The 57,671-nt window shown below is 49.7% G+C and carries 43 protein-coding genes (2 of these 43 running past the window's edge); 31 read left to right on the top strand and 12 right to left on the bottom strand.

The features are described from left to right. From lolA to ACMV8I_RS08030, 10 genes are all read left to right on the top strand, one after another. Positions 1–431 carry the 3' portion of an outer membrane lipoprotein periplasmic chaperone LolA gene (lolA, locus tag ACMV8I_RS08075; RefSeq protein ID WP_498864640.1) on the top strand. Its footprint begins 181 nt before the window's first position, so 431 of the gene's 612 nt are visible here — the last part of the coding sequence; its start codon lies off the left edge, out of view; the stop codon is at positions 429–431. 7 nt (positions 432–438) lie between these two features. Next, positions 439–1,782, top strand: a complete 1,344-nt coding sequence (locus ACMV8I_RS08070; RefSeq protein WP_498864639.1) for a replication-associated recombination protein A — start codon at positions 439–441, stop codon at positions 1,780–1,782. A gap of 106 nt (positions 1,783–1,888) precedes the next feature. Next, positions 1,889–3,181, top strand: coding sequence for a serine--tRNA ligase (gene serS, locus ACMV8I_RS08065; RefSeq protein WP_498864638.1), 1,293 nt, complete (start codon positions 1,889–1,891; stop codon positions 3,179–3,181). Positions 3,182–3,505: 324 nt separating this feature from the next. Next, entirely contained in the window at positions 3,506–5,926 is a 2,421-nt protein-coding gene (gene ynfE, locus ACMV8I_RS08060) for a selenate/tellurate reductase subunit YnfE (protein ID WP_498864757.1), read from the top strand. Positions 5,927–6,020: 94 nt separating this feature from the next. Further along, positions 6,021–8,468 (top strand): dimethylsulfoxide reductase subunit A, encoded by a 2,448-nt coding sequence (gene dmsA / locus ACMV8I_RS08055; RefSeq protein WP_498864637.1) that lies wholly within the window; start codon positions 6,021–6,023, stop codon positions 8,466–8,468. Positions 8,469–8,478: 10 nt separating this feature from the next. Then, positions 8,479–9,096 (top strand): DMSO/selenate family reductase complex B subunit, encoded by a 618-nt coding sequence (locus ACMV8I_RS08050; protein ID WP_498864636.1) that lies wholly within the window; start codon positions 8,479–8,481, stop codon positions 9,094–9,096. 1 nt (position 9,097) lies between these two features. Beyond that, positions 9,098–9,955: a DmsC/YnfH family molybdoenzyme membrane anchor subunit gene (locus ACMV8I_RS08045; protein WP_498864635.1), complete on the top strand. Its 858-nt coding sequence runs from the start codon at positions 9,098–9,100 to the stop codon at positions 9,953–9,955. A gap of 54 nt (positions 9,956–10,009) precedes the next feature. Next, positions 10,010–10,618 carry a Tat proofreading chaperone DmsD gene (gene dmsD, locus ACMV8I_RS08040; RefSeq protein WP_498864634.1) on the top strand — a complete coding sequence of 203 codons (609 nt, stop codon included), beginning with the start codon at positions 10,010–10,012 and terminating at the stop codon, positions 10,616–10,618. Further along, the gene (gene napF / locus ACMV8I_RS08035) at positions 10,618–11,178 is read left to right on the top strand and encodes a ferredoxin-type protein NapF (protein ID WP_498864633.1); all 561 of its coding nucleotides are present in this window, start codon (positions 10,618–10,620) and stop codon (positions 11,176–11,178) included. The genes dmsD and napF overlap by 1 nt, the downstream gene beginning before the upstream one ends. 139 nt (positions 11,179–11,317) lie before the next feature. Beyond that, on the top strand, positions 11,318–12,463 hold the full coding sequence (locus ACMV8I_RS08030; protein WP_498864632.1) for an MFS transporter: 1,146 nt from the start codon (positions 11,318–11,320) through the stop codon (positions 12,461–12,463). Positions 12,464–12,563: 100 nt separating this feature from the next. Here the strand turns inward: ACMV8I_RS08030 and pflA are convergent, their stop codons facing one another. The 4 genes from pflA to ycaO all read right to left on the bottom strand — a co-directional run bounded on the left by pflA (position 12,564) and on the right by ycaO (position 18,872). Then, positions 12,564–13,304 (bottom strand): pyruvate formate lyase 1-activating protein, encoded by a 741-nt coding sequence (gene pflA, locus ACMV8I_RS08025; protein ID WP_498864631.1) that lies wholly within the window; start codon positions 13,302–13,304, stop codon positions 12,564–12,566. Between the two features lie 303 nt (positions 13,305–13,607). After that, on the bottom strand, positions 13,608–15,890 hold the full coding sequence (gene pflB / locus ACMV8I_RS08020; protein ID WP_498864630.1) for a formate C-acetyltransferase: 2,283 nt from the start codon (positions 15,888–15,890) through the stop codon (positions 13,608–13,610). Between the two features lie 75 nt (positions 15,891–15,965). Then, positions 15,966–16,823, bottom strand: coding sequence for a formate transporter FocA (focA, locus tag ACMV8I_RS08015; protein WP_498864629.1), 858 nt, complete (start codon positions 16,821–16,823; stop codon positions 15,966–15,968). A 285-nt stretch (positions 16,824–17,108) separates the two neighbouring features. Then, on the bottom strand, positions 17,109–18,872 hold the full coding sequence (gene ycaO, locus ACMV8I_RS08010) for a 30S ribosomal protein S12 methylthiotransferase accessory factor YcaO (RefSeq protein WP_498864628.1): 1,764 nt from the start codon (positions 18,870–18,872) through the stop codon (positions 17,109–17,111). A 190-nt stretch (positions 18,873–19,062) separates the two neighbouring features. On the opposite strand from ycaO, the gene serC reads away from it, so the two are divergent. The 13 genes from serC (at position 19,063) to ACMV8I_RS07945 (ending at position 34,307) form a co-directional block, all read left to right on the top strand. Next, the gene (gene serC, locus ACMV8I_RS08005; RefSeq protein WP_498864627.1) at positions 19,063–20,148 is read left to right on the top strand and encodes a 3-phosphoserine/phosphohydroxythreonine transaminase; all 1,086 of its coding nucleotides are present in this window, start codon (positions 19,063–19,065) and stop codon (positions 20,146–20,148) included. 92 nt (positions 20,149–20,240) lie between these two features. Further along, positions 20,241–21,524, top strand: coding sequence for a 3-phosphoshikimate 1-carboxyvinyltransferase (gene aroA, locus ACMV8I_RS08000; RefSeq protein WP_498864626.1), 1,284 nt, complete (start codon positions 20,241–20,243; stop codon positions 21,522–21,524). Between the two features lie 197 nt (positions 21,525–21,721). Beyond that, positions 21,722–22,420, top strand: coding sequence for a (d)CMP kinase (gene cmk / locus ACMV8I_RS07995; RefSeq protein ID WP_498864625.1), 699 nt, complete (start codon positions 21,722–21,724; stop codon positions 22,418–22,420). A gap of 158 nt (positions 22,421–22,578) precedes the next feature. Then, positions 22,579–24,252 (top strand): 30S ribosomal protein S1, encoded by a 1,674-nt coding sequence (gene rpsA, locus ACMV8I_RS07990; protein ID WP_498864624.1) that lies wholly within the window; start codon positions 22,579–22,581, stop codon positions 24,250–24,252. Positions 24,253–24,315: 63 nt separating this feature from the next. Next, entirely contained in the window at positions 24,316–24,600 is a 285-nt protein-coding gene (gene ihfB / locus ACMV8I_RS07985) for an integration host factor subunit beta (protein ID WP_034789191.1), read from the top strand. 255 nt (positions 24,601–24,855) lie between these two features. After that, entirely contained in the window at positions 24,856–27,120 is a 2,265-nt protein-coding gene (locus ACMV8I_RS07980) for a ComEC family protein (RefSeq protein ID WP_498864623.1), read from the top strand. 38 nt (positions 27,121–27,158) lie between these two features. Beyond that, complete coding sequence (gene msbA / locus ACMV8I_RS07975; protein ID WP_498864622.1) at positions 27,159–28,907, top strand: lipid A ABC transporter ATP-binding protein/permease MsbA; 1,749 nt, start codon at positions 27,159–27,161, stop codon at positions 28,905–28,907. After that, positions 28,904–29,887 carry a tetraacyldisaccharide 4'-kinase gene (gene lpxK, locus ACMV8I_RS07970; RefSeq protein WP_498864621.1) on the top strand — a complete coding sequence of 328 codons (984 nt, stop codon included), beginning with the start codon at positions 28,904–28,906 and terminating at the stop codon, positions 29,885–29,887. Before msbA ends, lpxK begins: the two co-directional genes overlap by 4 nt. Before the next feature lie 473 nt (positions 29,888–30,360). After that, positions 30,361–30,573: a cold-shock protein gene (locus ACMV8I_RS07965; protein WP_188471378.1), complete on the top strand. Its 213-nt coding sequence runs from the start codon at positions 30,361–30,363 to the stop codon at positions 30,571–30,573. Between the two features lie 97 nt (positions 30,574–30,670). Further along, complete coding sequence (locus tag ACMV8I_RS07960; protein WP_498864620.1) at positions 30,671–31,909, top strand: winged helix-turn-helix domain-containing protein; 1,239 nt, start codon at positions 30,671–30,673, stop codon at positions 31,907–31,909. 367 nt (positions 31,910–32,276) lie between these two features. Continuing rightward, entirely contained in the window at positions 32,277–32,459 is a 183-nt protein-coding gene (locus ACMV8I_RS07955) for a Trm112 family protein (protein ID WP_188471083.1), read from the top strand. Then, complete coding sequence (gene kdsB, locus ACMV8I_RS07950; protein ID WP_498864619.1) at positions 32,456–33,205, top strand: 3-deoxy-manno-octulosonate cytidylyltransferase; 750 nt, start codon at positions 32,456–32,458, stop codon at positions 33,203–33,205. Before ACMV8I_RS07955 ends, kdsB begins: the two co-directional genes overlap by 4 nt. Before the next feature lie 208 nt (positions 33,206–33,413). Next, entirely contained in the window at positions 33,414–34,307 is an 894-nt protein-coding gene (locus tag ACMV8I_RS07945; protein WP_498864618.1) for a YcbJ family phosphotransferase, read from the top strand. Positions 34,308–34,309: 2 nt separating this feature from the next. On the opposite strand, the gene elyC is transcribed toward ACMV8I_RS07945, so the two are convergent. Continuing rightward, complete coding sequence (gene elyC, locus ACMV8I_RS07940) at positions 34,310–35,080, bottom strand: envelope biogenesis factor ElyC (protein ID WP_498864617.1); 771 nt, start codon at positions 35,078–35,080, stop codon at positions 34,310–34,312. A 159-nt stretch (positions 35,081–35,239) separates the two neighbouring features. Between elyC and cmoM the strand changes: the two genes are divergently transcribed. From cmoM to mukB, 4 genes are read left to right on the top strand one after another with little or no spacing between them, the layout of a single operon-like run. Further along, positions 35,240–36,025 (top strand): tRNA uridine 5-oxyacetic acid(34) methyltransferase CmoM, encoded by a 786-nt coding sequence (gene cmoM / locus ACMV8I_RS07935; RefSeq protein WP_498864616.1) that lies wholly within the window; start codon positions 35,240–35,242, stop codon positions 36,023–36,025. After that, complete coding sequence (gene mukF, locus ACMV8I_RS07930; RefSeq protein WP_498864615.1) at positions 36,022–37,344, top strand: chromosome partition protein MukF; 1,323 nt, start codon at positions 36,022–36,024, stop codon at positions 37,342–37,344. Before cmoM ends, mukF begins: the two co-directional genes overlap by 4 nt. Continuing rightward, positions 37,325–38,053, top strand: coding sequence for a chromosome partition protein MukE (gene mukE / locus ACMV8I_RS07925; RefSeq protein ID WP_498864614.1), 729 nt, complete (start codon positions 37,325–37,327; stop codon positions 38,051–38,053). Before mukF ends, mukE begins: the two co-directional genes overlap by 20 nt. Beyond that, positions 38,050–42,498, top strand: coding sequence for a chromosome partition protein MukB (gene mukB / locus ACMV8I_RS07920; RefSeq protein WP_498864613.1), 4,449 nt, complete (start codon positions 38,050–38,052; stop codon positions 42,496–42,498). The genes mukE and mukB overlap by 4 nt, the downstream gene beginning before the upstream one ends. 133 nt (positions 42,499–42,631) lie before the next feature. Here the strand turns inward: mukB and ACMV8I_RS07915 are convergent, their stop codons facing one another. Beyond that, positions 42,632–43,642 (bottom strand): glycosyltransferase family 9 protein, encoded by a 1,011-nt coding sequence (locus ACMV8I_RS07915; RefSeq protein WP_498864612.1) that lies wholly within the window; start codon positions 43,640–43,642, stop codon positions 42,632–42,634. 460 nt (positions 43,643–44,102) lie between these two features. Here ACMV8I_RS07915 and ldtD point away from each other — a divergent pair, with 460 nt between their 5' ends. From ldtD to ACMV8I_RS07900, 3 genes are all read left to right on the top strand, one after another. Next, positions 44,103–45,953: a L,D-transpeptidase gene (ldtD, locus tag ACMV8I_RS07910; RefSeq protein WP_498864611.1), complete on the top strand. Its 1,851-nt coding sequence runs from the start codon at positions 44,103–44,105 to the stop codon at positions 45,951–45,953. 180 nt (positions 45,954–46,133) lie between these two features. Then, positions 46,134–46,682 (top strand): peptidoglycan L,D-endopeptidase MepK, encoded by a 549-nt coding sequence (mepK, locus tag ACMV8I_RS07905; RefSeq protein WP_498864610.1) that lies wholly within the window; start codon positions 46,134–46,136, stop codon positions 46,680–46,682. A 50-nt stretch (positions 46,683–46,732) separates the two neighbouring features. Then, entirely contained in the window at positions 46,733–47,380 is a 648-nt protein-coding gene (locus ACMV8I_RS07900; RefSeq protein WP_498864609.1) for an MBL fold metallo-hydrolase, read from the top strand. An 82-nt stretch (positions 47,381–47,462) separates the two neighbouring features. On the opposite strand, the gene ACMV8I_RS07895 is transcribed toward ACMV8I_RS07900, so the two are convergent. The 4 genes from ACMV8I_RS07895 to pncB all read right to left on the bottom strand — a co-directional run bounded on the left by ACMV8I_RS07895 (position 47,463) and on the right by pncB (position 53,237). Then, a complete protein-coding gene (locus ACMV8I_RS07895; RefSeq protein WP_498864608.1) occupies positions 47,463–48,653 on the bottom strand; it encodes an amino acid aminotransferase in 1,191 nt (396 codons plus the stop codon). A gap of 236 nt (positions 48,654–48,889) precedes the next feature. After that, positions 48,890–50,023 carry a porin OmpC gene (gene ompC, locus ACMV8I_RS07890; protein ID WP_498864607.1) on the bottom strand — a complete coding sequence of 378 codons (1,134 nt, stop codon included), beginning with the start codon at positions 50,021–50,023 and terminating at the stop codon, positions 48,890–48,892. A gap of 302 nt (positions 50,024–50,325) precedes the next feature. After that, the gene (gene asnS, locus ACMV8I_RS07885; protein WP_498864606.1) at positions 50,326–51,726 is read right to left on the bottom strand and encodes an asparagine--tRNA ligase; all 1,401 of its coding nucleotides are present in this window, start codon (positions 51,724–51,726) and stop codon (positions 50,326–50,328) included. A gap of 305 nt (positions 51,727–52,031) precedes the next feature. Beyond that, positions 52,032–53,237, bottom strand: coding sequence for a nicotinate phosphoribosyltransferase (gene pncB, locus ACMV8I_RS07880; protein WP_498864605.1), 1,206 nt, complete (start codon positions 53,235–53,237; stop codon positions 52,032–52,034). Positions 53,238–53,685: 448 nt separating this feature from the next. Between pncB and pepN the strand changes: the two genes are divergently transcribed. Then, complete coding sequence (gene pepN / locus ACMV8I_RS07875; RefSeq protein ID WP_498864604.1) at positions 53,686–56,301, top strand: aminopeptidase N; 2,616 nt, start codon at positions 53,686–53,688, stop codon at positions 56,299–56,301. 78 nt (positions 56,302–56,379) lie between these two features. Here the strand turns inward: pepN and ssuB are convergent, their stop codons facing one another. Continuing rightward, positions 56,380–57,162 (bottom strand): aliphatic sulfonates ABC transporter ATP-binding protein, encoded by a 783-nt coding sequence (ssuB, locus tag ACMV8I_RS07870; RefSeq protein WP_498864603.1) that lies wholly within the window; start codon positions 57,160–57,162, stop codon positions 56,380–56,382. Beyond that, a protein-coding gene (gene ssuC, locus ACMV8I_RS07865) for an aliphatic sulfonate ABC transporter permease SsuC (protein WP_498864602.1) crosses the window boundary here: on the bottom strand, positions 57,159–57,671 show its 3' portion. 291 nt of this gene lie beyond the right edge of the window; the window shows 513 of its 804 coding nt (coding positions 292–804); its start codon lies off the right edge, out of view — the gene reads right to left on this strand; its stop codon occupies positions 57,159–57,161. Before ssuC ends, ssuB begins: the two co-directional genes overlap by 4 nt.

The raw sequence follows: 57,671 nt of genomic DNA, 5'->3' as shown, positions 1-57,671 counted from the left end.
GGGTCAAACGCCCGAATTTATTCAACTGGCATATGACGTCACCGGATGAAAGTATTTTGGTATCTGACGGAAAAACCCTGTGGTTCTATAACCCGTTTGTCGAACAAGTTACTGCAACCTGGCTGAAAAATGCCACCGGCAACACGCCATTTATGCTGATCACCCGCAACGACAGCAGTGACTGGTCAAAATACAACATCAAACAGAAAGGCGATGATTTCGAATTAACGCCGAAAACGGCAGCCGGTAATCTGAAACAGTTCGCGATTAACGTTACGCCAACCGGCACCATCAAGAGCTTTACTGCGGTGGAGCAAGATGGTCAGAAAAGCGCATATAGCCTGAAAGGCCAGCAAAATACGTCGGTTGATGATGCCAAATTCAAATTTACACCGCCGAAAGGTGTGACGGTGGACGACCAGCGCCAGTGAGGTCCCTTTGAGTAATCTGTCACTCGATTTTTCCCACAATGAGTTCCAGCCACTGGCCGCAAGAATGCGGCCAGTGGCTCTTGCAGAGTATATTGGTCAGCAACATCTGCTGGCGCCGGGTAAACCGCTGCCTCGCGCAATAGAAGCGGGGCAACTGCATTCGATGATCCTCTGGGGACCACCGGGAACGGGTAAAACGACGCTGGCAGAATTGATTGGACGTTACGCCAGCGCTGATGTTGAACGCATCTCGGCTGTAACCTCAGGGATTAAAGAGATCCGCGAAGCCATTGAGCGTGCACGGCAAAACCGTGATGCGGGCAGGCGTACCATATTGTTTGTGGATGAGGTGCATCGGTTCAACAAAAGCCAGCAGGATGCTTTCCTGCCGCACATAGAAGATGGCACCATCACTTTTATTGGTGCCACCACAGAAAACCCCTCTTTCGAACTTAACTCCGCACTGCTTTCCCGTGCCCGGGTCTATTTACTTAAGTCCCTGACGTCAGAAGATATTGAGAAGGTGATCGACCAAGCGTTGAGCAATAAAGAACGAGGTTACGCCGACCAAAAGATCGTGGTCCCGGTTGAAACCCGCCGTATGCTTTCCGAACTGGTCAATGGCGATGCCCGCCGCGCTTTAAACAGCATCGAAATGATGGCCGACATGGCTGAAGTTGATGCCAAAGGCGTTCGCACATTAACCCCTGAGTTGTTGAAAGAGATCTCAGGTGAACGCAGTGCGCGCTTTGATAACAAAGGCGATCGTTATTACGATCTGATCTCAGCACTGCATAAATCCGTGCGTGGCTCCTCGCCGGATGCGGCACTTTACTGGTATGCACGCATTATTACGGCGGGTGGCGACCCGCTGTATGTTGCCCGCCGTTTGCTGGCGATTGCCTCAGAAGACGTAGGGAATGCCGATCCCCGCGCTATGCAAGTTGCCATTTCTGCCTGGGATTGTTTTACACGTGTTGGCCCAGCCGAAGGCGAGCGGGCTATTGCGCAAGCGATCGTTTATCTGGCCTGCGCACCGAAAAGTAATGCGGTGTACACCGCGTTCAAAGCTGCGATGAGGGATGCCCGTGAACAAGCGGATCACGACGTGCCCGAGCATTTGCGCAACGCTCCAACCAAGCTGATGAAAGAGATGGGGCTGGGTGCGGAATACCGTTATGCCCATGATGAACCCAACGCCTATGCCGCAGGTGAGAACTATTTCCCACCGCAAATGGCGAAAACTCAGTACTATTATCCATCATCTCGCGGGCTGGAAGGCAAGATCGGCGAAAAGTTGGCATGGCTGACTGAACAAGATCAAAATAGCCCGACAAAACGCTACCGCTAATTTTGCTCTTGCGGTAAGGTGACTTCTGGTAACTCTTTGACATGCCGCCTGTTCAGGCGGCATGCTTCATCTAATTCATAATCAAAACGACACGTACAGGATTAGCATGCTCGATCCCAATTTACTGCGCAATGAGCTAGACGCAGTTGCAGAAAAACTTGCTCGCAGAGGCTTTAAACTCGATGTAGAAACGCTGCGTTCTCAGGAAGAACGTCGTAAAGTCTTGCAGGTAGAAACGGAAACTCTCCAGGCTGACCGCAACGCTCGATCGAAATCTATTGGTCAGGCTAAAGCGCGTGGCGAAGACATCGAACCTCTGCGTCAGGAAGTGAATACGCTGGGTGAGAAACTGGACGCCGCTAAGGCTGAGCTGGATGCGTTGCAAAATGAAATTCGCAACATAGCTTTGGCTATGCCTAATTTGCCGGACGATTCCGTGCCTGCCGGTAAAGACGAAAATGATAATCAGGAAGTCAGCCGTTGGGGTACGCCCCGTCAGTATGATTTCGACGTGCGCGATCATGTATCACTGGGTGAAATGTCCGGTGGTTTGGACTTTGCCGCCGCCGTCAAACTGACCGGTTCACGTTTCGTCGTGATGAAAGGGCAGGTTGCACGTATGCATCGTGCTTTGTCACAGTTCATGCTGGACTTGCACACCGAACAGCACGGCTATCTTGAAGCCTACGTGCCGTATCTGGTTAATCATGATTCGCTGTACGGTACCGGCCAGTTGCCGAAATTTGGTGAAGACTTGTTCCATACCAAGCCACTGGATGAAGAAGCCGAAAGCAGTAATTATGCGTTGATCCCGACCGCAGAAGTTCCGCTAACCAACCTAGTGCGTGACGAAATTCTTGAAGAAGAGTCTTTGCCACTGAAAATGACCGCCCATACGCCATGCTTCCGTTCTGAAGCCGGTTCATATGGTCGCGATACCCGTGGCTTGATCCGTATGCACCAGTTCGACAAAGTCGAGATGGTACAGATTGTTTGCCCTGAAGATTCCATGCAGGCACTGGAAGAACTGACCGGCCATGCCGAGAAAGTGCTCCAGTTATTGAATCTGCCATACCGAAAAATGTTGCTGTGCACCGGCGACATGGGCTTTGGCTCCGCTAAAACCTACGATTTGGAAGTCTGGTTGCCAGCGCAGAATACCTATCGTGAAATCTCTTCATGCTCAAATATGTGGGATTTTCAGGCGCGTCGTATGCAGGCACGCTGCCGCAGTAAAGCCGAGAAAAAACCGCGTCTGGTTCATACTCTGAACGGTTCCGGTTTAGCGGTAGGCCGTACTTTGGTTGCCGTGCTGGAAAACTATCAGTTGGCCGATGGGCGGATTGAGGTTCCAGCAGTGCTGCGACCTTATATGCGTGGTTTAGAATATATCGGCTAAAAGCGCTATGTATTTTATAATATAGCGATAGGGCGCCTGCGGGCGCTTTTTTTATGGGTAAAATCGCGATCTGTACGATGGATCTACTGTTTGCTCTGGTTCAATCCCTCCTTCTTTGATAGTAAACAAAGTTATCTAACCCTTAATGAGTAATATCCACTCTATCTGAGTGGGTATCTTGCGACTTTCTCTTAATATCGCTTTTCTGGCCCACTCAACTTAACGATAACTCGCTGCTGTGTTGGCCTTTTAGGAACGCCGGGTGATCAGGTTGATTAGCGGAGCCAGAACATGTCAGAAAAGAAAATATCATCCTCTGCCGGAATGACAGGCGTCAGCCGCCGTACATTGATGAAAAGTTCTGCCTTGGTCGGTTTAGCAACTGCAGCAGGCAGCATTTTTCTGCCTTTCAGCCGTAAGGTCATGGCTGATACGTTATCACCTGAGACGAAGATCAGTGAAGACAGTGTGGTCTGGGGAGCCTGCTCTGTTAACTGCGGCAGTCGGTGTGCCCTGCGTTTACACGTTCGTGATAATGAAGTCTATTGGGTTGAGACGGACAACACCGGGCATGACGAATACGGTCACCATCAGGTTCGCGCCTGTCTGCGGGGGCGTTCCATCCGCCGCCGCATGAATCATCCTGAACGGCTTAACTATCCGATGAAACGGGTAGGCAAACGTGGCGAAGGTAAATTCAAACGCATCAGTTGGGAAGAGGCATTCGACGAGATTGCCAATAATCTCAAACGCATCGTCGACAAATATGGCAATGAAGCGGTTTATATCAACTATACCTCGGGCGTGGTGGGCGGCAATATTACCCGATCTTCACCTTATGCCTCGCTAGTTGCCCGTCTGATGAACTGCTACGGCGGTTTCCTCAGCCACTACGGCACTTATAGCACCGCACAAATAAGTTGCGCCATGCCTTACACTTATGGCAGCAACGATGGCAACAGTACCTCCGACATTGAAAACAGCAAACTGGTGGTACTGTTTGGGAATAACCCGGCAGAAACCCGCATGAGTGGCGGCGGCATCACTTACTACCTCGAGCAGGCTCGTGAACACTCGAATGCCCGCTTGATTGTGATTGATCCGCGTTATACCGACACGGCTGCAGGTCGTGAAGATGAGTGGATCCCAATCCGGCCCGGCACCGACGCTGCGCTGGTCGCTGGCCTCGCGCATGTCTTAATCACCGAGAATCTGGTGGATCAGGCTTTCCTTGATACCTACTGCATCGGTTATGACGAAAAAACACAGCCTGTCGGGGCACCGGCTAACGGCCACTACAAAGCTTATATCCTCGGGCAAGGTGACGATGCCACCGTCAAAACGCCACAGTGGGCATCGGGCATCACTGGTATTCCAGTTGACCGCATCATCAAATTGGCCCGTGAAATTGGTCAGTCAAAACCTGCCTATATTTCTCAGGGTTGGGGGCCTCAGCGTCAGGCCAATGGTGAGCTGACATCGCGGGCGATCGCCATGCTGCCAATCCTCACCGGGAATGTCGGTGTCAGCGGCGGCAACAGCGGGGCGCGTGAATCGACTTACACCATCACTATTGAACGTATGCCTGTACTCACTAACCCGGTGAAAACGCAGATCTCTTGTTTCAGTTGGACCGACGCGATTGCTCGTGGCCGTGAAATGACCGCGAAAAAAGATGGTGTACGCGGCAAAGATAAATTGGATGTACCGATTAAGTTCATCTGGAATTATGCCGGTAACACCATCACCAACCAGCACTCTGATATTAATCGCACTCATGACATTCTGCAGGATGACTCTCAGTGCGAGATGATCGTGGTGCTGGAAAACTTCATGACCTCCTCGGCGAAATATGCCGATATTCTGCTGCCAGACCTGATGACTATCGAGCAAGAAGACATTATTCCCAATGATTATGCCGGGAATATGGGTTATTTGATTTTTATTCAGCCAGCGACCACAGCTAAATTCGAACGTAAAGGTATCTACGAAACGATGAGCGAAGTTGCCCGCCGTCTCGGGCCAGACGTTTATCAGAAGTTCACTGAAAACCGCACCCAGCGGGAATGGTTACAGTACTTATACGCCAAAATGCTGATCAAAGATCCGGCGCTTCCGGCATATGAAGAACTGCGTAAGATGGGTATCTACAAACGCAAAGATCCAGACGGGCATTTTATTGCCTACAAAAAATTCCGCCAAGATCCGCAAGCTAACCCGCTGAAAACGCCGTCGGGTAAAATCGAGATTTATTCTGCCGCGCTGGCTGAAATAGCTTCTCAGTGGGAGCTGGAAAAAGACGAAATCATCAGCCCGTTGCCCGTGTACGCATCGACCTTCGAAGGCTGGGATGACCCATTACGTCACCAGTATCCATTACAGATGTTCGGTTTCCACTATAAAGCCCGCACACACTCTACTTACGGCAACATCGATATTTTGCAAGCTGCCTGCCGTCAGGAAGTGTGGATCAATCCGCTCGATGCACAGAGCCGTGGCATCGAAAACGGCGATAAAGTGAAAGTATTCAACGGGCGTGGAGAAGTTCGTGTCGCGGCCAAAGTGACACCGAGGATCATGCCAGGCGTCGTGGCGATGGGGCAGGGAGCTTGGCATCAGGCCGATATGAAGGGAGATCGCGTCGACCATGGGGCCTGTATGAACACGCTTACTACGCAGCGGGCATCTCCGCTGGCGAAAGGCAATCCGCAACACACCAATTTAATTCAAATAGAAAAAATGTAGACGAGGCGCGGACGATCTGATCCGTTTCCCATAAAAGCAGTACCTCAATGTTTGATCCCCATTCATTTGTCCGAGGGGAATTTAGGAGCATGTTATGTCAATTCATAAACAAGGGAAATCAACAGGCGACAAAGGTATCAGCCGCCGTACGTTGATGAAAAGTTCTGCCTTGGTTGGTTTAGCGGCAGCAGCTGGCGGGGTTTCTTTGCCATTTCGCAAGATTCAGGCCGCCGAAATGCCGGCCGGTAAGCCATTAGCTAACGAAAAAGTGGTATGGAGTGCCTGTACCGTCAACTGTGGTAGCCGCTGTCCGCTGAGAATGCATGTCGTTGATGGTGAAATCCGCTACGTCGAAACCGACAATACCGGTGATGATAACTACGAAGGGCTGCATCAGGTCCGTGCCTGCCTGCGTGGCCGTTCGATGCGTCGCCGGGTTTACAACCCTGACAGGCTTAAATATCCGATGAAGCGCGTCGGTGCGCGTGGTGAAGGAAAATTCAAACGCATCAGTTGGGAGGAAGCGTTTGACACTATTGCTGGCAGCATGAAAAAGATCATCGGCCAATATGGCAACGAGGCCATCTATCTCAATTATGGCACCGGTACTCTTGGTGGCACCATGACTCGCTCATGGCCACCAGGTTCTACGTTGATCGCCCGCCTGATGAATTGCTGCGGGGGGTATCTCAATCACTATGGTGACTACAGCTCTGCACAAATTGCTGCAGGTCTGAACTATACCTATGGCGGCTGGGCTGATGGCAATAGCCCGTCAGATATCGAAAACAGTAAGTTAGTGGTGCTGTTTGGTAATAACCCAGGTGAAACGCGCATGAGCGGCGGTGGCGTAACCTATTACGTCGAACAGGCACGTCAGAAATCTAATGCGCGGATGATTATCATCGACCCGCGTTATACAGATACCGGTGCTGGACGTGAAGATGAGTGGCTGCCAATCCGGCCCGGAACTGACGGTGCTCTGGCTGCAGCATTGGCTTATGTGATGATCACCGAGAATCTCGTCGACCAGCCTTTCCTCGACAAGTATTGCGTTGGTTATGACGAGAAAACGATGCCTGCTGGTGCGCCAATCAATGGCCATTATAAAGCCTACATTTTGGGGGATGGTGACGACGCTACGGCTAAAACCCCTGCGTGGGCAGCAAAAATAACCGGTATTGCAGCCGATAAAATCGTCAAGCTTGGTCGCGAAATTGGACAAGCCAAACCCGCGTATATTTCTCAAGGCTGGGGCCCGCAGCGCCATGCTAACGGTGAAATTGCCACCCGCGCTATTGCTATGCTGGCGATCTTAACCGGCAACGTAGGTATTAATGGGGGTAACTCCGGCGCGCGTGAAGGGTCTTATGAGCTGCCGTTTGTGCGTATGCCGACCCTGGAAAATCCGGTTGAGACCAGTATCTCAATGTTTATGTGGACCGACGCTATTGTCCGTGCGACTGAAATGACCGCCACGCGTGATGGCGTACGTGGTAAGGATAAACTCGATGTACCTATCAAGTTTATATGGAACTACGCAGGTAATTGCCTGATTAACCAGCATTCTGATATCAATCGTACTCATGACATCCTACAGGATGACAAACAGTGCGAGATGATTGTTGTGATCGACAACCACATGACTTCGTCAGCTAAATATGCCGACATCGTCTTGCCCGATTGTACCGCCTCAGAACAGATGGACTTCTGTCTGGATGCTTCGGCAGGCAACATGGCTTATGTCATTTTTGCCGATCAGGTTATCGAACCGCGTTTTGAATGCAAAAATATCTACACCATGACCAGCGAGATTGCCAAGCGCATGGGGGTAGAACAGCGCTTTACCGAAGGACGCACTCAGGAAGCGTGGATGCGTCATTTATATCAGCAATCGATGCAGGCTATCCCTGAATTACCAGACTTCGATACCTTCCGTCAGCAGGGTATTTTCAAACAGCGTGATCCCGAAGGGCATCATGTTGCCTATAAATCCTTCCGCCAGGATCCTAAGGCTAATCCGCTGAAAACCGCATCGGGGAAAATTGAGATCTATTCTGCCGGTTTAGCTGAAATCGCTTCTACATGGCAATTAGAATCCGATGACGTCATTGACCCGTTGCCAATCTACGCTGCCGGATTTGAAAACTATGATGATCCGCTGGCCAGTAGTTTCCCACTGCAGTTGACTGGTTTCCACTATAAAGCGCGCGCCCATTCTACCTACGGCAATGTTGACGTATTGAAGGCATCCTGCCGTCAGGAAATGTGGATCAATCCGCTGGATGCAGCGACCCGCAATATCTCCAACGGGGACATGATCCGTATTTTCAATGACCGCGGCGAAGTTCAGATTGCCGCCAAAGTCACTCCGCGCATGATGCCTGGTGTGGTGGCGCTGGGCGAGGGTGCCTGGTATTCGCCGGACAGTAAAAAAATTGACCGTGCGGGCAGCATTAACGTGCTGACTTCTCAGCGGCCTTCTCCTCTGGCGAAAGGTAATCCTTCTCATACTAACCTTGTGCAAGTGGCGAAGGTTTAAGGAATAAATTATGACAACCCAATACGGTTTTTATATTGATTCGAGCCGCTGCACCGGTTGTAAGACCTGTGAGCTGGCGTGCAAAGATTTCAAAAATTTGACGCCGGATGTCAGTTTCCGCCGTATCTACGAATACGCCGGGGGTGACTGGCAGCAGGATGGCGATGGCTGGCATCAGAATGTTTTTGCCTACTATTTGTCGATTGCCTGCAACCATTGCGAAGATCCGGCTTGCACCAAGGTTTGTCCGAGCGGCGCGATGCATAAACGCGATGACGGTTTTGTGGTGGTTAACGAAGATATCTGCATCGGTTGTCGTTACTGCCACATGGCCTGCCCGTATGGCGCACCGCAATATAATGAGGCAAAAGGTCACATGACCAAGTGCGATGGCTGCTATGAGCGCGTGGCCGAGGGCAAAAAACCCATTTGCGTGGACTCTTGTCCGCTGCGTGCGTTGGATATGGCACCTATTGAGGAGTTGCGGGCTAAATATGGCACGCTGGCGCAGGTCGCACCTCTGCCTGCTGCGCACTTCACCAAGCCGAGTATTGTCATCAAGCCCAATGCAAATTGCCGCCCTGTAGGCGATACCACTGGATATCTTGCTAACCCGAAGGAGGTTTAAGATGGGAAACGGATGGCACGAATGGCCTTTGATGGTCTTTACCGTATTAGGACAATGTGTGGTGGGCGGTTTTATCGTCTTAGCACTGACTTTACTTGGTAAACGTACCCAGGAAGAGGCGCGACGCATTCACCTGTCGATGTTTTGCCTGTGGGTGCTGATGGGACTGGCGTTTATTGCTTCAGTATTGCATCTCGGTTCGCCACTTAGAGCGTTCAACTCGCTGAATCGTCTGGGGGCTTCGGCATTGAGTAACGAAATCGGCAGCGGCTCTTTGTTCTTCGCGCTGGGCGGTATTTATTGGCTGCTGGCCGTACTGAACAAAATACCTCAGACGTTGGGTAAGATCTGGCTGGTGATCACTATGCTGGCAGGCGTTGGCTTTATTTATGCCATGTGCCGTGTGTATCAAATCGACACGGTGCCTACCTGGGATAGCGCCTATACCGCGCTGAGTTTTGGTCTGACGGTATTAATTGGTGGTCCGCTGCTCGGTGCGCTGCTGTTGCGTATGGCAAATATCGAGGGGCGCAGATTACGCCTGCTGCCGATAATCAGCCTTGTGGCGCTGATGGCCAGCATCGCAGCGGTGATGATGCAAAGTACCAGTTTGGCGATGATCAACAGTTCGGTTCAGTCTGCCTCTGCTCTGATCCCGGATTACGGTGCATTGTCTTTATGGCGCCTGGTGCTGGTAGTGCTGGGACTCGGTTGCTGGATCTGCCCGCTGGTCCTGCGTAAACATCCGGCATTGATTTCCCTTACGTTGGGCTTTGTGCTGGTGTTTGCCGGCGAGTTGATTGGCCGTGCTGTTTTCTATGGTCTGCATATGACCGTGGGTATGGCGATCGGCAGTTAATCTTCCCTTCGCGTATTGCTTAATGGCAATGCGCGCTTTCAAAATGAGTGAATTATGTCAGCAGAAGCCATCATCGCTACCGGTAAAATATTAGGTTCGCTCTTGTATTTCTCACCAAGCTCAGAGCAAGGGCAGCCACTTATCCACTGGTTGCAGAGCAGCGATTGGGAACAGGACTGGCCCTATGGCGAGCCAGAAAATCTGCAACCGATCGTAGCCCTCTTAGCGAGCAGTCAAGGATATAGTGAGTCAGAGGACGAAGCCTTTCAGCGTCTGTTTGTCGGGCCTTATGCTTTACCCGCACCGCCCTGGGGATCGGTATATCTGGATCGCGAAAGTGTGCTATTTGGCGATTCAACTCTGGCACTGCGCGAATGGATGCGCCAGAACGATATTGAACCGAACCTGACACAAGCGGAACCCGAGGATCACTTCGGCTTGATGTTAATGATGGCAGCCTGGCTGGCCGATCATTCCCCTGGTTTGCTGGATGCGTTTTTAGTTATCCATCTCTTTCCCTGGTCTTCGCGTTATTTGGCATTACTAGAGCAGCGCGCAGTTCATCCTTTTTATCAGGCGATTGCGCAGTTGGCTCAGCACACCTTGACGGGCTGGCAAGAGCAGTGCTCGTTGCCAATAATTGAACGTGAGTTGTATCACTAATGAGTGATTCTCGCGACAGTGGCTATTATCGGGCATGGATGAGTTCACGTACGGTGAGCCGCCGCGGTCTTTTTCGTGGCTTATTGACATCAGGACAACGTGCGGTACAGCAGGGAAAGGACTCCAGCCTATTACAGCGACAGATTGCTCGCCCACCTCAGGCTATTGCGGAACCGCTTTTTTTGCAGGCTTGTAATGATTGCGGAGCTTGTCGTGAAGCCTGCCCGATGGGCATCATTTCTGTTGCAGAGGGTAAACCTGAACTCGCCATTGATTATGCAGAGTGTGATTTTTGCGGAGCTTGTACACATTCTTGTGCTACCGGTGCATTAGACGTCTCGGTGGTTATGGACACTGGGTTGCGTCCGACAATTTCTGCCGGTTGTCTGGGGCGGCTGGATGACCTGTGCCGAATGTGCGAAATTGCCTGTCCGCGCACGGCAATATTTTTTAATCAACAGAATCAACCCGTCGTGGATAGTACCCGTTGCAACGGTTGCGGAAAATGCAAACTCGTTTGTTATCATGGTGATATTGATTTATCATTATTAAACCCCTAGTACTGTCCACCGCCATTGATGAGTGATTTGAATCATCGGCCAGCAGTTTGTGCTTATCCCCGTTTTCACCTGATTGACTTTTAATTCGCCGGTGGCATGATGCGCCCAATTTCTTCGCATCTTTGGTCGCCAACTTCCTATGTCCGCCTATTCTCGCCCGGTAGTTTTATTACTATGTGGGCTACTTTTGTTGACGGTTTCTATTGCCGTTCTCAACACATTAGTCCCTCTCTGGCTGAGTCACGAAATGCTGCCAACCTGGCAGGTTGGTCTGGTCAGTTCTTCATACTATTCCGGAAATCTGGTGGGTACGCTGATTGCCGGTGCGCTGATAAAACGAATCGGCTTTAACCGCAGCTATCATCTCTCCTGCATTGTTTTTGCTACCGCCACCGCGGGTCTGGCGTTGTCTATGACATTCTGGAGCTGGATTGGCTGGCGTTTTGTTGCGGGCGTGGGATGCGCGTTAATTTGGGTGGTGGTCGAGAGTGCGTTACTGCGCAGCGGCACGGTTAAAAATCGGGGGCAGCTCATGGCGGCCTACATGATCATTTACTATATCGGAACGGTTTTTGGTCAACTGATGCTCGGTATGGTCTCAACCGAGTTGCTCAATGTGCTGCCGTGGGTGACCTCATTGATCGTAATTGCCATGCTGCCGTTGCTTTTGACCCATATTACCAACCAGGATAGCGAGCAGCCACACATGACAGTATGGTTGATGCTGAAACGTCGCAGCGCCCGTCTGGGCATCAACGGTTGTGTGATATCTGGCATTATCCTGGGTTCACTGTATGGTTTGATGCCACTTTTCCTGAACCATCAGGGTATGAGTGATGCCAACGTGGGCTACTGGATGGCATTACTCGTCAGTTCTGGGATCATCGGCCAATGGCCGGTCGGACGTCTTGCGGACCGTTATGGCCGGCTGATCGTGCTGCGTGTGCAGGTCTTTGTGGTGATTATTGGCAGCATCGCCATGCTCAGTGGTTATGCTATGGCACCCACGCTGTTTATTCTGGGTTGTGCGGGTTTCACCCTCTATCCGGTTGCGATGTCCTGGGCCTGTGAAAAAGTCAACCCTGACGAGCTGGTGGCGATGAATCAGGCACTGTTGATGAGTTACACCATTGGCAGTCTGGCGGGCCCGACCATGACGGCTATGCTGATGCAAAGTTATTCCGACCGTCTGCTGTTTGTGATGATTGCCGTGGTAGCGCTGGCCTACCTGGTGGTTCTGCTGCGTAAGGCCGACAAACATCAAAATCCGGTGGCAGCTGCCTGATCGTACTTTAGAGAAAAATGTCCTGACTATTTGCTAAACAACGCCCGACAATCATCGTTGTCCGGGCGTTTTTTATTGTGAAATGTTTTATCGGGACTCATTAATAAATGACTTTATGCCCGTAACCTTCAAGAATACCTTTCACGCGATCCATAATCTCTTTGGTGGGCGGTTTTACACCATCCAGACCGTACTCTTCACCCATTGCCGTCCATTTATGCTTGCCCAGTTCGTGATAAGGCAGCAGTTCGATTTTTTCGATGTTAGTCATATCTTTGGTAAACTCACCCAGCAGATGCGTTGATTTGTCATCATCAGACCAGCCAGGCACTACGACATAGCGGATCCAGGTGCGCTTATTCCGTTTTGCCAGATATCGGGCAAAGTCCAGGGTACGATGATTCGATACGCCGACCAGATTCTGATGGATATCGTCGTTCATCTGTTTCAAATCAAGCATCACCAGATCGGTGACATCAAGTAATTCATCAATGACCGGATCGTAGCGGCGCACAAAACCGTTGGTATCGAGGCAGGTGTTAATCCCTTCTTTCTGACAGGCGCGGAACCAGTCACGCACAAATTCAGCTTGCAAGATGGCTTCGCCACCCGATGCAGTAACGCCGCCGCCAGAGGCATTCATAAAGTGGCGATAAGTCACCACTTCTTTCATTAAATCGTCGACATTGATCTCTTTACCACCGTGCGTATCCCAGGTATCGCGATTATGACAATACATGCAACGCATCAGGCAGCCCTGGAAGAAAACAATAAAACGTATACCCGGGCCATCTACCGTGCCACAGGACTCATAAGAGTGGATACGACCTTGAACTGACATTACGGGTTTTTCTCCAATATTGACCAATAAGTTGCAGTCTAAAATGCGCTGATGCTGGCCTGGCAGAGATAAACTGAACGTGACCCCTTAATCGCTTTTGGGTATCCGTTGGTGATTACCTGCTAATAATAACAGACAAACAGTACGGTTGATTCTAACAGCTTTGCGGAACTGCTGTGCCAGAGATCCACCAGCGGGAGACGCCTGGCAAAACAGAGTATCTGATAGCCCCGCGTAGATGAAATAAAGGCTCCACAGGTGTGGAGCCTTAGTTCTATGCCTGTTTACTGCGGGCTTAGGTACTTACAGCGTTTTGGTGAAAGTACGTGTTACTACGTCTTGCTGTTGCTCTTTAGTCAGCGAGTTGAAACGCACTGCGTAACCAGAAACACGGATGGTCAGTTGTGGGTATTTTTCCGGGTTTTCCATTGCTTCTAACAGCATTTCACGGTTCATCACGTTGACGTTAAGGTGCTGGCCGCCTTCGATATCCGCTTCGTGATGGAAGTAACCATCCATCAGACCCGCAAGGTTAGCTTTACGAATGTCATCATCTTTACCCAGTGCGTTTGGCACGATGGAGAAAGTGTAAGAGATACCGTCTTTCGCATAAGCAAATGGAAGTTTTGCAACGGAAGTCAGAGAGGCAACGGCGCCTTTCTGGTCACGACCGTGCATTGGGTTAGCGCCTGGGCCAAATGGTGCGCCAGCACGACGGCCGTCTGGGGTGTTACCCGTTTTCTTACCGTAAACCACGTTAGACGTGATGGTAAGAACAGACTGAGTTGCCACAGCGCCACGGTAGGTTCGCAGTTTCTGAATTTTCTTCATGAAACGTTCTACCAGGTCACAGGCAATGTCATCTACGCGTGAATCATTGTTACCGAATTGCGGGTATTCACCTTCGATTTTAAAGTCAACCGCCAGGCCGTCTTCGTCACGAATGGTGCTCACTTTCGCATATTTGATAGCAGACAGGGAGTCAGCTGCAACAGACAGACCTGCGATACCGCACGCCATAGTGCGATAAACATCACGGTCATGCAGCGCCATCAACGCAGCTTCATAGCTGTATTTATCGTGCATATAGTGAATGACGTTCAGTGCAGTGACGTACTGTTTAGCCAGCCAGTCCATGAAGTGATCCATGCGTTCCATAACTTTGTCATAGTCCAGCACGGTATCCATCATTGGCGCTTCTTTTGGGCCAATCTGGATTTTCATTTTTTCGTCAACGCCGCCGTTGATTGCATACAACATGGTTTTCGCCAGGTTGGCACGCGCGCCGAAGAACTGCATTTGTTTACCAACAATCATCGGGCTCACGCAGCAAGCAATTGCGTAGTCATCATTGTTGAAGTCAGGACGCATCAGGTCATCGTTTTCATACTGAACAGATGAGGTATCGATAGACACTTTGGCTGCGTATTTTTTGAAGTTCAATGGCAGTTTTTCTGACCACAGAATGGTCATGTTCGGCTCTGGTGAAGGCCCCATGGTGTACAGGGTATTCAGGAAGCGGAAGCTGTTTTTGGTAACCAAAGTACGGCCATCAACGCCCATACCTGCCAGAGATTCAGTTGCCCAGATTGGGTCACCGGAGAACAGCTCATCATACTCAGGAGTACGCAGGAAACGGACCATACGCAGTTTCATAACCAAGTGGTCAATCAGTTCCTGAGCCGCTTCTTCAGTCAGTTTGCCAGCTTTGATATCACGTTCGATGAATGCATCAAGGAAGGTAGATACACGTCCGAATGACATTGCAGCGCCGTTCTGAGATTTCACCGCAGCCAGGTAGCCAAAGTAAGTCCACTGAACAGCTTCCTGTGCGGTATTAGCGGGTGCAGAAATGTCGCAGCCGTATTTAGCCGCCATTTCCTTCATCTGGCCGAGGGCACGGTATTGTTCTGAGATCTCTTCGCGTAACTGGATGGTCATTTCCAGGTTTACGCCATTTTCCATATCATCTTGCAGTGACAGGAATTGCTTATATTTGTCAGCCATCAGGAAATCAATACCGTACAGCGCGATGCGACGGTAGTCACCGATGATACGGCCACGACCATAAGCATCTGGCAGACCGGTCAGAACACCGGATTTACGGCAGTTCAGGATGTCTTTGGTATATACATCGAATACGCCCTGATTATGGGTTTTACGGTATTCGGTGAAGATTTTTTTCAGCGCTGGGTCCAGTTCACGGCCATAAACCTTACATGAACCTTCAACCATCTTGATGCCGCCGAACGGGATCAGGGCGCGTTTCAATGGTGCATCAGTTTGCAGGCCCACGATAGTTTCGAGGGACTTGTTGATGTAGCCCGCATCATGAGAGGTGATGGTTGCAGCAACGTCGGTATCAAAATCAACTGGAGCATGAGTGCTGTTTTCCAGTTTGATGCCTTCCATTACTTTATCCCACAGCGTAGAAGTCGCTTTGGTCGCACCGGCCAGGAAGGACTCGTCACCTTCATACGGGGTGTAGTTCTTCTGGATGAAGTCACGAACATTAACTTCAGTCTGCCAGTCGCCAGCACTAAAACCTTGCCATGCGTTGGTCAATTTTTCATTGAGCTTGGACATTATGCACCTACCTTCTAATTTGGCTTTCTTTAAAAATCGGTTTGTAAACCTGTCGTAACAAGCATTCCACAGTACTTAGTGATGCTGCTCATCGCGGAGATATATTACCCAGTACGTTAACCCTACCATCAGACCGCCACCAATGATGTTCCCGATAGTGACGGGGATCAGGTTGTCGATGATAAAATTACTGATATTCAGTTCTGCGAATTGTGCTGGTGTGGTCCCAACGGCATGCCAGAACTCAGGAGATGCAAAGTTCTTGATGACAATACCCAGTGGAATCATAAACATGTTGGCAATGCTGTGCTCAAATCCGCTGGCAACAAACATGGCGACGGGGAGGATCATGGCAAACATTTTGTCCATCAGACTGCGGCCAGAGTAACTCATCCATACTGCCAGACAGACCATCAGATTAGCCAGAATGCCCAGACACACAGCTTCAACAAAAGTGTGATGCATTTTGTGGTCTGCGGTTTGTAAGACATTCAACCCCCACAGCCCATTATCGACCATATGTTCGCCAGAAAACCAAATCAGTGCGACAAAAAACAGTGCGCCAATTAAGTTACCTATGTAGACGTTGATCCAGTTACAGGCTAATTGACCCCAGCTTATCCGGCCACTGGCCTTGGCAATAACGATGAGTACAGTCGAGGTGAAAAGGTCAGCACCACAAACGACGACCAACATTAAGCCGAGTGAGAAGCTAATGCCCCCAACCATTTTTGCAAGGCCAAAGGGAACGGCGGCAGTACCGGTGGTTGACGTGATATAGAAAACAAACGCAATGGAAATAAATACGCCAGCAGTGATCGCTAAATAAAAGGTTTTCAGCGGTTGTTTCGTGGCTTTATAAACACCTGCATCTTCGGCAACTTTCGCTGTAGCTGCGGGTAACAATAAATTGAATGGGTTGTCAGCTTTCACTGTAACTCTCTCTTTAAGGGGTATCTACTGCACAACGAGATACTAGCAAAGCAGTATAATGTAAAAATTGATATGGATCATAAGGGACGGGTTTAGGAGGGGATTGCCTTCATACCAAAGGAGTAGTTAATTGGTTATATCATTGAAATATATGGTATAAAAATATTTTAAATATTGCAATTAAAGTTGAATGAATTGATGGAATACATAAGATTTATGTTAATAAAAAACCGGTAGCCGCGGAGCTACCGGTTTAATCATTCAACGTGGGTCAAGAGCCTTAAGTCAGACTTTTGACCAATGGCGACGTTTAGCGACTTGTAGCTTCTCATAAGCCGCCAGCAATCCCTGATGAGCCGGCAGGGCACGAAGGTCGGTCTCTACAGCAAACAGACTGTGGAAACGTTCTTCGCCGCTTATCGCTGCTGAAGCACGGTCTACTGCATCCTGACCGTACATTTTGACGAAAGCGCCATAGTACTGAGACGGGATACGATCCTCTTCCAGAGCGAGTTGCAGTAGGGTCTGCAGGCAACGGTAATAGTTATTGCGCTCGTCGCTGTAGACGGAAGAGTTAAACTCATGTGCCCACTCAGCCCAGATCAGTGCCTGATCCATATCACCACCAGCCAAAGCCAGCATGGATTTCAGCTCACCTACGCGCAGCGTATACCAGCCATTGTCTTTCCCGCTGGCGATACCGAGTAACTCGCGCACGCGGGTAAAGTCATCCAGACCCTCGTCATCGAGTTGGGTGATCATTTCCAGATAGGCTTCCTTCGGCAAATCGCTGCCCGGCAATGCCAGCAATTGCTCACGCAGATGAGCCCCCATGGTGTTATTGGCTAGCAGCAAATCTTCCGCAGGATAAATATCAGACATACCCGGAACGATAATGCGGCAAGCATAAACATCCAGATGCTCATAGTCAGCGATGTAAACTTCGGCGTCTTCTTGATCAAAAATAGCCATCAGCGTGGCAAACTCTTGTTCCGTGGTACCGCTGAAGCTCCAGTCGGCAAACGGATAGTCAGCATCCTGTTTGAACATATCCCAGGAGATTAAACCGCTGGAATCGATGAAGTGAGTTTCCAGATTTGCATGTTCTGCGACTTCTTCATCATCAAAGGTTGGCGCGGTGAAAACGTCCAGATCTTTCAGACTGCGACCCTGCAACAGTTCGGTTACGGTGCGCTCCAGCGCTACGCCGAAATCAGGGTGCGCGCCGAAGGACGCAAAACAGGTGCCATTGGCTGGATTGAACAACACCACGCAGATGACCGGGTAGTTACCGCCGAGTGAAGCGTCATAAGAGAGGATAGGGAAGCCCTCATCCTCCAGTTTAGCAATGGCTTCAACCACGCCAGGATAACGAGCCAGCACATCGGCTGGGATTTCTGGCAGGCTGATAGATTCAGCAATGATACGGTTTTTCACGTAGCGCTCGAACACTTCGGAAAGTCCCTGAACGCGAGCCTCGTTGGCAGTATTCCCAGCTGACATGCCGTTAGATACGTATAAGTTACCGATGATGTTCATCGGAATATAAACAGTTTGCAGATCCGACTGACGGGTAAAAGGCAGTGCACAGATCCCACGGTCTGGATTGCCAGATTGCAGGTCGATGAGATCACTGCCGGTTAGCTCTTTATCGGTATCATAAAAATCGTGCAGACGCTCATCCAGAATACCTGCTGGCAGAGTGTTGTTAGCCGGAATTGGAAACCATTTTTCGTTCGGGTAATGCACAAAATCGCCATTAGCAATCTCTTTGCCCAGATAGAAGTCGGCGAAGAAATAGTTGGTCGATAGACGCTCAAAATACTCACCCAGCGCAGAAGCCAACGCCGCTTTTTTGCTGGCACCTTTGCCATTGGTAAAGCACAACGGGCAGTCGCGATCGCGGATATGCACAGACCAGACGTTAGGGATCGGATTCAGCCAGGAAGCTTCCTCAATGTTGAAACCGAGGTCAGTCAGTTTTTGTTGGAAACGGGAAATTGAATCTTCCAGCGCCGCGTCTTTGCCGGTAATGAAGGTTTGGATCATTGAGTTCACTTTTGAGCGTTCTAAAAACGCGCAATCATACGGGATTTTAGGCTACAGGCAACCGATAACGCAGTGACCACAATGTGATCTTGCTCCCGTTACGAATAACCGTTGCACACTGCTTGTCTCGAATGATAAAACCGGTAAATTGGTTATCTCTATAGTTGTCTCAACGGAGTGGTGAGGGGAAATGACTCAGGTTTATAATTTTAGTGCAGGTCCGGCAATGATCCCGGCAGAAGTGTTACGTCGTGCGGAACAAGAACTGTGTAACTGGCATGGTCTGGGTACTTCTGTAATGGAAATCAGCCACCGCAGTAAGGAGTTTATTCAAGTTGCAGAAGAGTCCGAGCGTGATATTCGCGACCTGATGAATATCCCTCCCAACTATAAAGTCTTATTCTGTCACGGTGGCGCGCGGGCGCAATTTGCTGCAGTGCCTATGAATTTACTCGGCGACAAAACCACTGCGGATTATATCGATGGTGGCTATTGGGCACATAGTGCAGTCAACGAAGCCCAAAAATATTGCACCCCGAATGTTATCGATGTGACCACCACCGTTGATGGCAAGCGCGGCATCTTGCCGATGAGCCAGTGGGCGCTGAATGCTGATGCCGCCTATGTGCATTACTGCCCAAATGAAACCATTGATGGCGTAGCCATCAATGAAGAACCCAATTTTGGCGATAAGATTGTCATCGCCGACTATTCGTCTTCTATTTTATCTCGCCCTGTAGATGTCAGTCGCTTCGGTGTGATTTATGCTGGCGCACAGAAAAATATCGGCCCTGCGGGCCTGACGCTGGTTATCGTACGGGAAGATTTACTGGGCAAAGCGCAGAAAGCACTGCCTTCGATTCTTGATTACACGGTGTTGGCTGAAAACGACTCAATGTTCAATACACCGCCTACCTTCGCCTGGTACTTGTCAGGAATGGTATTTAAATGGTTGAAAGAACAGGGCGGGTTAAAAGAAATGGAAAAGCGTAATCAGGCGAAGGCAGAGCTGCTGTATGGCGCCATTGATAACAGCGATTTTTACCGCAACGACGTGACTCCGGCTAACCGTTCGTGGATGAACGTGCCTTTCCAGATGGCCGATTCATCCCTGGATAAACTTTTCGTGCAACAATCTTTTGATGTAGGTCTGCATGCGCTTAAAGGTCACCGTGTGGTCGGCGGAATGCGTGCGTCGATTTACAATGCAATGCCAATCGAAGGCGTTAAAGCACTGACTGATTTTATGGCTGACTTCGAAAAACGCCACGGTTAATGTGTGCCGAAATGGCTGGCTAAGCATGATTTAAAAATGACCGCGGACGGAAATTTGGGGTCATATTATGAATAAAAGGAAATGGAGAAAGCGTGGAATCCCTGACATTACAACCCGTTGCACTGGTTAACGGCACTATCAATTTGCCTGGCTCAAAAAGTGTTTCCAATCGGGCACTTTTACTGGCTGCTTTTGCACAGGGGACGACTCGCCTGAATAACCTGTTGGACAGCGATGACGTCAGCCATATGTTAAATGCCCTTACTCAACTGGGCGTCACCTATCGTCTGTCTGCTGACCGCACGCACTGTGATATCGATGGCCTTGCTGGCGCTTTTAAGCCATCAAAGTTCCTGGAGCTTTTTCTGGGTAATGCTGGCACCGCTATGCGACCCTTGGCCGCGGCTCTTTGTCTCGGTTCGCATGACGTCGTGCTGACCGGTGAACCGCGCATGAAAGAGCGCCCGATAGGACATCTGGTCGATGCGCTGCGTCAGGGTGGGGCGGATGTTGAATATATCGAGCAGGAAAATTATCCGCCCGTACGTTTGCGTGGAGGATTTAAAGGAGGCGAAGTGACAGTTGATGGCAGCGTCTCCAGCCAGTTCCTGACTGCACTCCTTATGATGGCGCCTCTTGCCAACCATGACACTACGATTCAGATAAAGGGCGATCTGGTTTCCAAACCTTATATCGACATTACCCTTAATCTGATGAAGACCTTCGGTATTGAAGTGGATAATTATCAATACCAGCAATTTCGTATCACCGGTAAGCAACAGTATTTTTCACCGGGCGTCTACCTGGTTGAAGGTGATGCTTCATCCGCCTCCTACTTTCTGGCCGCAGCCGCGATTAAAGGTGGCACGGTGCGCGTCACCGGTATTGGCAAAAACAGCATGCAAGGCGATATTCATTTTGCCGATGTGTTGGAAAAAATGGGTGCGAAAATCAGCTGGGCTGAGGATTATATTGAATGTACGCGTGGTGAACTGACCGGCATTGATATGGACATGAACCACATTCCCGACGCTGCAATGACCATCGCCACTGCCGCACTGTTTGCCAAAGGGCCAACAACGCTACGCAATATTTACAATTGGCGTGTCAAAGAGACTGACCGGCTGGCAGCGATGGCCACGGAATTGCGTAAAGTGGGGGCGACGGTTGAAGAGGGTGAGGATTATATTCGCGTTGAACCACCGGAATCACTGACCTTTGCCGAAATTGGTACGTATAACGATCATCGAATGGCGATGTGCTTCTCGCTGGTGGCGCTGTCGGATACATCCGTAACGATCCTTGACCCTAAATGTACCGCGAAAACATTCCCCGATTATTTTGACAGGCTCGCGGCTATAAGTACGCTGGCATAGTCTATAACTAAGACGGGTATCGAAAGGTGCCCGTTTTTTCTGTACTTCATATCATGCCTTTTTTATCGGTGTAGTCTGCTTTTTCGTCAACTGGGCAGCGTGGGGTAACAGTTGTAATAAAGGCAGCGTATAGTAGCGCTCCTGAATTAGCCTTATCGGGTTAATGATGAGGGTTTACCCCACCAAAGGAGACATAAATGATGACTTTAGCCCCGGTGATAACCGTTGATGGGCCAAGTGGTGCAGGTAAAGGCACACTATGCAAAGCACTGGCCGAAGCCTTTGAATGGCGTTTGCTGGACTCCGGTGCCATTTACCGCGTTTTAGCGCTGGCTGCTTTACATCATCAGGTTGAAATTGTCTCTGAAGAGGCTTTGGTACCACTTGCCGCACACCTTGATGTTCGTTTTGTTGCTCAGGATGGGCAATTAAAAGTGATTTTAGAAGGTGAGGATGTGAGTAATGAAATCCGCACTGAAACGGTCGGCAATACGGCTTCGCAGGCCGCTGCTTTCCCCCGCGTGCGTGAAGCTTTGCTTCGTCGCCAGAGGGCATTTCGTGAAGCGCCTGGGTTGATTGCTGATGGGCGAGATATGGGCACCGTCGTATTTCCAGACGCACCGGTAAAGATATTTTTGGATGCCAGCTCGGAAGAGCGTGCAAACAGAAGAATGCTACAGTTGCAGGAAAAAGGCTTTAGTGTTAACTTTGAACGTCTTTTAGCCGAGATAAAGGAACGGGATGACCGTGACCGTAATCGTGCTATAGCGCCTTTGGTTGCCGCTTCTGATGCGTTATTACTGGATTCAACCAGTATGTCGATTGACGAAGTTATCCAACGTGCGCTGGCTTATGCCACTGAAATTCTAGGATTGCCGCAAAAACAAACCCGGTGATCGAGCTATATAGTTGGTGCTGAATAATGATTCAGTGCCAGTTTTAGCTATAGTTTTTTTTAACCTCGCCGCAAGGGTCTGTAGCGGGGCATTTGAAACAACCCCATCCAGCAGGATGCCAGATGGACGTTAAACTTAAGAACCTAAAGATTATCAACATGACAGAATCTTTTGCTGAACTCTTTGAAGAATCCTTAAAAACAATCGAAACCCGTCCGGGTTCCATCGTTCGTGGCGTTGTTGTGTCTATCGACAAAGATATCGTACTGGTTGACGCCGGTCTGAAATCTGAGTCTGCAATTCCGGTAGAGCAATTCAAAAACGCACAGGGCGAACTGGAAATCCAGGTTGGCGACGAAGTTGATGTTGCGCTGGACGCTGTGGAAGACGGCTTCGGTGAAACTCTGCTGTCCCGTGAAAAAGCTAAACGTCATGAAGCTTGGATCACGCTGGAAAAAGCTTACGAAGAAGCTGCAACTGTTACCGGTATTATCAACGGTAAAGTTAAGGGCGGTTTCACTGTTGAGCTGAACGGCATTCGGGCGTTCCTGCCAGGTTCACTGGTAGACGTTCGTCCTGTTCGCGACACGCTGCATCTTGAAGGCAAAGATCTTGAGTTCAAAGTCATCAAACTGGACCAGAAACGCAACAACGTTGTTGTTTCCCGTCGTGCAGTCATTGAGTCTGAGAACAGCGCAGAGCGCGATCAGCTGCTGGAAAACCTGCAAGAAGGCATGGAAGTTAAAGGTATCGTTAAGAACCTCACTGACTACGGTGCATTCGTTGATCTGGGCGGCGTTGACGGCCTGTTGCACATCACTGACATGGCCTGGAAACGCGTTAAGCATCCAAGCGAAATCGTGAACGTTGGCGACGAAATCACTGTTAAAGTTCTGAAATTTGACCGTGAACGTACCCGTGTATCCCTCGGCTTGAAACAGCTGGGCGAAGATCCTTGGGTTGCTATCGCTAAACGTTATCCAGAAGGTACTAAACTGACTGGTCGCGTTACTAACCTGACTGATTACGGCTGCTTCGTAGAAATTGAAGAAGGCGTTGAAGGTCTGGTTCACGTTTCTGAAATGGATTGGACTAACAAAAACATCCACCCATCTAAAGTTGTTAACGTTGGCGATGTTGTTGAAGTTATGGTTCTGGATATCGACGAAGAACGTCGTCGTATCTCCCTGGGCCTGAAACAATGCAAATCTAACCCATGGCAGCTGTTTGCAGAAACCCACAACAAAAACGACCGTGTTGAAGGTAAAATCAAGTCAATCACTGACTTCGGTATCTTCATTGGTCTTGACGGCGGCATCGACGGCCTCGTTCACCTGTCCGACATCTCCTGGAACGTTGCAGGCGAAGAAGCAGTTCGTGAATACAAGAAGGGCGACGAAATCGCAGCTGTGGTTCTGCAAGTTGACGCAGAGCGCGAACGCATCTCCTTGGGCGTGAAGCAACTGGCTGAAGATCCGTTCAATAACTACCTGTCTATGAACAAGAAAGGTACTATTGTTACTGGTAAAGTCACAGCAGTTGATGCCAAAGGTGCTACAGTTGAATTGGCAGGCGGCGTAGAAGGTTACCTGCGTGCTTCTGAAGCTTCTCGCGACCGTATTGAAGACGCAACCCTGGTTCTGAACGTTGGTGATGATGTTGAAGCTAAATTCACCGGTGTTGATCGTAAGAACCGCGTAGTAAGCCTGTCCGTTCGTGCTAAGGATGAGTCAGATGAGAAAGAAGCAATCGCTGTTGTGAATAACAAACCAGACGAAAGCAACTTCTCTAGCGCTATGGCTGAAGCGTTCAAAGCGGCAAAAGGCGAGTAATGACATGGGGCGGTTTTCAAACCGCCCTTAAACGGTAGTTTAGCTGCAAAGCTTGGAGGTAATATGACCAAGTCTGAACTTATTGAAAGACTTGCTGGCCAGCACTCTCATGTCCCGGCGAAAGCCATTGAGGATGCAGTGAAAGAGATGCTTGAGCATATGGCTGCAACTTTGGCTGATGGTGAACGCATTGAAATCCGTGGGTTCGGCAGTTTTTCTCTTCACTACCGTGCTCCGCGTGTTGGGCGTAACCCAAAAACTGGTGACAAAGTAGAGTTGGACGGTAAATACGTCCCACATTTCAAACCAGGTAAAGAGTTGCGCGATCGCGCGAATATTTATGGCTAAGACTTCGGTCTGACATAAATTCTGCCTATAGCGAACCTAAAGCGGTACCTTTTAAAGGTGCCGTTTTTTTTGCTTAAAAATCATCCACGTTCGTTTTCTGCGCGACGCCTCGCATCGTTCATTTCCTTCCCTTGTTCCGATATAACCCTCAAATCATACTCGCCGGCAGAAACATCGCGTTAGAAACGCTGCTGATAACCGCACTCCCATTTTTAGATTAAGTATTCAGGCAAGGATGTCATTATTAAAATCTCATTGGATGAGGTGGCGTTGGCTGTCATCTTAGGAATGCTCCCGTTACTTATATTGCCGTCTTTATCCTCACTTTCATGGTGTCTGTTAATCGCCATTCTGACGTGGGGAATATGGCTAATTCGCCACAGATTTGCCCGTCTTAGCGCAATACTGCTGCTGAGCTTCGTCTGGGCGGTAAGTCAGGGACAATATCTGTTATTGCAGACAGACATACTGAGTCGGGGAAAAGTTGAGATAATTGCCAGCGTCCAGTCAATAAATTTGGGACGCCTGGATAAACATCAGGTCGTCATGCGTATTAGTGAAGCAGCGGGAAAGCGAGTCTTCCCGCCCATTTTATTTAGGACTCAGTGGGAGAATACAGCGGCAAATTACTGCGCCGGACAGACGTGGAGAGTTATAGCTAATTTAAGGCCCGTCCATGCCGTTCTCAACGAAGGAGGATTTGACTCACAGCGCTGGGCTCTGGCGAACCATTGGCCGCTGCAGGGCAGAATAGAGCAAGGGACAGTGCTTCTGGACAGCTGCAATCTCCGTCAGCGCTTTATTACTGCCATCGGCAATGATCTGCTGGGATTCAGTAACCGGGCGATACTTATCGCATTAGGTTTTGGTGAAAAAGGTCTTATTAGCCAGCAAGATAATGCCCTGTTGCAAAAAACAGGTATTGCACATCTTGTTGCAATATCAGGGCTGCACATCGGTATCGCTGCTTGGGTAGGGTGGTTATTCGCAAGGGGATTACAATATTTCTTACCGCTGAGATTTATTGATTACCGTTTTCCACTGATTGTCAGTGAAGTCGTGCTGCTTATGTATACCTGGCTCGCGGGGTGTAATGCACCGGCTTTACGCGCCGCTCTGGCTCTTTCGTTATGGCTGGCGCTACGCTTCTACCGGGTCAGGTGTCATCCCTGGCAGGTGTGGCTTTGGGGGATCGCATTTCTATTGCTGATGGACCCAATGAGTATTCTTTCTGACAGTTTCTGGCTCTCTTGCTTAGCCGTGGCTGCGCTAATTTTCTGGTTTCAGTGGGCTCCATTGTCTCCCAGATTCAGCCGCCATTGGTATTGGGCTCCTCTGCGGTGGGCGCATCTACAGTGGGGGATGACGTTGTTGCTCCTGCCGATGCAGATAGGTTTGTTTCATGGCCTCAACTACTCCTCTTTCATGTCAAATATGTGGGCAGTGCCGATTGTTTCCCTTTTCACCGTACCGCTGGTTTTGCTTGGTTTAATCACTAATGGAATATTTCCGACAGGAATTAAGCAGATCATTTGGTCGGTAGCCGATCACAGTCTTTCAATTGCGCTCTGGGGAGTACGGAAATTTGTGGATGACTGGTTTTTCTTGGGAGCATCTACTTTTTCTTTAGCATTCGCCGGCTGGGTGGGTGTGATGGCATGGCGTTTGGGTTGGTTACTGACATACCCAGGTAATTTGCTGGCGATGGTGGCAGTGATAACAGTGTGGTTGAACGCGAAAGCGCCCGAGCGCTGGAGGGTTGATATGATTGATGTTGGTCACGGTTTGGCGACATTAATCAGTAAGAATGGCAAAGGGATTTTATACGATACCGGTAATCGCTGGGAGAAAGGCTCAGCAGCAGAGATGAATATTCTACCGTTCATCAGATGGCACAATATCGCGGTGGAGCAGATTATTATCAGCCACAGTCATGAAGACCATCGGGGAGGATTAGAGAGTGTGAAGCGGGCTTTTCCGTTTGCTGTCGTGCGCGAAAGCTCGGTCAGTGCTCCGTTATCTTGCCTAAAAGGAGTAGGGTGGAAGTGGCAGGGTCTGACTTTTAAGGTGTTTTGGCCGGAAAAACTGACCGACAGGCCGATGAATGATGACAGCTGTGTGATCCGCATTGATGACGGAAAGTTTAGTGTATTGCTCACGGGTGATATCGAAGCAGCTGCTGAACGTAAGCTGGTTTCGCAATATCATCATGAATTAAATGCAACGGTGATGCAGGTGCCTCATCACGGTAGCAACACATCATCGACAGCGCCTTTCCTGCGCGCAGTGAGCCCGAAATTATCTATAGCGTCTGCCTCGCGGTTCAATCAATGGCATCTGCCCGCGAAAAAAGTGGTCAACCGATATGACCGGGCCGGGCTGGCCTGGCGTGATACAGCGCATTCGGGGCAGCTGACTGTTCATTTTTACGACGACCACTGGTCTATTAGTGGCTTACGCGAACAATTATTTCCTCGTTGGTACCACCGGCGGTTTGGTGTATCCGGCGATAATGAGTAGAATGGTCCGCTGTTTCTATCGCTGCTGGTTAATAATGCATGATGAATGATAAAGATCTCTCCACCTGGCAGACATTCCGTCGCCTGTGGCCGATGATCACTCCTTTTCGCGCCGGGCTTATCGCTGCGGCTGTTGCGCTGGTTGCTAACGCCGCCAGTGATACGTTTATGTTATCTCTGCTGAAGCCGCTTCTTGATGAAGGCTTTGGTAAAGCGGATCGCTCAATTTTACTGTGGATGCCACTGGCCGTGATCGGCCTGATGATCGTTCGTGGCATTAGCGGCTACATTTCAAGTTACTGCATCTCATGGGTTTCCGGCAAAGTGGTGATGCAAATGCGCCGCCGTCTGTTTGGACACATGATGGGCATGCCTGTGGCCTTCTTTGACCAACAGTCCACGGGGACTTTGTTGTCACGTATAACCTATGATTCTGAGCAGGTAGCGTCTTCTTCATCGAGCGCTCTTGTTACAGTGGTACGCGAAGGTGCTTCAATCATCGGCCTGTTTATCCTGATGTTTTACTACAGCTGGCAGTTGTCGATTATCTTGGTCATTATTGCACCTATTGTATCTATCGTTATTCGTGTCGTATCAAAGCGCTTTCGTGATATCAGTAAAAACATGCAAAATACCATGGGCCATGTGACCACCAGCGCAGAACAGATGCTGAAAGGACATAAGGAAGTGTTGATCTTTGGCGGGCAAAAAGTTGAAACGGCTCGCTTTGATTCTGTCAGCAACAATATGCGCCGACAGGGCATGCGTCTGGTGTCGGCATCATCGATTTCAGATCCGATCATTCAGCTGATTGCCTCTTTGGCACTGGCATTCGTGCTTTATGCGGCCAGTTTTCCCTCCGTCATGGAGACATTGAGCGCGGGTACTATCACGGTAGTCTTTTCTTCCATGATTGCCCTGATGCGTCCTCTGAAGTCACTGACCAACGTTAATGCCCAGTTCCAGCGCGGTATGGCAGCCTGTCAAACACTGTTTTCTATTCTTGATATGGAACAGGAAAAAGATGACGGTAAGCGTGTAGTTGAGCGTGCAAAGGGTGAGGTTGAGTTCAAAAATGTCACCTTCACCTATCCAGGTCGAGATACGCCCGCATTGCGTGACATCTCTTTCCATATCCCAGTCGGACGCACAGTGGCATTAGTAGGCCGTTCGGGGTCAGGTAAGTCTACAATTGCGAATTTGCTCACTCGTTTTTACGACATCCAGGAAGGCGAAATTCTGCTGGATGGCCATGAGCTCCGCGAATATACATTATCTTCTCTGCGTAATCAGGTGGCCTTAGTCTCGCAAAATGTTCACCTCTTTAATGACACCGTTGCCAACAATATTGCCTATGCGCGTACTGATGTATTCACGCGTGCTGACATTGAGAAAGCGGCGACCATGGCTTATGCGATGGACTTCATTAACAAGATGGACAATGGTCTTGATACCGTCATTGGTGAAAATGGCGTACTACTTTCTGGCGGACAACGCCAGCGTATCGCCATTGCACGCGCTCTTTTACGTGACTCACCTGTACTTATTCTTGACGAAGCCACGTCAGCCCTTGATACGGAATCCGAGCGTGCCATTCAGGCTGCACTGGATGAACTACAGAAAAACCGTACCGCATTGGTGATTGCACACCGGCTTTCGACAATTGAAAAGGCTGATGAAATCCTGGTGATTGAGGACGGGAAAGTGGTTGAGCGCGGTAATCATGAAGATTTACTGGCTCAGCATGGCGCGTATGCACAACTCCACCGGATGCAATTTGGTCAATGATAGAACGCATCTGGTCAGGTAAATCAGCGCTTTATCTGTTGCTGCTGCCTTTTTCATGGTTGTACGGACTGTTCGCTACGCTGCTTCGTTACAGCTATAAGCAAGGGTGGAAAAAAAGCTGGCGTGCGCCTTTGCCGGTGGTTGTGGTCGGTAATTTAACCGCTGGCGGCAGCGGTAAAACCCCCATCGTTATTTGGTTAGTTGAAACGTTAAAACAGCGTGGTTTGCGTGCTGGCGTTGTATCGCGGGGCTACGGGGGAAAGGCCGCAAAATATCCGCTGGTGTTGGATGCAACAACGACTACGGCTGAGGCCGGTGACGAACCGGTACTGATATTTCAGCGCACGGGGGCGCCGGTGGCCGTTTCGCCGGTTCGCTCAGACGCGGTCAAAGCTCTGCTCGCCAAACACCAGCTTGATGTGATCGTCACGGATGACGGTCTACAACATTATGCATTGCAACGTGATATTGAAGTGGTTGTGATCGACGGTGTGCGGCGTTTTGGGAATGGTTGGTGGCTACCTGCGGGACCCATGCGTGAACGGGCTGCGCGCCTGCGCACGGTTGATGCGGTGATCACCAATGGTGGCACGCCAATGGCCAATGAAATAGGTATGATCCTCGACGCAGGGCCGGCGGTTAATGTGCTCAATGGTGCGCGATGCGATGTCACTAGTCTGCGGAACGTTGTCGCTATGGCTGGAATAGGGCACCCTCCACGTTTTTTTGCGACATTGAAAAATTTGGGAGTGAATCTCCATGCTGAAATAGCTTTTGCAGATCATCAGGATTATCAATCTGATCAGTTAAAATCGTTGGCCGTTTCGGGTCAAACGTTACTGATGACAGAAAAAGATGCGGTGAAGTGCCGTTCATTTGCCGAAGAAAATTGGTGGTACCTGCCGGTTAATGCAACAATTTCACCTATAGATACCGATGCGCTTATCGGTAAGATAGAGCGCGTTATTGCGCCTAAGTAAGCCGTCACCAAGAGTGGTGATCTTGGCTTAATGCTTGTTGGCAGATTTAGCCTAGGTTATGTGATTTTTCAATCATATGATTTAAAAGAACAATTAAGCATTAATACGTTGTTGGGTATTTATTTTTTATAACATGCTTGCTATTCACTTTTACTTATGAGTAAATGCTTTCCGGCCTGTGATACAGAGCTATTTATGTATGAGTTCAGAGTTAAGTAGTTCCTCCCAAAACGTTATCTAATGATTCCGCTTCAAAGACGAACCCTCTAAGTCCCTCCCATAAGTATTCGATCTTGTCGATTGGCCCCGATTGCCTTATGGCAGATCTTTTTAATATTTTAATTAAAAAGAAAACTATTTTCACAATCGCTCATTAGAGGTTTTTATAAAAAAATAACTTTAGTATGGGCAAGCGCATCCGAACAATAATAAAAAGCGTGTTCATGGATGCCCAAATAAAGGATTTAAAAATTATGATGTTAAAAATGGGTTTAGTTAAGTGGTACAACCAGGCTAAAGGTTATGGTTTTATCTGCCCTCTCGATGGCTCGTCTGAAATTTATGTTCAACGTGCTTCCATTGCCAATACGGGCAATAAATCTTTGAATGCAGGCCAGCGAGTAGAGTTCACAACCTACCGCAGCGTAGTTCACGGCCAAGCCGCGGCTGACGTGATTGCCTTCTAAGTCTGATTCTTCCTCAGATTTCAGCGCGTAAAATTTACGCTCTGGTAAAAATATGCTATCGGTATCTATAAGATGATTTCCATTAACGGATACCGATATGTCTCACCCAGTAATCCCTCTTTCTGCCGCTCGCACATTACATCTTGCCGCACAACAGCTACAGCATCCCCTTAAGCGTAAACCTGTCCGTGATGATGTCATCTCAGTTATAAACAATATGGCCTTACTGCAAATTGATACCATCAGTGTCGTGGCACGCAGCCCTTATTTGGTATTGTTTAGCCGTCTCGGCCATTATCCGGTTGAATGGTTGGAACAAGCATTAGCCGCGGGTAAACTCTTTGAATATTGGGCGCATGAAGCCTGCTTTATTCCTATCGATGATTATCGATTATTACGCCACCGCATGCTTTTTCCTGAGAATATGGGTTGGAAATATTCTCAGGAGTGGTTTGATACCCATCAAGACGACATTGCGCTTCTGTTGAATCACATTGCGGATAACGGCCCGGTACGTTCGGCTGATTTCAGTGCAGAAAAACGTTCTGCCAGTGGTTGGTGGGACTGGAAGCCGCACAAGAAACATCTCGAAACGCTATTTACTGCCGGAAAATTGATGGTGGTAGAGAGGCGTAATTTCCATCGCGTTTATGATCTTGCCGAAAGGGTATTGCCTGGCTGGGATGATGCTACGCAGACATTATCCAGGGTCGATGCGGAAATTCAGATGCTGCGTCGTTCGGCTCAAAGCCTCGGTTTCTTTAAGGCCGAATGGTTAGCCGATTATTACCGCCTAAAGCGCGTAAAAACCGCCGCAGTGATTGAAGATTTATTGCAACGCGGTGAAATCACGACGGTGAATGTCGAGGGGATCGACGGTGAGTGCTATGTGCATCAAGGGCAGTATCATTTATTAGAACAGGCGCTGAAAGGGCGTATTAACTCAACGGTGACGACGCTACTTTCACCTTTCGATCCGGTGGTCTGGGACCGTAAGCGTGTACTGGCGCTGTTTAATTTTGATTACCGGTTGGAGTGTTACACCCCTGAAGCAAAACGTAAGTTTGGTTATTTCACGTTGCCCATTTTACAACGCGGTGAATTGATCGGCCGTGTCGATGCCAAAATTCATCGTAAACAAAAAGTTTTTGAGGTCAAAGCACTGCATCTGGAGGTTGGGGTAAAATTCAGTGCCCGACGGGTTAAAGATTTAACCGATGCATTTAGCCGCTTTGCGCTATGGCATGGGGCTGAGGAAATCACGACAGGTAGACTCCCTGATGCGCTGCACAGCTGTTGGGGTAAGGGCTGGTCCTTAATTCAAAACGTGAAATGATGTAAAATAAAACGGCCACAATCAGTGGCCGTTCTTTCACGATGAATGCAGGTTAATCCAATATTAGTGACTGAAGTTCGCGAACATTGAGATAATTTTGTTGATCAGTTTCATTTTTTCGCTCTTAATATGATTTGTTTTTGTGATGTACGTCACAGAAAAATTCTACGCCGCCGTAGCCTTCTTTGCAATGCCTCTCTAATCAGCATCTCAACATTCTTTTCTTAACACTTTCGCAACCATGATCTGCCGCTTCCCGATTAACGACCTGTTACGGCTTATGGTATTCTCAGCAACCTAAAGGTTTATCTCAAAAAGCATTGCTGCATTGGGCTGCTTGCCATGTGGTCAATCTCGGGGAGGAAGTATGGATCATCGTTTGCTCGAAATAGTCGCCTGTCCTGTATGTACCGGTAAGCTTTATTTCAATAAAGAATCGCAAGAGTTGGTGTGTAAAGTGGATGGACTGGCTTATCCCGTTCGCGATGGTATTCCGGTGTTATTAGAAACGGAAGCCCGCGCGCTTTCTGCTGACGAGACGCATCCATGAGTTTTACTGTGATCATACCTGCGCGATATGCATCCAGTCGCTTGCCTGGCAAGCCCTTGGCGGATATCAACGGCAAACCCATGGTTATTCATGTGATGGAACGTGCTAAAGAATCGGGCGCTGAGCGTGTGATTGTGGCGACGGATCACCCTGATGTTTTCAAGCAGGTCGAAGCGGCAGGCGGCGAAGTTTGCATGACTCGAGCCGATCACCAGTCAGGTACAGAGCGTCTGGCCGAAGTGATTGAGCGCTACGGCTTCAGTGATGACCAAATCATTGTCAATGTACAGGGCGATGAGCCGATGGTGCCACCGGTTATTATCCGGCAGGTTGCAGATAATCTGGCTGACTGCAAAGCTGGCATGGCAACACTTGCCGTACCGATTGAAACGGCTGAAGAGGCCTTCAATCCTAATGCGGTAAAAGTAGTGATGGATGTTAACGGTTATGCACTTTACTTCTCCCGTGCAGCTATTCCATGGGAACGCGAACGTTTTGCTAAATCAAAAGAGACAGTCGGGAATAATTTCCTGCGTCACATTGGCATTTATGCTTATCGTGCCGGTTTTGTCAGGCGATATGTCAAGTGGGCTCCGAGCCAGTTAGAGCAGATTGAACTGTTGGAGCAGCTGCGCGTTCTTTGGTACGGTGAAAAAATTCACGTTGCGGTGGCTAAAGAGACCCCTTCTGTTGGTGTTGACACACCAGAAGATTTACAGCGGGTACGCGAGTTCTTCGGTCACTAAGTTTTTGGCCTGATCCCTTCATTTCAGTAATCTGCACTGATACGGAATGTCATAGTGGCATTCCGTCATTGTCTCTTCAAAATACACCGTGCCACCTATCTGTTCTCAACTGTGTCATTTTATGCCGTTTAAATTGATCTGAAACGGAGAAATCCTCCTGCGATGCTTCCATCATAACCCTGAGCCTATTTACTACAGTGTGACTATCATGGAACTGTTGAAAGCCGAATTGAGTATTGTCCTGGGCGAGCATCTGTCGCGTCTCGAGTGCGTTAGTGAACAGCCTTATGCTCATCTTTTTGCTTTATATGATGAGCAAGGACATGCGATGCCATTAATGGCAAAAAGCTTCACTTGCGCCGGGATCGCGGCTCAGGAAGCCTACAAACTATCAATAATGGCGCGCGAAGCCAGCGTTAAAGTCCCGACGGTGTTCGGTATGGTGACGACCCAACAGTCTCCCTACCAGGAAATCCTGCTGATTGAACGCTTACGCGGTGTCTCTGCTGAAGCCCCCGCACGCACGCGGCAAAGTTGGGAGGTACTAAAAGATCAAATCGTTGAAGGCTTACTGGCCTGGCATCGGATTGACAGCCATGGTTGCGTGGGAACGGTCGACAGTACTCAAGAGAATAATTGGGCGGCATGGTATCAGCAGCGAGTTGAAGTTCTGTGGGTTGCAGTGAGCAATCTACATTCTGCGCCCCTCACGGCTGATGACCGCACCTTGCTGTTCCGTTCAAGGGCATGTCTGCCGAGTTTATTCGCTGACTTCAATGACAATGCGGTTTTGGTGCATGGTAATCTGTCGTTGCGAAGTTTGCTGAAAGATCCGCGTAGCGATCAACTGCTGGCGATGATCAATCCGGGAACCCTGTTATGGGCGCCGCGAGAATTCGATCTGTTCGGTTTATGGGAACCGGGAATGAGCGAAGAGCTGTTGTTCCGCTACCTGCAACGTGCGCCGGTAGCGGAAAACTTCCTCGCCCGCCGTGGGCTCTATATGGTGTGGGAATCGATGGCTAATATGATCCACACCGGTAAGTTTGACCGGCGTGCGTTTGACTATGCACGCCAGCAGTTGTTGCCATGGCTCAATTGAGTCTAGTCTGACGGGCTGCCGAGCCACTGCCAGATTCTGCCCATTGTTTCATACCAGACGCGCTCGCTGTGTGCTAAGAACTGGGGGCTTGGTAATATTCTCTCCCACGGGTTCAGGGGGGAGTCTATCGCCAATTGATTAGCGGGAGCAGGCACCGGTGTCAGCCCTTGCTGATGGAAGAAAATTATCGCGCGGGGTAAATGGTTGGCGGAAGTCACCAGCACCATCGGTTGTTGCCCGATCAACGCTTTGACCTGCTCGGCTTCCTGCTGCGTATCACGTGGCGTATCCACTCTAATGATATCGCTTTCAGGCACACCCAAACTTACTGCCACTTTAGCCGCGACTTCTGCCGCACTCACCGGATTGCTCAAGGCTTTACCGCCGGTAAAAATCAGTTTTGCTCCCGGATTCAGCCGATAAATTCGGATCCCTTCCGCCACGCGCGGCAAACTGTTGTTGATCAGATTCGAGCTGGGTGCCCACTCTGGGTTATAGGTATAGCCGCCACCCAGCACCACGATGTATTTCACCGGCTGTGCCGCGTTTGGCTGGTAAGTCGGATAGGTTTTTTCAATCGGACGTAGCAGACTATCGGCAACAGGTTGCAGACTTAGTAAGGCCAGAATTAACCAACTCAATAAAAAACAGACTTTGCCTGTCTTCTGCCAGCGGGTAAACCACAGTAAAACCAGCGCAAATGCCATCAGCAATAATAAAAATGGCAAAGGCAGTAACAGCCCACCGACAATTTTTTTGAGCATAAAAAGCATAGGGAAGAGGTCCTTTTGAGTGAAAAAACGGCATCTGGGAATGAATCCGCATCAGGATGATTTATTCTACGTCAGCCTGTGCCAAAATAGCAGGCTGGTCGGTCTGTACACCATTAAGCCATCGACTCATTTTCTTCTTCGCGCAGCAGGTGCCACTTCATGCAGGATCGCAATTTCGACGATATAGCCGAAAAATTTTCGCGCAATATCTACGGCACGACGAAAGGTCGTATTCGTCAGGCGGTGCTGGGGCAGGATTTACAGAGTTTAATTTGCACACTGCCCGATCGCCCGCTGCGTATTCTCGATGCCGGCGGTGGTGAAGGGCAAATGGCCTGTGAACTTGCTGCTTTAGGACATCAGGTCTTGTTGTGCGATCTGTCCGGTGAGATGATCCGCCGCGCGAAAGTCGCCGCCGATGAAAAAGGTGTGAGCGGGAACATGCAATTTGTACAATGTCCCGCTCAGGACATCGCGCAGCATATGGAACAGCCGTTTGATCTGATATTGTTTCACGCGGTGATCGAATGGCTGGTGGAACCACAACCGGCATTACAGGCGTTAACAGAGTGCCTTGCGCCCGGTGGCGCGCTATCGCTGATGTTCTACAATATCCACGGTCTGGTCATGCGACACATGATTCTGGGTAATTTCGGTCACGTTGAGGCTGGCGTTCCAAAAATTAAGAAAAGCTCGTTGCTGCCCGATCACCCGCTGGACCCTAAGCAGGTGTACCAATGGCTTGAAGATCTTGGGATGAGCATTACTGGCAAGACGGGCGTTCGGGTATTTCACGACTACTTGCGTAACAGGCAACAACATAAACAGGATTTTGACGAGCTTCTGGCGCTGGAACAGCGTTATTGCCGACAGGAACCTTTTGTTAGTTTGGGGCGTTATATCCATGTGATGGCGCACAAACCCAATCTGAAGGACGAATCATGAGTGAATTTTCCCAGACTGTACCCGAACTGGTCGCCTGGGCACGTAAAAATGACTTCTCAATTTCGCTGCCAACGGAGAGGCTGGCCTTTCTACTGGCGATAGCGACGCTCAACGGCGAGCGTCTTGATGGGGAAATGAGCGAAGGTGAACTGGTTGATGCATTTCGTCACGTCAGCAAAGGCTTCGAGCAGACGCATGAAACCGTTACGGTACGTGCTAATAACGCCATCAATGACATGGTGCGTCAGCGTTTGCTCAATCGTTTTGTCAGTGAACTGGCTGACGGTAATGCGATCTATCGTTTAACCCCGTTGGGTATTGGCATTACCGATTACTATATTCGCCAGCGTGAGTTCTCAACGCTACGGCTCTCGATGCAACTGTCTATTGTTGCTCAGGAGCTGAAACGTGCGGCTGATGCGGCCGAAGAGGGCGGCGATGAGCTCCACTGGCATCGTAATGTTTTCGCGCCTTTGAAATATTCGGTGGCCGAGATTTTCGACAGTATCGACATGACGCAAAGGATCATGGACGAGCAGCAACAGGGCGTGAAAGATGACATCGCCGCGCTGCTCAACAAAGACTGGCGAGCAGCGATCTCCAGCTGTGAAATGCTATTGTCTGAAACCTCAGGTACGCTGCGTGAATTGCAGGATACGCTGGAAGCCGCAGGTGACTTACTCCAGGCACATTTGCTGCGTATACAGGAGTACACCTTGGGCGACGGCGAACTGGGCTTTGTCGACAAACTGGTATTTGACCTGCAAAGTAAACTCGATCGCATTACCAGTTGGGGCCAGCAGGCGATTGACCTGTGGATTGGCTACGACCGTCACGTCCATAAATTTATCCGTACTGCCATCGACATGGATAAAAACCGCGTCTTTGCTCAGCGCTTGCGCCAGTCGGTGCAAAACTATTTCGATCAGCCCTGGACCCTGACTTTCGCCAATGCGGAACGTCTGTTGGACATGCGTGACGAAGAGCTTACCTTGCGCAGCGAGGAAGTGACCGGAGAATTACCGCCGGATCTCGAGTACGAGGAGTTCAGTGCAATACGTGAACAACTTACCGCGTTGATTGAACAAGCATTGCAGGTTTATCAACAACAGAAGACGCCACTCAACCTGGGAACCGTGATGCGTGATTATCTCGAAAAGTATCCGCGTGCGCGGCATTTTGACGTAGCGCGAATTGTAGTCGACCAGGCTGTGCGCCTTGGTGTGGCTGAAGCAGATTTTTCAGGGTTGCCAGCCGAATGGCAGGCAATCAATGATTTCGGAGCCAAGGTGCAGGCCCATGTCATCAATAAATATTGAACACATAATGCCAGCTAAGCTGGCGCAGGCGTTGGCAAATTCCCTCTTTCCTGCTTTGGACAGTCAGCTTCGCTCTGGTCGTCACATTGGCATTGATGAATTGGATAACCACGCTTTTCTGATGGACTACCAGGAAGAACTTGAGCTGTTTTACCACCGATATAGTGTTGAACTGATCCGTGCGCCGGAAGGATTCTTCTATCTGCGCCCACGTTCGACCACGCTTATCCCGCGTTCGGTCCTTTCCGAACTGGATATGATGGTAGGCAAAATTCTTTGTTATCTCTATCTCAGCCCGGAACGTCTGGCACATGAGGGGATTTTTACTCAGCAGGAGCTGTACGACGAGCTTTTAAGTCTGGCGGACGAATCCAAACTGATGAAATACGTCAATCAGCGTTCTACGGGTTCAGATTTGGACCGTCAGAAACTGCAGGATAAAGTCAGAACCTCGTTAAACCGCCTGCGCCGTCTCGGTATGGTGTGGTTTATGGGCGTGGACAGCACAAAATTCCGTATTACTGAAGCCGTGTTCCGCTTCGGTGCCGATGTGCGCAGCGGTGACGATGCTCGCGAAGCGCAGTTGCGAATGATCCGTGACGGTGAAGCGATGCCGATTGAAAACGCCCTGTCGCTCAATGATGAGAGTGAAGAAGGCGACTCGCCGGCAGCTCCGGGGCATGACAGCGCAGAGGATGAACAGGAATGATTGAACGCGGTAAATTTCGCTCACTAACGCTGGTTAACTGGAACGGTTTTTTTGCCCGCACCTTTGACCTTGATGCATTGGTGACTACGCTTTCCGGCGGTAACGGTGCCGGTAAATCCACCACCATGGCGGCCTTCGTCACGGCACTGATCCCGGACTTAACCTTGCTGCACTTCCGTAACACCACGGAAGCGGGCGCGACCTCAGGTTCACGCGACAAAGGCCTGCATGGTAAATTGCGTGCTGGTGTCTGTTATTCGACACTCGACGTAGTCAACTCGCGCCATCAGCGAGTGATTGTCGGCGTTCGTCTGCAACAGGTTGCCGGGCGTGATCGCAAAGTGGACATTAAACCCTTCACCATTCAGGGTTTGCCAACGTCGATTCAACCGACCGAAATACTGACGGAAACCGTCGGTGAGCGTCAGGCGCGCGTACTCTCTTTGCAAGAACTGAAAGACAACGTCGAAGCGATGGAAGGGGTGCAGTTCAAGCAATTTAACTCTATCACCGACTACCACTCGCTGATGTTCGATCTGGGTGTCATTCCACGTCGTCTGCGCACAGCGTCCGATCGCAGTAAATTTTACCGCCTGATTGAAGCCTCGCTTTACGGCGGTATCTCCAGCGCGATCACCCGCTCTCTACGAGACTATCTGTTGCCGGAAAACAGCGGCGTGCGCAAAGCCTTCCAGGATATGGAAGCCGCGTTGCGCGAAAACCGCATGACGCTGGAAGCCATTCGCGTTACTCAGTCTGACCGTGACCTGTTTAAGCATCTGATATCAGAAGCTACGTCTTACGTGGCCGCAGACTATATGCGTCACGCCAATGAACGCCGTATTCACCTCGATGGTGCGCTGGTTCTGCGTAATGATTTACTGAGCAGCCGCAAGCAGCTCTCCAGTGAGCAATACCGTCACGTTGAAATGGCACGTGAACTGGCTGAGCAGAGTGGTTCGCAAAGCGATTTAGAAACCGATTATCAGGCGGCCAGCGATCATCTGAGTCTGGTGCAGACCGCGATGCGCCAGCAGGAAAAGATCGCGCGTTACGAAGGCGATCTTGAGGAATTAACCTATCGTCTCGAAGAACAAAATGAAGTCGTCGCCGAGGCAGGAGAACTTCACGCCGATCATGAAGCACGCGCTGAAGCTGCCGAGCTGGAAGTGGATGAACTGAAAAGCCAACTGGCAGATTACCAGCAGGCGCTGGACGTTCAGCAAACTCGGGCGATTCAATATCAGCAAGCATTACATGCTATCGAACGTGCTCGTGAGCTGTGCCAGATCCCAGACCTGACAATTCAAAACAGCGAAGAGTGGCTGGAAACCTTCCAGAGCAAAGAGCAGGAAACGACCGATATCCTGCTGATGCTTGAGCAAAAAATGAGCGTGGCGGATGCCGCGCATAGCCAGTTCGAAAATGCCTATCAACTGGTGGTGAAAATCGCCGGTGAAGTCAGCCGCAGTCAAGCCTGGCAAACTGCGCGTGAACTGCTGCGCGACTGGTCTTCTCAGCAGCATCGGGCCGAACGCGTTGAGCCATTGCGTATGCGCCTTACCGAGCTGGAAGGACGTCTGCGGGAGCAACAGGACGCCGAGCGCCAATTGCAGGCGTTCTGTAAGCGCACCGGTCAGGATGTGCACCCTGAAGATTTGGATGAGCTGCAACGTGAGCTCGACGTACAAATTGAAGAGCTGTCGCAGGTAGTTTCTCAGGCCGGTGAACGCCGCATGGAAATGCGCCAGGAGCTGGAGCAGGTGCAGTCACGCATTCGTGAACTGACTGCCCGTGCGCCAGTGTGGCTTGCTGCGCAGGAAGCACTCAGCCAGTTAAGCGAGCAAAGCAAAGAGCCTCTGGAAAGCAGCCAGCAGGTGACTGAGCATATGCAACAGTTGCTGGAAACTGAGCGTGAAACGACCGTTGAACGTGATGATGTTGCCGCGAAAAAACGACGTCTGGAAGGACAGATCACCCGCCTCAGCCAACCAAGCGGCGCTGAAGATTCGCGCATGATTGCACTGGCGGAGCGTTTCGGTGGTGTACTGCTCTCAGAGATTTATGATGATGTTACTATCGACGATGCACCGTACTTCTCCGCACTGTATGGTCCATCGCGTCATGCCATCGTCGTACCTGACTTGTCGCGTATCCGTGACCAATTGGATGGTCTGGATGACTGCCCTGAAGATTTATACCTTATTGAAGGGGATCCGCAGTCCTTCGATGATAGCGTTTTCGCCGTCGAAGAGATGTCTGGCGCGGTACTGGTAAAAAGTGGCGAGCGCCAGTGGCGCTACTCTCATTTCCCTCAGGTGCCGCTCTTCGGCCGCGCGGCGCGTGAAAACCGTCTGGAAACACTGAATAAAGAGCGCGAAACGCTCTCCGAGCGTTATGCCAACCTGTCGTTTGACGTGCAGAAAATACAACGTGTTCACCAGGCATTCAGCCGTTTTATTGGCAGTCATTTGGCCGTTGCCTTTGATGCCGATCCCGAGGCGGACATTCGAACCCTAAGTGGGCGTCGTGGTGAACTGGAGCGTGCACTTAACGCCCATGAGGGGGCTAATCAGCAGCAGCGTCAGCAATATGAGCAGGCCAAAGATGCGTACAGCATGCTTAACAAACTGCAACCGCGCGTCGGGCTGCTTTGTGATGAGACGCTGATTGATCGTGTTGAAGAGCTGCGTGAGGAGTTTGAAGAGGCGCAGGAGTCTGCCCGCTTTATTCAGCAGCATAGCGCTTCCCTGACTGAGCTCGAACCGCTGGTTGCGGTACTGCAAAGTGACCCGGAACAGCATGAACAGCTGAAAGAGGATTATGCTCAGGCACAGCATGCGCAGCGTATGGCGAAGCAGCAGGCATTCTCACTAACCGAAGTTGTTCAACGTCGTGCGCACTTCGGTTATACCGATTCTGCCGGTATGTTGACCGAAAATTCAGACCTCAACGACAAGCTACGTCAGCGTCTCGAACATGCTGAAGCAGAACGAACCCGCGCCCGTGATCAGCTACGTCAACATCAGTCACAATTTACGCAGTACAGCCAGGTGCTTGCATCACTGAAAAGTTCGTTTGAAGCTAAACGTGACATGCTCAAGGAGTTAGGGCAAGAGTTGCAAGATATCGGCGTTCAGGCCGATGCAAATGCCGAAGCGCGCGCCAAACTACGTCGTGATGAACTGCATGCGGCGCTCAGTACCAACCGCTCGCGGTGCAATCAGCTGGAAAAACAGATCACCTTCTGCGAAGCCGAAATGGATAATCTGCAAAAGAAATTACGTAAGCTGGAACGTGATTATCATCAGAGCCGCGAACAGGTGGTGACGGCGAAAGCTGGCTGGTGCGCGGTGATGCGACTGGTCAAAGATAATGGTGTTGAACGTCGCCTGCACCGCCGTGAACTGGCTTATATGGATGGCGATGAATTGCGATCCATGTCGGATAAATCTTTGGGTGCTTTGCGCCTTGCCGTGGCTGATAACGAACATCTGCGCGACGTACTGCGTCTGTCAGAAGATCCGAAACGCCCGGAACGGAAAATTCAGTTCTACATCGCGGTTTATCAACATCTGCGCGAACGTATCCGTCAGGATATTATTCGTACCGATGACCCGGTTGAAGCCATCGAACAGATGGAGATCGAACTGGGGCGTCTGACCGAAGAGCTGACTGCGCGCGAACAGCAACTGGCATTAAGCTCTAAGAGCGTTGCCAGCATCATTCGTAAAACGATTCAGCGTGAGCAGAACCGTATTCGCATGCTCAACCAAGGCTTGCAGACCGTGGCCTTTGGCCAGGTCAAAAGCGTGCGACTTAACGTTAACGTGCGTGAAGCGCATGCTGGTCTATTAGATGTGTTGTCCGAACAGCAGGAGCAGCATCAGGATCTGTTCAGCAGCAACCGCCTGACCTTCTCGGAAGCACTGGCAAAACTCTATCAGCGCCTAAATCCGCAAATTGATATGGGGCAGCGCACGCCACAAACCATCGGCGAAGAACTGCTCGACTACCGCAATTATCTTGAGATGGAAGTGGAAGTTAACCGTGGTTCAGACGGTTGGTTACGTGCAGAGAGCGGGGCGCTTTCTACCGGTGAAGCTATCGGTACCGGCATGTCGATTTTGGTGATGGTGGTACAAAGCTGGGAAGAAGAGTCGAGCCGGATGCGTGGCAAAGACATTTCGCCTTGCCGTCTGTTGTTCCTTGATGAAGCTGCGCGTCTTGATGCCAAGTCTATCGCCACGCTGTTCGAACTCTGTGACCGCCTGGAAATGCAGCTGATTATCGCCGCACCGGAAAACATCAGTCCGGAGAAAGGTACCACCTATAAATTGGTGCGTAAGGTGTTCAATAACAACGAACACGTACATGTGGTGGGTTTGCGAGGTTTTGCGGCTGAGCAGCCAGCAATAGTTAATGTTGAAGCCGGTAGTTCTTAACGTGAGTAGCCAGTAAATCACTAAGCCTCGCAAGTCGGGGCTTTTTTACGTCGGAACACTTTGGTAACTTTAAAACAGTTCTGCCCCGCAAGCGGGGCAGAACTGTTTTAAACCTTATTCAGATCCACTGTCACTACGCCATAGATAACACTTTTTCACGTAACTGAGTAAAATCAGTGTAGACCTCATCGACGCCCAGCAGGCCTACATCTTCTGAAGGTGCCTTGATGATCGCACAAGGTACTTTCCACGGAGCCCAGTAATTCACGTCACTGTTACCATACATGGCCACCACAGGTTTATGCACACCTGCGGCAATATGCAGTGCACCACCATCACTGGTAATAATCTGATCACATAATGACATTGCTGCCATTAACTCGCGAATGTTGCTGGTAGGTAAAGCGGTTAATGGAATGTCGGCACAGGCCTGGAGCATTAATTTTGCTTTATGATCGTCTCCGGGATGTTTTGGGTTGTCTTCGCCACCGGGTGACCAGAATAAAACAATCCGGCAATCTTCGCTTGCCGCCAGGCGATGAGCTAACTCAATGAATTTCTCTATCTGCCAGCGCTGCTTTGGTTTACGCGAACTGATCTGGATACCATAAATAGGCTTATCTCTGAAAATATTGAACTTTTTAGCGATCTGATTAACTTCATTTTCAGGGACATACAGCTCAAGCGGGCCCGGTTCTTCAGTGATGCCTAATGGGATTGATAAAGTATTCAATAATTCAACAATATGCAGTCCCTCAGAATGCGGAAGGCTATCGGTGACGCAGCGCTGGGGTTTATTACCTATGGCGATCACTCTTTTAGCACCGGAGAACTTAGCCCACTGAAGAGACCGTTTGTCCGTGCTGGCAAGCAGCGCGACATCGTACCTGGCCATACGAACAGCCAGTATCGTTTTAAGCCGTTCAAAATAAACGCCTAGTAGTGTCTGACCTGTTTTACGATGGTGTGATTTACAATAGAGATGAACTTTACTGATATGAGGATTACCCTCGAGTACATCTTTATTGTAAGTGTTAACCAGCAAATCAAGCGTGTTGGTGTTCTTACTGACAAGATTTTTAATCAATGGTGTAGTCAGAATCAAATCGCCAATATTATCGCGGCGTATTAATAGGATTTTCATAAATTTAGCTGTTAAAAAATAAATATCGCGTATGTTAATTTCACATATTTAAATAAGCAAGTTTATTCAGTTTTTATAGCACAAATGGAGGTGTTTAAATGCCGAAGTCAGTAAGATTCACTTATCCATGCTGAAAGTGCTTTTAAAACGAGTGACAATGCGGCGCGTTACGGGAAAGCGGGTAGACAGTGATCATCGAACTTTGAGAGAGTAAAAACGGTCATTTTCATCAAATGTTCTGGTTTTGTATAAAGATTAATCAATCATGTGGGTTGAGCATAAATTATCCATGGACAACGCTTTATTTCACGCCGCTGCTGGCATAAAGTTCATTTCTGAAAGCGTGCAGCTATTATCTTGAGATCCTGCGCAAAATTAAGAATTTATTTATATACTTAACCCAAGGGTTTTTTGCTTAAATTCGAATATTTAATTTGGGCACTTTAACGGGAGGCAAGGGATGATGTACATGAGTCAAAGGTCTCTCAGATTTCTGGCAGTGAGCTGCCTGATGATTACGGGGATGGCCCCGTTAACCGCTGCGTTTTCTGCAATACCTACTCTGCCTGTTCGCTCAGCGACGCTCTCCAGCGTTCAAAGCCTCAGCCAATTGCAGGCTGAGTTGCCAAAGAGCGTTAAACCTCTTTACCTCTCGTCCCTTGCGTCATTATATGCAGCTAATCACATGCAACCGATGTGGCAAGACAGAGACGCAGTCCACCAATTTCAGCAACAGCTGGCTGAATTAGCGATTTCGGGTGTCCAGCCACAATTTACTCAATGGGTGAAATGGCTGACTGATCCAGAAGTGACCGGTATGGCGCGCGATATCGTCCTGTCGGATGCCATGTTGGGTTATTTGCAATTTGTCAGTGGTGTAGAGACGAAAGGGGACAGTTGGTTATATAGCTCCACGCCTTACAAGATGACGACACCTCCTTTGACTGTGATCAACCAGTGGCAGTTGGCGGTACGTCAAGACAACACGGCCAGTTATATGGCGACGTTAGTACCCCAACATCCACTCTATTCCAAGATGCATAGCGCACTGCGTGCCATGCTAGAGGATCACCATCCATGGCCGCAAATGACCACTGCTGCCAGCCTGCGTCCCGGGCAAATTAGTGATGACATTCCGGCACTGCGTGAAATTCTCAATCGCACCGGCATGATGGTGACGCCTCCAGCGGAGACAACATCCCCGCGACCTACTGATGAAACTATTGCCAAAGATGGTCCGGGTTCAGCAGCCAATGATGATTTATCTGTTGATGAGTCAGCCGATAAAGCTGTTTCACCATCGACGGTAGTGAGCCCGGCCGCTACTTCAGTCACCGATGTCCTGCCTACGGTTGAATCCAATGGTCAGCCAGCCGCAGTGATGCCTGTTGCCGTTATTGATAACCAATACTCTCCTGACTTGGTTGAAGCCGTGAAACGCTTCCAAAAATGGCAAGGGCTTGAACCCGATGGGATTATTGGTCTGCGTACCCGTCAGTGGCTGAATACTTCACCTGATTTACGCGCTACTTTGTTGGCACTCAATATTCAGCGGTTGCGAATTCTGCCAGGTAATGTCAATACCGGCATTATGGTAAATATCCCTAACTATCAGCTGACTTATTATCTTAATGGCAATCAAGTTTTAACTTCACGGGTGATTGTGGGCCGTCCGAGCCGTAAAACGCCTTTAATGAGTAGTGCGCTGAATAACGTAGTGGTTAATCCGCCATGGAACGTTCCTACCACTCTGGTGCGCGAAGACATTGTGCCAAAAGCTATGCAGGACATGAGTTATTTCCAAAAGCATGGCTACACTGTACTTGCTGGTTGGAATAATGATGCTGAGGTCATTGATCCCTCAATGATTGACTGGAGCGTGGTTTCTCCTGGTCACTTCCCGTATCGTATCCGGCAAGCGCCTGGTGCCAGCAACTCTCTGGGTCGCTACAAATTCAATATGCCAAGTTCAGATGCCATCTATCTGCATGACACACCAAACCACGGTTTGTTCCAGAAAGACATCCGTGCACTGAGCTCAGGCTGTGTCCGCGTTAATAAAGCTTCTGAACTGGCAAATATGCTGCTCCAGGATGCGGGATGGAATGACACGCGTATTTCATCAACGTTGCAGGGCGGGAATACGACATTTGTGCCAATCCGCCACCATATACCCGTAAAACTATTTTACCTGACGGCTTGGGTTGCTGAAGATGGTAAGCCGCAATATCGTACAGATATTTACAATTACGACTCGCCGGTTAAATCGGGTGCGCAAATTCTTTCCAGGGCAAAAGTTTTACTGCAATAAATGCAATAAAACTAAAAAGATAGCGGTCAAAATAATTGACCTTAAAACGGGTGCGGCTGTGAAGCCGCACCCGTTTTACTATACGGGTGGGTTGACTCACTGAATTAAGGCGGTTAAGGTTCGAAGCAGTACACTTTTTGTGCCTATTTTTTGACTCTTTCACCGGGTAGTAGACTGTTCATGGATCAAATCGACAAACATCGCCGTAAATGGCTGGCACTTGGTAGTGCTGCTATGGGTATTGCACTCCTTCCTGGGCGTGCTTTTGCCACTCTTTCCACTCCTCGCCCGCGTATTTTGGTTGTTAATAATTTGAATACTGGCGAAAGTCTTAAAACAGAGTTTTTTGATGGAAAGCGTTACAACAAGGATGAATTGGCCAGGTTAAATCATCTGTTCAGGGATTACCGGGCTGAAAAGGTGAAAAATATTGATCCCGCTTTGTTTGATCATCTATACCGTTTGCAGATCATGCTGGGAACCAATAAACCTGTTCAGTTGATCTCGGGCTATCGTACCTTGGCGACCAATAACGGCATGCGTAAACCGGGAAGCGGCGTAGCTAAACATAGCTACCACACGCTTGGGCAGGCAATGGACTTCCACATCCAGGGCGTTGAATTGAGCAATATCCGCAAAGCCGCGATGAAAATGAAGATGGGTGGTGTAGGATATTATCCACGAAGTAACTTTGTGCACATCGATACAGGTCCGGCAAGAGCCTGGTAGGGTGCGTAATTTGCAACTTAACTACCTGAGTTAAGTTGCTGTGGAGACTTATGAAATACCATCTCATTCCTGTCACTGCGTTCACCCAAAACTGTTCAGTCATCTGGTGTAGCAAAACGAAGCAGGCAGCTATTGTCGATCCTGGCGGTGAAGCGGAAAAAATCATCAGCGAAGTTGCCAAACTGGGTGTAACCGTGAGCCAGATTTTGTTGACTCATGGACATCTTGATCACGTTGGTGGCGCAGCTCAGGTAGCAAAACACTACAATGTCCCCATTGTCGGCCCACAGAAAGAAGATCTCTTCCTGCTCGAATCTCTGCCGACCCAAAGCCAAATGTTTGGTTTAGAATATTGTGCCCCTTTGGTGCCAAACACCTGGCTTGAAGAGGGGGACGAAGTCCGCGTTGGTGAAGCGTCTCTCTCTATTCTCCATTGCCCGGGACATACACCAGGCCATATTGTTTTTATTAACGATAGAAGTCGTCTGGCTGTCTCCGGGGATGTGATTTTTAGCGGTGGCGTTGGGCGCAGTGATTTCCCTCGAGGCGACCATCAGGCGTTGATCCATTCGATCAAAACCAAGCTTTTACCACTCGGCGATGATATGGCTTTCATTCCGGGTCACGGTCCGATGTCAGATTTCGGCCATGAGCGTAAGACCAATCCGTTCTTGCAGGATGAAATGCCGGTCTGGTAATACATTGCGATAAACGACAGAATTCTATAAATGAAAAAAACCAGTCAGGTTGCCTGACTGGTTTTTTTTCAACATTATTTAATTACAAAACGGCGACGATGGCTTCGCACAGCGGTGCCATGTTATCGAGGGTGATACCGGCGACGTTGATGCGGCCGGAGTTCACGGCATACACACCAAACTCTTCACGCAGACGCATAACCTGATCTTTGGTTAACCCGCTGAATGAGAACATGCCGTTTTGGTTAATAATAAAGCTGAAGTCCTGCTGAGCGCCTTTTTCCTGCAAGGTGGTCACAAACAACTGGCGCATGCGGTGAATACGCTGGCGCATATCGCTCAGTTCCTGCTCCCAGATAGCCCGCAGCGCTTTATTGCCGAGTATAGTGGCAACAACTGCAGCACCGTGTGACGGCGGGTTAGAGTAGTTCGCACGGATAACTGATTTTACCTGGCTGAAGGAACGGTCAGCGATGTCAGCATCAGCGGCGACCAGAGTACAGGCACCCACGCGTTCGTTATACAGGCCAAAGTTCTTCGAGTAAGAGCTGGCGACCAGTAGTTCAGCATGTTTAGCGGCAAAAATGCGCAGGCCTTGTGCATCCTCTTCCAACCCTTTGGCAAAGCCCTGATAGGCAAAGTCAAACAACGGCAACCAACCTTTAGCGACAGACAATTCAGCCAGCTGCGCCCACTGTTCTGTTGTTGGGTCTATACCGGTTGGGTTATGGCAGCAACCGTGAAATAGCACCACGTCGCCAGCCTGAGCTTCATTCAGGCTTTTCACCATGCCATCGAAGTCCAGCGCGTGGTTGGCCGCGTCGTAGTAAGTGTATTCCACGACTTCCAGACCCGAGGCGTTGAATACTCCTTTGTGGTTCGGCCAGCTTGGATTGCTCACCCAGATACGTTTGGTGCTGGTCTGCGTCGCGATAAAGTCTGCGGCGATACGCAGGCCACCGGTACCACCTGGCGTCTGAGCGGTACGCGCACGTTTGTCTGCAATGATGGCACTGTCTTTACCAAACAGAAGCTCTTGAGTACAACGCGCAAAATCAGGCAGCCCGTCGATGCTTAAATAGGTCTTGGTTGTTTCGTTTTCCAGCAAATATTGCTCGGCTTTTTTCACGCTGGTCAGAATCGGAGTTTTGCCCGTTTCATCTTTATAGACACCAATCCCAAGATTGATTTTATCCTGGCGAGCGTCAGCACGGAAAAGATCGGTAAGACCGAGAATAGGATCAGCAGGTGCAGCAGTGATTTTTTCAAACATAGGGTGAGACTTCCATGGCCTGATATTTAGCAGAAAGAGGGCATCAGGTTACCGCCTGAAAGTCAGTTTGCCAACCGTTTGCGGCAAAAAGAAAGCGGAGTTGTGAAGCGGGCTTTGAGATTAATAATTTTGATAATAGAAAAGGGTGGGGAAGTCGGTAAAAGCAAAAGGCAGAGCCGAAGCCCTGCCTTTCAAATCACTCAGGATGCACCCGAAAGTGCATCTGTTAAGCGAAATTAGAACTGGTACACCAGGCCTACAGCAACGATATCGTCAGTGGCGATGCCGTTAGCTTTAGTGAAGTCATTGTCATCCAACAGGTTGATTTTATAGTCAACATAAGTAGACATGTTTTTGTTGAAGTAGTAAGCCGTACCCACTTCTACGTATTTCACCAGATCCTGGTCGTCGCCGTAAGAGCTGTTCAGGTTCTTGCCTTTAGATTGCAGGTATGCAACCGATGGACGCAGACCGAAGTCGAACTGGTACTGTGCAACCATTTCGAAGTTTTTAGTTTTGTTAGCGAACTGTTGGGTGCCGTTACGAGCACCGTCAGCAGCACCATTGTTAGCGCCACCGGTAGCCGTGGTGTTACCGAATGGCGTCATGTTATTTGTTTCTGCATACATGGTTGCCAGGTATACACCGTTAGCATCGTATTTAGCACCAACGGTCCACACATCAGCCTTGTCGCCATTGCCATCAGCAGCTTGTGCATCAGTACGGTCAGAAGAAGCGTATGCAGCACCCAGATTTACGCCAGCGCCGATGTCATAGGTGGTAGAAACTGCATAACCGTCGCCGTTTTGTTTAGAAACATCGCGACTGTCGTTCTCGTTTTTACCCTGATATTGCAGAGCAAAGTTCAGACCATCGACCAGACCGAAGAAGTTGGTGTTGCGGTAAGTTGCTACACCGTTAGTACGTCCAACCATGAAGTTGTCGGTGTAGGTATAGGTATCGCCGCCGTATTCTGGCAGATTATCGGTCCATGCTTCAACGTCATAGACTGCGCCGTAGTTACGACCGTAGTCGAAAGAACCGGCATCGCCGAATTTCAGACCCGCGAAGCCCAGACGGGTTTTGGTGCCTTCGGTGCCATCGCTTTCTGAGTGGTTAGCCTGAACGTTGTATTCCCACTGGCCGTAACCGGTCAGTTGGTCATTAATTTGAGTTTCGCCTTTGAAGCCGAAACGAACATAAGTCTGATCGCCGTCGGAGCCTTTGTCATCAGAGAAGTAATGCAGGCCATCGACTTTACCGTAGAGATCCAGTTTGTTGCCGTCTTTGTTATAAACTTCAGCGGCGTGTGCTGCGCCAGCAGCTAACAAAGCTGGGATTACGATTGCAAGAATGTTGCGCTTCATCATTATTATTACCCTCATTGGTTTTATTTGGACACCTGCCACTGCCGTCAATAATTCTTTAGGGAACTATTGTTGAGAGTTTGGTGTCTCCTGTGTCTGATGGCAGTGTTCCACCCGAGGGCGGCTTAATCTACATCGAAAATGCTACCAAACCCCTAAACTTGTTTCATTGAGAAAGAATGTATTACAAAATGTAAAATTAACGGAACTTTGTGACAGGGATCTACCTTTAAAAATGACTAAGGCCAGCTGAGCTGGCCTTATTTTTGTAACTAAAATGCTGTATGGGGAAATCTTTTAATTAATTAGAAGGTTGCATTACGTGGTGTGCGTGGGAATGGGATGACGTCACGCACGTTTTGTACACCAGTAACGTAGGCTACCAGGCGTTCAAAACCTAAGCCGAAACCTGAGTGCGGCACCGTGCCGTAGCGGCGAAGATCGCGATACCACCAATAATCCCCTTTATTCAGGCCCATTTCCTCAAGACGAGCATCCAGTACATCCAGACGTTCTTCACGCTGAGAACCGCCGATAATCTCACCAATACCCGGTGCCAGAACATCCATAGCGGCGACGGTTTTACCATCTTCATTCATGCGCATATAGAATGCTTTGATATCTTTAGGATAATTTTTAACCACTACCGGTGCTTTGAAATGCTCTTCTGCCAGATAGCGTTCATGCTCTGACGATAAATCGACGCCCCAGGAAACTGGATTCTCGAAAGTCTTGCCGCAATTGATTAAAATTTCCACTGCTTCGGTGTAGTCAACCTGGGCGAAATCTGATGTTACAAAACGCTCAAGGCGTGAAACAGCATCTTTGTCTACGCGTTCTGCGAAAAACGCCATATCATCTTTTCTTTCGTTCAGAACGGCCTGGAAAACATATTTAAGCATGCTTTCGGCCAGTGCTGCGATGTCATCAAGAGTGGCAAATGCCACTTCAGGCTCAACCATCCAGAACTCAGCCAGATGCCTGCTGGTATTGGAGTTTTCTGCACGGAAGGTCGGGCCGAAGGTATATACCTTGGAGAGTGCACACGCGTAAGCTTCGCCGTTCAACTGCCCGGAAACGGTAAGAAATGCTTCTTTACCGAAGAAATCTTCGCTGAAATCAACGTCGCCTTTATCGGTACGCGGCAAGTTTTGGAAATCCAGGGTTGAAACGCGGAACATCTCACCAGCACCTTCGGTATCCGATGCCGTGATCAGTGGCGTTGATACCCAGAAGTAACCATTTTCATGATAGAAACGGTGAATGGCTTGCGAAAGGGTGTTACGCACGCGCGCAACAGCTCCGATCAAATTGGTTCGTGGGCGAAGATGCGCTACTTCACGCAGATATTCGATACTGTGGCGTTTTGCTGCCATCGGGTAAGTGTCGGGATCATCAACCCAGCCAACCACTTTAATTGCCGTCGCTTGCAGTTCGAAACTCTGGCCTTCCCCCGGGGAGGTGACAACGGTGCCCGTCACTTCGATAGAACAACCGGTGGTCAGACGCAGAACCTCATCCTGATAATTGGGCAGAGAATTATTCACAACGGCCTGTAACGGATTAAAGCAGGAGCCGTCATAAACGGCGAGGAAGGAGATACCAGCTTTAGAATCTCTCCGGGTACGTACCCAACCGCGTACGGTGACTTCACTGTCAACCGCAGCACGGCCTTGCAGTACGTCGACTACAGGCACAACGCTCATAGGTTTCTCTCTTTCTTATGTATTCAGATGATGATTGAGAACTAAAGGACACCCATATAAAGGGATTTGGCTATGTTACTTAGCCTTTCTCAGGACACAAGCAGAAATCACTTCGCCCGGGCAACATTTGTCTATGCTGGACAGTCGTTCTCCAAAATAATCATTGCGACGAGTCTGAATGTCCTAAATCTACATCACAACTATATAAAGGAAGAAAACATCTCTAAGAAAGGCGGTGTTGAGGCGAACAGTTCGAAATGAAGAGGGAGGAACGTCTGCGGCCATAATGACCACGGACGTTTTATTCAGGAGGCTTTTTTAACCAGCGGTATATCAAAAGCTTTACGTAATGCTTTCACAAAGGCCTTATCCTGACATATGGTTTTACCTGGGCTGTCAGACAACTTCGCAACGGGTTTACCGTTGCACTGTACCAGTTTTATGACGATATTGAGCGGCTTGACCCCTGGAATGTTACAGGTCAGACGCGTGCCTATCCCAAACACCAGGTTTACGCGGGTGTCGAAATGACGATACAGATGCAGAGCTTTGTCTAAATCAAGATTGTCCGAGAAGACCAGCGTTTTACTCATTGGGTCAATACCCAGTTTCTGGTAATGCGCGATGGCCTTTTCGCCCCATTCAATCGGATCCCCTGAATCATGGCGCAGGCCGTCATAGGCGTTAGCAAATGTCGGGCCGAAATCACGCAGGAAAGCGTCCATCGTTATACAATCGGTTAGGGCAATACCTAACTGGTCTGGGTATTCGTCCAGCCATACCTGCAATGCAACACGTTGGCTGTCGGCCAGAGCTGGGCTGATTTGCTGATGCGCCTGGAACCATTCGTGCGCTTGGGTTCCCACCGGAGACAACTGCAATTTGTGGGCTATATCGTAGTTGCTGGTACCTACCAGGTAGGGGAACTCGGCTTTCAGTGTACTGACAATCGCCTGCTGTACATCGCCGGAGAAACGGCGTCGCGTGCCGAAATCCATCAGGCGGAAGCGGGATATATCGATATCAGCCGCGTCCAGCTTGAAACGTGTCAGATTCTTGCGCAGTTGATCAACCGCCATTTGTGTGGTCACTAGCGCAGAACGGTGACGGTGAACAACTTCACTGATCACGGCGAGTAGCGGTACTTCCCACATGATCACCTCACGCCATGGCCCGGAAATACGCACGTGCAAATGACCATCGCGATCGGCCACCTCAACATGTTGAGGGCGATAGCGGAAAGTCTTCAACCAGTTGAGGTAGTCAGCACTGAAAAACGGCAGACCGGAGAGATAAGCGAACTCATCGTCTGTCAGGGACAACTGGCTCATCATTTCGATTTGCTGGCGTATTTCGCTGGCATATTCGCCCAGCAGTTCGTCGCCACGGCAGCGGAATTCAGCCACCACGCTAATATTGTGATAACGGTGGAAGACGGCCTGCTGCATATGAAGCTTGTAGGCGTCGGTATCTAACAGCGAAGTCAAAATCGGGGAAGCGTATGAAGTCATAGCGCGTTTACAGCATCCTCGTCAGAAAGGATTGGCCAGCAAAAACCTGTACATAACTTCTTAAAGGCAGTTCGCATTATTCCAACCATTCCAGATAAAAAAGCATTCTGGATAAAACAGCAAAGTCTGTGAAGTATACCGTAATATCCTGCGAAAGAACGCTCATCACATCATAATTGTCCGCCAAGGGTCGAGGCTTAAATGTGCTTTGGCCTTCAAAATGGCATCTTTTTGTTAACAATTTGGTTGCACAGTCGCCAGGACTTCCGTTTTGGACAAAACATGTCCTAACAGACTTACAAGTCTGCAACAATCTGGGAATTCTAAGTGCCTGTGGTAAAGTTCATGAAAGCTTTATCAGCCGATGGCGTTTCTCCTGCCGGAGCGTTCAGATAAGCAATGATCAACAACAAACGTCGTGACTAACGAAAACGTTATAAGGTTTTTTATGAATCAACTGCCGCAAGCTAAGTTCCGCCACGATTATCGTGCACCGGACTACACCATTACCGATATTGACCTCAATTTTGAACTCGATGCGCAAACTACCGTGGTTACCGCAGTCAGCCAGATTAAACGCCAGGGCGCAGAAAACGCCTCGTTAGTGCTTAATGGTGAAGATCTGACGCTAATCAGTCTGAAAGTGAATGGTCAGGATTGGCCGAGTTACCAGGTGACGGACAAAACGCTAGTGATTGACCGCCTGCCTGAAGCCTTTGAACTTTGCATCATCAACGAAATTCACCCGGAAAAAAATAGCGCCCTGGAAGGGCTTTATCTGTCCGGTGAAGCGCTGTGTACTCAGTGTGAAGCTGAAGGTTTCCAGCACATCACTTATTATTTAGATCGCCCAGATGTTCTGGCGCGTTTTTCGACCCGCATCGTGGCCGACAAAGCACGCTATCCGTTCCTGTTGTCGAATGGTAACCGCATTGATGCCGGTGAGCTTGAAGGTGGTAAACACTGGATCAAATGGCAAGACCCGTTCCCGAAACCTTGCTATTTGTTTGCACTGGTCGCCGGTGATTTTGACGTGCTGCGCGATACTTTCAAAACTCGCTCAGGCCGCGATGTGGCACTCGAACTGTTTGTTGACCGCGGGAATTTGGATCGCGCCGACTGGGCGATGGAGTCATTGAAGCAGTCGATGAAATGGGACGAAACCCGCTTCAATCTGGAATATGATCTCGATATCTTCATGATCGTTGCCGTTGATTTCTTCAATATGGGCGCGATGGAAAACAAAGGCCTGAACGTCTTTAACTCCAAATATGTCTTGGCAAAAGCTGAGACGGCGACAGATAAAGATTATTTGGGCATTGAAGCGGTGATCGGTCACGAATATTTCCATAACTGGACCGGTAACCGCGTGACCTGCCGCGACTGGTTCCAACTGAGCCTTAAAGAAGGGCTGACCGTATTCCGCGATCAGGAGTTCAGTTCAGACCTCGGTTCACGTTCAGTCAACCGTATTGATAACGTCCGCATCATGCGTGCCGCACAATTTGCCGAAGATGCCAGCCCGATGGCGCACCCGATCCGCCCGGAAAAAGTGATCGAAATGAACAACTTCTACACGCTGACAGTGTATGAAAAAGGTTCAGAAGTGATCCGCATGCTGCATACCTTGCTGGGTGAAGCGAAATTCCAGGCCGGTATTCAGCTCTATTTCGAACGTCATGATGGCAGCGCGGCAACCTGTGATGATTTTGTGCAGGCGATGGAAGACGCGTCGAATGTTGATCTGTCCCTGTTCCGCCGTTGGTACAGCCAGTCTGGTACACCGGTTCTGACCGTGCGTGACGATTATGATGTAGAAAAACAGCAATATACGTTAACCGTCAGTCAGAAAACGCCACCGACGGCTGACCAAGCTGAAAAACTGCCACTGCATATTCCGCTGGATATTGAACTGTATGATCCGCAAGGCAATGTGATCCCACTCAAGCAAAACGGCAGTGTGGTTAGCAATGTGCTCAACGTCACTGAAGCTGAGCAGACCTTTATATTTGAAGATGTGGCATACCCGCCGGTGCCATCTTTACTGCGCGAATTCTCTGCGCCAGTGAAGCTGGATTATACCTATGGCGATCATCAGCTCACCTTCCTGATGAAACATGCGCGTAATGATTTCTCTCGCTGGGATGCGGCACAAAGCCTGCTGGCAATCTACATTAAGCTCAACGTAGCGCGTCATCAGCAGAAACAACCGTTGTCACTGCCGCTGCACGTGGCCGATGCATTCCGCGCCGTGCTGCTGGATGAAAGCATTGATCCGGCGCTGGCGGCGCAGATCCTCACGCTGCCTTCTGAAAACGAAATCGCTGAACTGTTCGATATTATCGATCCAGAAGCGATCAGCGCCGTGCATTCGGCCATTACCCGTTGTTTGGCGACCGAAATGGCGGATGAGTTCCTTGCCGTTTACAATATCAACCGTCTGCCGGCTTACCGTGTCGTGCATGAAGATATTGGTAAGCGCGCGCTGCGTAATACCTGTTTACGTTATCTGGCGTTTGGTGACGTAACTCAGGCAGATAAAATCGTACAGGCTCAGTTCGGGCAGGCCGACAACATGACCGACTCTCTGGCGGCGATGTCTACCGCCGTTTCTGCCCAGTTACCTTGTCGTGAAGCACTGATGGCGGCTTATGATGAACGCTGGCATCAGGATGGTCTGGTAATGGACAAATGGTTCATTCTGCAAGCCTCCAGTCCGTCGGCTGATGTGCTGCAAAAAGTCCGTTCATTACTGACTCACCGTTCATTTACCATGAGCAACCCGAACCGCATTCGTTCGCTGATAGGGGCGTTTGCTTCGGCGAACCCTTCTGCGTTCCATGCAGCGGATGGCAGCGGATATAAGTTCCTGACAGAAATGCTGGCCGATCTTAACACCCGCAACCCACAGGTCGCGGCGCGTATGATCGAACCGTTGATCCGCCTGAAACGCTACGATGCAAACCGTCAGGCGCTGATGCGTCAGGCGCTTGAACAACTGAAAGGGCTGGAAAATCTGTCCGGAGATTTGTTCGAGAAAATCACTAAGGCATTAGACGCGTAATAAACCGTCTGGAATGTTGGAAAGCACAAGGGCGATGGCAACATCGCCCTTTTTACGTCTTGTATTTGCGGGGGGGAATTAACTCTGCGCCCGTTTCGCTTCCTGCTGAACGGTTGATGAAGGCTGTGGCGTCAGAACGCGCTCCAGAACTTCAGCTTCCAGTTCCGCCAATCTGGCCGAGCCTCTGCGTCGCGGTCGCGGTAAATCGATCTGCACATCGAGTCCAATTTGGCCCTGTTCAATTAATATGACTCTGTCAGCCACGGTGACGGCTTCGCTGACGTCGTGTGTCACCAGCAAAACAGTAAAGTCATGCTGCTGCCATAAACGTTCGATCAACCCCTGCATTTCGATGCGTGTCAACGCGTCGAGTGCCCCTAAAGGTTCATCCAGCAACAACAGGCGGGGACGATGGATCAGTGCGCGAGCCAGGGCGACGCGCTGTTTTTGCCCACCGGATAACGCTGAAGGCCAGTCATTGGCTCGGTCGGCCAGCCCGACTTCCTCCAGTGCTGCCTGGGCTGCATTGCGCCACTGACCTTTCAAACCGAGACCGACATTATCGATGACTTTTTTCCACGGCAGCAGACGGTCATCCTGAAACATCAGCCGCGTGTCATCCCGCACGTGATTGAGCGGCGCGCTGCCGCTGCGCATTTCTCCCTGTGTGGTACTTTCCAGTCCGGCCAGCAGGCGCAGCAGAGTGCTTTTTCCACACCCGCTGCGACCCACCACCGCCACAAACTGCCCGGGAGAAATGCGTAGATTGATGTCATTGAGTACCGTGCGATTACCATATTTCTTGCTGATACCCGCCAGCGTAACCGGCGTGCCTTTTGGGATGCGTGCGGTGTAACTCATGCGACGTTTCCTTGTTTTTTCTGATAAGCAGGGTGCCAGCGCAGCCAAACACTTTCCAATGCGCGGGCCAGCAGATCGGCCAGTTTGCCCAGAATGGCATACAGCACAATAGCGACGACCACGACATCGGTTTGCAGAAATTCACGCGCGTTCATTGCCAGATAACCGATGCCAGAGTTGGCTGAAATCGTTTCTGCTACGATCAGCGTCAGCCACATGAAACCCAGCGCGAAACGAACGCCAACCATAATTGAGGGCAGGGCGCCCGGTAAAACGACCTGCACAAACAGCGGTAGTCCTGACAGCCCGTAACTGCGCGCCATCTCCAGCAGGCCACGATCAATATTACGAATGCCGTGGTAGGTGTTGAGGTAAATGGGGAACAATGTGCCAAGTGCCACCAGGAATATTTTGGCGGATTCATCAATGCCGAACCACAAAATCACCAGCGGGATCAGCGCCAGATGAGGAATATTACGCAGCATCTGTAACGAGCTGTCCAGCAGACG

This window comes from Ewingella sp. S1.OA.A_B6 (genome assembly GCF_049889095.1).
GTDB lineage: Bacteria > Pseudomonadota > Gammaproteobacteria > Enterobacterales > Enterobacteriaceae > Ewingella.
This window is presented reverse-complemented; position numbering and strand designations above follow the sequence as displayed.

Coding starts and splice junctions, on each gene's coding strand:
- serS (WP_498864638.1), top strand. CDS start 1,889: ATGCTCGATCCCAATTTACTGCGCAATGAGCTAGACGCAGTTGCAGAA.
- ynfE (WP_498864757.1), top strand. CDS start 3,506: ATGACAGGCGTCAGCCGCCGTACATTGATGAAAAGTTCTGCCTTGGTC.
- dmsA (WP_498864637.1), top strand. CDS start 6,021: ATGTCAATTCATAAACAAGGGAAATCAACAGGCGACAAAGGTATCAGC.
- ACMV8I_RS08050 (WP_498864636.1), top strand. CDS start 8,479: ATGACAACCCAATACGGTTTTTATATTGATTCGAGCCGCTGCACCGGT.
- ACMV8I_RS08045 (WP_498864635.1), top strand. CDS start 9,098: ATGGGAAACGGATGGCACGAATGGCCTTTGATGGTCTTTACCGTATTA.
- dmsD (WP_498864634.1), top strand. CDS start 10,010: ATGTCAGCAGAAGCCATCATCGCTACCGGTAAAATATTAGGTTCGCTC.
- napF (WP_498864633.1), top strand. CDS start 10,618: ATGAGTGATTCTCGCGACAGTGGCTATTATCGGGCATGGATGAGTTCA.
- ACMV8I_RS08030 (WP_498864632.1), top strand. CDS start 11,318: ATGTCCGCCTATTCTCGCCCGGTAGTTTTATTACTATGTGGGCTACTT.
- pflA (WP_498864631.1), bottom strand. CDS start 13,304: ATGTCAGTTCAAGGTCGTATCCACTCTTATGAGTCCTGTGGCACGGTA.
- pflB (WP_498864630.1), bottom strand. CDS start 15,890: ATGTCCAAGCTCAATGAAAAATTGACCAACGCATGGCAAGGTTTTAGT.
- ycaO (WP_498864628.1), bottom strand. CDS start 18,872: ATGATCCAAACCTTCATTACCGGCAAAGACGCGGCGCTGGAAGATTCA.
- serC (WP_498864627.1), top strand. CDS start 19,063: ATGACTCAGGTTTATAATTTTAGTGCAGGTCCGGCAATGATCCCGGCA.
- cmk (WP_498864625.1), top strand. CDS start 21,722: ATGATGACTTTAGCCCCGGTGATAACCGTTGATGGGCCAAGTGGTGCA.
- rpsA (WP_498864624.1), top strand. CDS start 22,579: ATGACAGAATCTTTTGCTGAACTCTTTGAAGAATCCTTAAAAACAATC.
- ihfB (WP_034789191.1), top strand. CDS start 24,316: ATGACCAAGTCTGAACTTATTGAAAGACTTGCTGGCCAGCACTCTCAT.
- msbA (WP_498864622.1), top strand. CDS start 27,159: ATGATGAATGATAAAGATCTCTCCACCTGGCAGACATTCCGTCGCCTG.
- lpxK (WP_498864621.1), top strand. CDS start 28,904: ATGATAGAACGCATCTGGTCAGGTAAATCAGCGCTTTATCTGTTGCTG.
- ACMV8I_RS07965 (WP_188471378.1), top strand. CDS start 30,361: ATGATGTTAAAAATGGGTTTAGTTAAGTGGTACAACCAGGCTAAAGGT.
- ACMV8I_RS07960 (WP_498864620.1), top strand. CDS start 30,671: ATGTCTCACCCAGTAATCCCTCTTTCTGCCGCTCGCACATTACATCTT.
- ACMV8I_RS07955 (WP_188471083.1), top strand. CDS start 32,277: ATGGATCATCGTTTGCTCGAAATAGTCGCCTGTCCTGTATGTACCGGT.
- kdsB (WP_498864619.1), top strand. CDS start 32,456: ATGAGTTTTACTGTGATCATACCTGCGCGATATGCATCCAGTCGCTTG.
- ACMV8I_RS07945 (WP_498864618.1), top strand. CDS start 33,414: ATGGAACTGTTGAAAGCCGAATTGAGTATTGTCCTGGGCGAGCATCTG.
- elyC (WP_498864617.1), bottom strand. CDS start 35,080: ATGCTTTTTATGCTCAAAAAAATTGTCGGTGGGCTGTTACTGCCTTTG.
- cmoM (WP_498864616.1), top strand. CDS start 35,240: ATGCAGGATCGCAATTTCGACGATATAGCCGAAAAATTTTCGCGCAAT.
- mukF (WP_498864615.1), top strand. CDS start 36,022: ATGAGTGAATTTTCCCAGACTGTACCCGAACTGGTCGCCTGGGCACGT.
- mukE (WP_498864614.1), top strand. CDS start 37,325: ATGTCATCAATAAATATTGAACACATAATGCCAGCTAAGCTGGCGCAG.
- mukB (WP_498864613.1), top strand. CDS start 38,050: ATGATTGAACGCGGTAAATTTCGCTCACTAACGCTGGTTAACTGGAAC.
- ACMV8I_RS07915 (WP_498864612.1), bottom strand. CDS start 43,642: ATGAAAATCCTATTAATACGCCGCGATAATATTGGCGATTTGATTCTG.
- ldtD (WP_498864611.1), top strand. CDS start 44,103: ATGATGTACATGAGTCAAAGGTCTCTCAGATTTCTGGCAGTGAGCTGC.
- mepK (WP_498864610.1), top strand. CDS start 46,134: ATGGATCAAATCGACAAACATCGCCGTAAATGGCTGGCACTTGGTAGT.
- ACMV8I_RS07900 (WP_498864609.1), top strand. CDS start 46,733: ATGAAATACCATCTCATTCCTGTCACTGCGTTCACCCAAAACTGTTCA.
- ACMV8I_RS07895 (WP_498864608.1), bottom strand. CDS start 48,653: ATGTTTGAAAAAATCACTGCTGCACCTGCTGATCCTATTCTCGGTCTT.
- ompC (WP_498864607.1), bottom strand. CDS start 50,023: ATGATGAAGCGCAACATTCTTGCAATCGTAATCCCAGCTTTGTTAGCT.
- asnS (WP_498864606.1), bottom strand. CDS start 51,726: ATGAGCGTTGTGCCTGTAGTCGACGTACTGCAAGGCCGTGCTGCGGTT.
- pncB (WP_498864605.1), bottom strand. CDS start 53,237: ATGACTTCATACGCTTCCCCGATTTTGACTTCGCTGTTAGATACCGAC.
- pepN (WP_498864604.1), top strand. CDS start 53,686: ATGAATCAACTGCCGCAAGCTAAGTTCCGCCACGATTATCGTGCACCG.
- ssuB (WP_498864603.1), bottom strand. CDS start 57,162: ATGAGTTACACCGCACGCATCCCAAAAGGCACGCCGGTTACGCTGGCG.